Annotated in this window: 55 protein-coding genes and 1 pseudogene; 9 read left to right on the top strand and 47 right to left on the bottom strand. The window is 69.7% G+C overall.

The window, feature by feature from the left end; all coding sequences use genetic code 11:
* Positions 1 to 363: 363 nt before the first annotated feature.
* A pseudogene (locus tag IF30_RS0129580) lies at positions 364 to 1641 on the bottom strand (SpoIIE family protein phosphatase); the annotation flags it as partial.
* A 169-nt stretch (positions 1642 to 1810) separates the two neighbouring features.
* Complete coding sequence (locus tag IF30_RS0129585) at positions 1811 to 3196, bottom strand: NAD(P)/FAD-dependent oxidoreductase (protein WP_030244143.1); 1386 nt, start codon at positions 3194 to 3196, stop codon at positions 1811 to 1813.
* A 658-nt stretch (positions 3197 to 3854) separates the two neighbouring features.
* Here IF30_RS0129585 and IF30_RS0129590 point away from each other — a divergent pair.
* Both IF30_RS0129590 and IF30_RS0129595 read left to right on the top strand, forming a co-directional pair.
* On the top strand, positions 3855 to 4625 hold the full coding sequence (locus IF30_RS0129590) for a TetR/AcrR family transcriptional regulator (protein WP_051711525.1): 771 nt from the start codon (positions 3855 to 3857) through the stop codon (positions 4623 to 4625).
* 336 nt (positions 4626 to 4961) lie between these two features.
* The gene (locus tag IF30_RS0129595) at positions 4962 to 7319 is read left to right on the top strand and encodes a sigma-70 family RNA polymerase sigma factor (protein ID WP_051711491.1); all 2358 of its coding nucleotides are present in this window, start codon (positions 4962 to 4964) and stop codon (positions 7317 to 7319) included.
* A gap of 52 nt (positions 7320 to 7371) precedes the next feature.
* Here IF30_RS0129595 and IF30_RS0129600 read toward each other — a convergent pair whose 3' ends face one another.
* Genes IF30_RS0129600 through IF30_RS0129610 form a run of 3 tightly spaced genes read right to left on the bottom strand, consistent with a single transcriptional unit; the run spans position 7372 to position 8630 of the window.
* Positions 7372 to 8100 (bottom strand): DsbA family oxidoreductase, encoded by a 729-nt coding sequence (locus IF30_RS0129600; RefSeq protein ID WP_324605665.1) that lies wholly within the window; start codon positions 8098 to 8100, stop codon positions 7372 to 7374.
* 27 nt (positions 8101 to 8127) lie between these two features.
* Positions 8128 to 8274, bottom strand: coding sequence for a hypothetical protein (locus IF30_RS48140; RefSeq protein ID WP_158835564.1), 147 nt, complete (start codon positions 8272 to 8274; stop codon positions 8128 to 8130).
* Positions 8274 to 8630 carry a hypothetical protein gene (locus tag IF30_RS0129610; RefSeq protein WP_030244150.1) on the bottom strand — a complete coding sequence of 119 codons (357 nt, stop codon included), beginning with the start codon at positions 8628 to 8630 and terminating at the stop codon, positions 8274 to 8276. Before IF30_RS0129610 ends, IF30_RS48140 begins: the two co-directional genes overlap by 1 nt.
* 162 nt (positions 8631 to 8792) lie before the next feature.
* On the opposite strand from IF30_RS0129610, the gene IF30_RS45720 reads away from it, so the two are divergent.
* Positions 8793 to 9065, top strand: a complete 273-nt coding sequence (locus IF30_RS45720; protein WP_078891820.1) for a GntR family transcriptional regulator — start codon at positions 8793 to 8795, stop codon at positions 9063 to 9065.
* 345 nt (positions 9066 to 9410) lie between these two features.
* Here the strand turns inward: IF30_RS45720 and IF30_RS0129615 are convergent, their stop codons facing one another.
* From IF30_RS0129615 to IF30_RS0129635, 5 genes are all read right to left on the bottom strand, one after another.
* On the bottom strand, positions 9411 to 10559 hold the full coding sequence (locus IF30_RS0129615) for a methyltransferase domain-containing protein (protein ID WP_107054552.1): 1149 nt from the start codon (positions 10557 to 10559) through the stop codon (positions 9411 to 9413).
* Positions 10560 to 10573: 14 nt separating this feature from the next.
* Complete coding sequence (locus tag IF30_RS0129620; RefSeq protein ID WP_063752837.1) at positions 10574 to 11659, bottom strand: radical SAM protein; 1086 nt, start codon at positions 11657 to 11659, stop codon at positions 10574 to 10576.
* 444 nt (positions 11660 to 12103) lie between these two features.
* Positions 12104 to 12310, bottom strand: coding sequence for a hypothetical protein (locus IF30_RS0129625; protein WP_030244155.1), 207 nt, complete (start codon positions 12308 to 12310; stop codon positions 12104 to 12106).
* 125 nt (positions 12311 to 12435) lie between these two features.
* A complete protein-coding gene (locus IF30_RS42145) occupies positions 12436 to 12939 on the bottom strand; it encodes an NUDIX domain-containing protein (protein WP_051711493.1) in 504 nt (167 codons plus the stop codon).
* A gap of 367 nt (positions 12940 to 13306) precedes the next feature.
* A complete protein-coding gene (locus IF30_RS0129635; RefSeq protein ID WP_158835567.1) occupies positions 13307 to 13765 on the bottom strand; it encodes a hypothetical protein in 459 nt (152 codons plus the stop codon).
* Positions 13766 to 14433: 668 nt separating this feature from the next.
* Between IF30_RS0129635 and IF30_RS0129650 the strand changes: the two genes are divergently transcribed.
* Positions 14434 to 15525, top strand: a complete 1092-nt coding sequence (locus IF30_RS0129650) for a Scr1 family TA system antitoxin-like transcriptional regulator (protein WP_078891821.1) — start codon at positions 14434 to 14436, stop codon at positions 15523 to 15525.
* A gap of 133 nt (positions 15526 to 15658) precedes the next feature.
* On the opposite strand, the gene IF30_RS42155 is transcribed toward IF30_RS0129650, so the two are convergent.
* The 20 genes from IF30_RS42155 to IF30_RS0129755 all read right to left on the bottom strand — a co-directional run bounded on the left by IF30_RS42155 (position 15659) and on the right by IF30_RS0129755 (position 32576).
* Positions 15659 to 15952 (bottom strand): hypothetical protein, encoded by a 294-nt coding sequence (locus IF30_RS42155; protein ID WP_158835573.1) that lies wholly within the window; start codon positions 15950 to 15952, stop codon positions 15659 to 15661.
* 384 nt (positions 15953 to 16336) lie between these two features.
* Positions 16337 to 16594: a hypothetical protein gene (locus tag IF30_RS0129660; protein WP_051711497.1), complete on the bottom strand. Its 258-nt coding sequence runs from the start codon at positions 16592 to 16594 to the stop codon at positions 16337 to 16339.
* An 11-nt stretch (positions 16595 to 16605) separates the two neighbouring features.
* Complete coding sequence (locus IF30_RS48145; protein ID WP_158835576.1) at positions 16606 to 16764, bottom strand: hypothetical protein; 159 nt, start codon at positions 16762 to 16764, stop codon at positions 16606 to 16608.
* Positions 16761 to 17585: a sigma-70 family RNA polymerase sigma factor gene (locus tag IF30_RS44030; protein ID WP_030244166.1), complete on the bottom strand. Its 825-nt coding sequence runs from the start codon at positions 17583 to 17585 to the stop codon at positions 16761 to 16763. Before IF30_RS44030 ends, IF30_RS48145 begins: the two co-directional genes overlap by 4 nt.
* Before the next feature lie 205 nt (positions 17586 to 17790).
* The gene (locus tag IF30_RS0129675; RefSeq protein WP_030244167.1) at positions 17791 to 19641 is read right to left on the bottom strand and encodes a DNA polymerase; all 1851 of its coding nucleotides are present in this window, start codon (positions 19639 to 19641) and stop codon (positions 17791 to 17793) included.
* A gap of 66 nt (positions 19642 to 19707) precedes the next feature.
* On the bottom strand, positions 19708 to 22107 hold the full coding sequence (locus IF30_RS0129680; RefSeq protein WP_199807952.1) for a phage/plasmid primase, P4 family: 2400 nt from the start codon (positions 22105 to 22107) through the stop codon (positions 19708 to 19710).
* A gap of 22 nt (positions 22108 to 22129) precedes the next feature.
* Entirely contained in the window at positions 22130 to 22654 is a 525-nt protein-coding gene (locus tag IF30_RS0129685) for a hypothetical protein (RefSeq protein ID WP_030244170.1), read from the bottom strand.
* A gap of 263 nt (positions 22655 to 22917) precedes the next feature.
* Positions 22918 to 23052: a hypothetical protein gene (locus IF30_RS50380; protein WP_267884574.1), complete on the bottom strand. Its 135-nt coding sequence runs from the start codon at positions 23050 to 23052 to the stop codon at positions 22918 to 22920.
* A 274-nt stretch (positions 23053 to 23326) separates the two neighbouring features.
* Positions 23327 to 23827, bottom strand: a complete 501-nt coding sequence (locus IF30_RS45725) for a DNA cytosine methyltransferase (protein WP_051711499.1) — start codon at positions 23825 to 23827, stop codon at positions 23327 to 23329.
* A gap of 59 nt (positions 23828 to 23886) precedes the next feature.
* The gene (locus IF30_RS0129705) at positions 23887 to 24588 is read right to left on the bottom strand and encodes a hypothetical protein (protein WP_030244177.1); all 702 of its coding nucleotides are present in this window, start codon (positions 24586 to 24588) and stop codon (positions 23887 to 23889) included.
* Between the two features lie 143 nt (positions 24589 to 24731).
* Entirely contained in the window at positions 24732 to 25571 is an 840-nt protein-coding gene (locus IF30_RS0129710) for a hypothetical protein (RefSeq protein WP_030244179.1), read from the bottom strand.
* A gap of 228 nt (positions 25572 to 25799) precedes the next feature.
* Complete coding sequence (locus IF30_RS0129715; RefSeq protein ID WP_030244180.1) at positions 25800 to 26009, bottom strand: hypothetical protein; 210 nt, start codon at positions 26007 to 26009, stop codon at positions 25800 to 25802.
* A 58-nt stretch (positions 26010 to 26067) separates the two neighbouring features.
* A complete protein-coding gene (locus IF30_RS0129720; protein ID WP_030244182.1) occupies positions 26068 to 27075 on the bottom strand; it encodes a hypothetical protein in 1008 nt (335 codons plus the stop codon).
* Positions 27076 to 27251: 176 nt separating this feature from the next.
* Complete coding sequence (locus IF30_RS0129725; protein WP_051711501.1) at positions 27252 to 27821, bottom strand: hypothetical protein; 570 nt, start codon at positions 27819 to 27821, stop codon at positions 27252 to 27254.
* Positions 27818 to 28036 (bottom strand): hypothetical protein, encoded by a 219-nt coding sequence (locus tag IF30_RS0129730; protein ID WP_030244185.1) that lies wholly within the window; start codon positions 28034 to 28036, stop codon positions 27818 to 27820. The genes IF30_RS0129725 and IF30_RS0129730 overlap by 4 nt, the downstream gene beginning before the upstream one ends.
* A 97-nt stretch (positions 28037 to 28133) precedes the next feature.
* Entirely contained in the window at positions 28134 to 28943 is an 810-nt protein-coding gene (locus IF30_RS49745) for a peptidoglycan-binding protein (RefSeq protein ID WP_030244186.1), read from the bottom strand.
* A 70-nt stretch (positions 28944 to 29013) separates the two neighbouring features.
* Positions 29014 to 30393, bottom strand: a complete 1380-nt coding sequence (locus IF30_RS0129740; RefSeq protein WP_051711503.1) for a collagen-like protein — start codon at positions 30391 to 30393, stop codon at positions 29014 to 29016.
* Between the two features lie 64 nt (positions 30394 to 30457).
* On the bottom strand, positions 30458 to 30724 hold the full coding sequence (locus IF30_RS0129745) for a hypothetical protein (protein WP_158835579.1): 267 nt from the start codon (positions 30722 to 30724) through the stop codon (positions 30458 to 30460).
* 9 nt (positions 30725 to 30733) lie between these two features.
* Positions 30734 to 31537, bottom strand: coding sequence for a hypothetical protein (locus IF30_RS44040; RefSeq protein WP_158835582.1), 804 nt, complete (start codon positions 31535 to 31537; stop codon positions 30734 to 30736).
* The gene (locus IF30_RS0129755) at positions 31521 to 32576 is read right to left on the bottom strand and encodes a hypothetical protein (protein ID WP_030244193.1); all 1056 of its coding nucleotides are present in this window, start codon (positions 32574 to 32576) and stop codon (positions 31521 to 31523) included. The genes IF30_RS44040 and IF30_RS0129755 overlap by 17 nt, the downstream gene beginning before the upstream one ends.
* Before the next feature lie 243 nt (positions 32577 to 32819).
* Here IF30_RS0129755 and IF30_RS0129760 point away from each other — a divergent pair, with 243 nt between their 5' ends.
* Positions 32820 to 33335: a hypothetical protein gene (locus IF30_RS0129760; RefSeq protein WP_037901607.1), complete on the top strand. Its 516-nt coding sequence runs from the start codon at positions 32820 to 32822 to the stop codon at positions 33333 to 33335.
* Between the two features lie 24 nt (positions 33336 to 33359).
* Here IF30_RS0129760 and IF30_RS0129765 read toward each other — a convergent pair whose 3' ends face one another.
* From IF30_RS0129765 to IF30_RS0129830, 14 genes are all read right to left on the bottom strand, one after another.
* Positions 33360 to 34145: a hypothetical protein gene (locus tag IF30_RS0129765; protein WP_030244196.1), complete on the bottom strand. Its 786-nt coding sequence runs from the start codon at positions 34143 to 34145 to the stop codon at positions 33360 to 33362.
* Positions 34146 to 34188: 43 nt separating this feature from the next.
* Positions 34189 to 36378 (bottom strand): phage tail tape measure protein, encoded by a 2190-nt coding sequence (locus IF30_RS0129770; RefSeq protein ID WP_030244197.1) that lies wholly within the window; start codon positions 36376 to 36378, stop codon positions 34189 to 34191.
* 88 nt (positions 36379 to 36466) lie between these two features.
* Positions 36467 to 36652, bottom strand: coding sequence for a hypothetical protein (locus IF30_RS0129775; RefSeq protein WP_030244198.1), 186 nt, complete (start codon positions 36650 to 36652; stop codon positions 36467 to 36469).
* Positions 36652 to 36924: a hypothetical protein gene (locus IF30_RS0129780; protein ID WP_030244199.1), complete on the bottom strand. Its 273-nt coding sequence runs from the start codon at positions 36922 to 36924 to the stop codon at positions 36652 to 36654. The genes IF30_RS0129775 and IF30_RS0129780 overlap by 1 nt, the downstream gene beginning before the upstream one ends.
* Positions 36925 to 36933: 9 nt before the next feature.
* Positions 36934 to 37362 carry an HK97-gp10 family putative phage morphogenesis protein gene (locus IF30_RS42170; protein WP_030244201.1) on the bottom strand — a complete coding sequence of 143 codons (429 nt, stop codon included), beginning with the start codon at positions 37360 to 37362 and terminating at the stop codon, positions 36934 to 36936.
* Positions 37355 to 38362: a phage tail tube protein gene (locus IF30_RS0129790; protein WP_051711507.1), complete on the bottom strand. Its 1008-nt coding sequence runs from the start codon at positions 38360 to 38362 to the stop codon at positions 37355 to 37357. Before IF30_RS0129790 ends, IF30_RS42170 begins: the two co-directional genes overlap by 8 nt.
* 13 nt (positions 38363 to 38375) lie before the next feature.
* Positions 38376 to 38807: a hypothetical protein gene (locus tag IF30_RS0129795; RefSeq protein ID WP_030244204.1), complete on the bottom strand. Its 432-nt coding sequence runs from the start codon at positions 38805 to 38807 to the stop codon at positions 38376 to 38378.
* A 9-nt stretch (positions 38808 to 38816) separates the two neighbouring features.
* Positions 38817 to 39182: a hypothetical protein gene (locus IF30_RS0129800; protein WP_030244205.1), complete on the bottom strand. Its 366-nt coding sequence runs from the start codon at positions 39180 to 39182 to the stop codon at positions 38817 to 38819.
* A 63-nt stretch (positions 39183 to 39245) separates the two neighbouring features.
* A complete protein-coding gene (locus tag IF30_RS0129805; protein WP_030244207.1) occupies positions 39246 to 40442 on the bottom strand; it encodes a phage major capsid protein in 1197 nt (398 codons plus the stop codon).
* On the bottom strand, positions 40442 to 41056 hold the full coding sequence (locus tag IF30_RS0129810) for an HK97 family phage prohead protease (RefSeq protein ID WP_078891823.1): 615 nt from the start codon (positions 41054 to 41056) through the stop codon (positions 40442 to 40444). Before IF30_RS0129810 ends, IF30_RS0129805 begins: the two co-directional genes overlap by 1 nt.
* On the bottom strand, positions 41019 to 42368 hold the full coding sequence (locus tag IF30_RS0129815) for a phage portal protein (RefSeq protein ID WP_030244210.1): 1350 nt from the start codon (positions 42366 to 42368) through the stop codon (positions 41019 to 41021). Before IF30_RS0129815 ends, IF30_RS0129810 begins: the two co-directional genes overlap by 38 nt.
* Before the next feature lie 43 nt (positions 42369 to 42411).
* The gene (locus tag IF30_RS0129820; protein WP_199807953.1) at positions 42412 to 43965 is read right to left on the bottom strand and encodes a terminase large subunit domain-containing protein; all 1554 of its coding nucleotides are present in this window, start codon (positions 43963 to 43965) and stop codon (positions 42412 to 42414) included.
* Between the two features lie 25 nt (positions 43966 to 43990).
* The gene (locus IF30_RS0129825) at positions 43991 to 44431 is read right to left on the bottom strand and encodes a phage terminase small subunit P27 family (protein ID WP_030244213.1); all 441 of its coding nucleotides are present in this window, start codon (positions 44429 to 44431) and stop codon (positions 43991 to 43993) included.
* 215 nt (positions 44432 to 44646) lie between these two features.
* Complete coding sequence (locus tag IF30_RS0129830) at positions 44647 to 45000, bottom strand: HNH endonuclease (protein ID WP_030244215.1); 354 nt, start codon at positions 44998 to 45000, stop codon at positions 44647 to 44649.
* 94 nt (positions 45001 to 45094) lie between these two features.
* Here IF30_RS0129830 and IF30_RS0129835 point away from each other — a divergent pair, with 94 nt between their 5' ends.
* The gene (locus IF30_RS0129835; protein ID WP_158835585.1) at positions 45095 to 45577 is read left to right on the top strand and encodes a hypothetical protein; all 483 of its coding nucleotides are present in this window, start codon (positions 45095 to 45097) and stop codon (positions 45575 to 45577) included.
* A 475-nt stretch (positions 45578 to 46052) separates the two neighbouring features.
* Here IF30_RS0129835 and IF30_RS0129840 read toward each other — a convergent pair whose 3' ends face one another.
* The 3 genes from IF30_RS0129840 to IF30_RS0129850 form a co-directional block, all read right to left on the bottom strand.
* On the bottom strand, positions 46053 to 47771 hold the full coding sequence (locus tag IF30_RS0129840) for a recombinase family protein (protein WP_030244217.1): 1719 nt from the start codon (positions 47769 to 47771) through the stop codon (positions 46053 to 46055).
* A gap of 250 nt (positions 47772 to 48021) precedes the next feature.
* Positions 48022 to 48549 carry a universal stress protein gene (locus IF30_RS0129845; protein WP_051711509.1) on the bottom strand — a complete coding sequence of 176 codons (528 nt, stop codon included), beginning with the start codon at positions 48547 to 48549 and terminating at the stop codon, positions 48022 to 48024.
* Positions 48550 to 48717: 168 nt separating this feature from the next.
* Complete coding sequence (locus IF30_RS0129850; RefSeq protein WP_030244227.1) at positions 48718 to 50868, bottom strand: asparagine synthase-related protein; 2151 nt, start codon at positions 50866 to 50868, stop codon at positions 48718 to 48720.
* A 768-nt stretch (positions 50869 to 51636) separates the two neighbouring features.
* Here IF30_RS0129850 and IF30_RS0129855 point away from each other — a divergent pair.
* From IF30_RS0129855 to lhgO, 3 genes are all read left to right on the top strand, one after another.
* On the top strand, positions 51637 to 53076 hold the full coding sequence (locus IF30_RS0129855) for a hypothetical protein (RefSeq protein WP_030244228.1): 1440 nt from the start codon (positions 51637 to 51639) through the stop codon (positions 53074 to 53076).
* A 633-nt stretch (positions 53077 to 53709) separates the two neighbouring features.
* Positions 53710 to 55287 carry a TROVE domain-containing protein gene (locus tag IF30_RS0129860; RefSeq protein ID WP_030244229.1) on the top strand — a complete coding sequence of 526 codons (1578 nt, stop codon included), beginning with the start codon at positions 53710 to 53712 and terminating at the stop codon, positions 55285 to 55287.
* 251 nt (positions 55288 to 55538) lie between these two features.
* Positions 55539 to 56774, top strand: coding sequence for an L-2-hydroxyglutarate oxidase (gene lhgO / locus IF30_RS0129865; protein WP_030244231.1), 1236 nt, complete (start codon positions 55539 to 55541; stop codon positions 56772 to 56774).
* Positions 56775 to 56858: the final 84 nt, after the last annotated feature.

Genomic DNA, 56858 nt, shown 5'->3' on the forward strand with positions numbered 1-56858 from the left:
TCGTGTTCCCAGCTTATCAGATGTTTTCCGCTCCGTTTCCGGGGCTTCGATCATCCAACTCGCCGGTGTCTTCCGGGGCTTGACGCCCTGTCCGACGTTCCAAACTCTAGCCGATCCCCGCCTCGAAAGGCGAATCCAGCCGCAATCCGATAAAACGCACACGCCACATAAGCGCCGAGCCGCGAATCGGAAATGCCGACGCGACCCAGCCCGAACCTGGGAAGTGGTGTTTCAGGGGATTGGCTGCCCCGGGACCGTCCACGCAGATGCGTGTCCGGTGCTCCCTGCCAGGCAGCTCGAAGAACACTAGACCTCGGGGAGGGGCGAGTCAAGCTCCGGTTGCGGGCCTCCGGTGCTCTCGTCGGCCGGCAGGTGGAACGCCAGGACGGCGACGTCGTCGTCGTGCTCCGAGGTCACTCCCATGGCTCGCAGCAGTCGGGCGCAGATCACGTCGGGGGTTCCGATGGCACCGGTCAGGGTGCGGGCCAGCAGGTCGAGGCCCTGGTCGATGTCCTCGTCGCGGCGTTCGACCAGGCCGTCCGTGTAGAGGACGCCGGTCGTGCCGGGGAGCAGCCGCAGGGTGTGGGAGACGTGCAGGCCGCCGCCGGTGCCGAGTGGTGGGCCGTTCTGTTCCTCGCTGCGCAGGATGGTGCCGTCGGGGCAGCGCAGCAGCATCGGGAGGTGGCCTGCCGAGGCGTAGGAGAGGGAGCGGCGCTGCGGGTCCCAGACGGCGTAGGTGCAGGTGGCGATCTGGTTGGCGTCGATCTCCATGGCGATGCCGTCGAGCAGGCGCATCACCTCGTGCGGGGGGAGGTCGAGTCGGGCGTAGGCGCGGACGGCCGTGCGCAGCTGGCCCATGACGGCGGCGGCGCGCAAGCCCCGGCCCATGACGTCGCCGATGACCAGTGCCGTGCGCCCGCCGTCGATGGCGATGACGTCGTACCAGTCGCCGCCGACGGCGGCTTCGGCGCCGCCGGGCTGGTAGGTGGCGGCGACCCTCAGGTCGGCCGGCTGGTCGAGCTTCTGCGGGAGCAGGCTGCGCTGGAGGGTGACGGCGGCCTCGCGTTGGCGGCGTTCGGCCTCGCGCAGGCGGGCGGCGGCGAGGACCTGGTCGGTCACCTCGGCGGCGAAGATCAGGACGCCGGTGGGCGGGCCTTCGGCGGGGGCGTCGGTGGTGTCGCCGGGGCCGAGCGGGACGCAGGAGACGTTGTAGTAGCGGTTGCCGGTGAGGCCCAGGATGCAGCGGGCCTTGACGCTGCGGGGTCGGCCGCCGCGGATGACCTGGTCCATCAGGGGCAGGACGCCCATGGTGCCGAGTTCCGGGAGGGCGTCGGCGGCGGGCAGGCCGGTGGGGCGCTCGCCGAAGAGTTCGCGGTAGGCGCGGTTGGCGTAGCCGAGCTGGTGGAGCGGGCCGTAGGTGACGGCGACCGGGGCGGGGATGCGGTTGAGGACCTCGCGCAGGTTCTGGGGTTTGTGCGGGTCGAAGAGTTCGGCGGTGGTGGTGGGGCTGGTGGGGTCACGGGGGCCGGGCACGACGATGCCGTCGGTGGAGGGCGTTCCCTCGTCGGTGCCGGGTCCGCGGGGCGGGGCGGCACGCCGGGGGGCCCCGGTGAGCCGGGCGCTCCAGCGCATGAGGTTCAAACGACGGCTGCTTCCTCGTTTTCCAGGCATATCATCACTTTTTGTGTACACGTCGGCACACGGGGTAATGACCAGGTCGGGCTGATCCTGTCAGGCAGAGGCCCGATTTCGGAAGTCGCACGCCCGGCGTGGCCGTCCGGTCGGCTTCCGGCGCGGCGCGGTGGGGCGGTCATCGGGGAGCATCCGGCCCGGCGTCGGACGGCCGCCCCGGCTTCGGCCCGAACCCGCCTTCGAACGCCGAACGCGGGTGCTCGATCGCCCCCAGCGAGACCACCTCGCGGGAGAACACGCCACCCAGCACCCAGTCCATCAGCACCCGCACCCGCCGCTCCGCGCTCGGCAGCCGCCGCAGGTGCCGCGCCCGGTGCAGCCACCAGGCCCGCCGGCCGGTGAGCCTGCGGCCGCGCCGGGTGTGGGCGACGGCCCGGCGCAGGCCGAGCGAGGTCGAGCAGGCGGCCGGCCCGGGCAGGTACGGGGCCAGGCCGGGCGCGTGCGGTCCGCCGTCCAGCGCGACCGCGAGGTTGCGCGCGAGCAGCTCGGCCTGGGCGAAGGCGTGCTGGGCGTTGGGTGCGCAGGGGGCACCGTCCGCGTTCGGGTCCGGTACGCCGGCGCAGTCGCCGGCCGCCCAGACGCCGGGCAGGGCACGCCCGTCCGGTCCGACGGCCTGCAGGGTGGCGAGACAGCGGACCCGGCCGACGGTGTCCAGCGGCAGGTCGGTGTCGCGCAGCAGCGGGGACGGCCGGACGCCCGCCGTCCAGACCAGGGTGCGGGCGCCGAAGCGGCTGCCGTCGGAGAGCGCGACGACCCGGTCGACGGCCGACTCCAAGGTGGTGCGGAGCCGGATGTCGACGCCGCGTTCACGCAGCTCGCCGAGCGTGTGCTCGGCGAGTTCGGACGACTCCTCGGCGAGGATCCGCTCCGTCGCCTCGACCAGGACCCAGCGCAGGTCCTCGGCGCGGACGTTGTGGTAGCCGCGCACGGCGGCGCGGGCCATGTCCTCCAGTTCCGCGAGCGCGCCGACGCCCGCGTAGCCGGCGCCGACGAAGACGAAGGTGAGCGCGGCCTGGCGCAGCGCGGGGTCGCGCGTGGCGGAGGCGAGGTCGAGCTGTTCCAGCACGTGGTTGCGCAGGCCCACCGCCTCGCCGACGGTGGAGAAGCCGAGGCCGTGCTCGGCGAGGCCGGGCACGGGCGCGGTGCGGGAGACCGCGCCGGGGGCCACCACCAGGATGTCGTAGGGCAGTTCGATCGGGGCGGGGGGTTCGCCCGGGCCCGCGGCATCGGCCAGGGCGCGGCGGGCGGCGTGTTCGATCCCGGTGATCCGGGCGGTGAGCACCCGGCAGTCCGGCAGGACCCGGCGCAGCGGGACGACCACGTGTCTCGGGTCGATCGAGCCGGCCGCGACCTCCGCCAGCAGCGGGTGGTAGGTGAAGTAGGCGTGGGGCTCGACGACGGTGATCTCCACCTCGCCGCGACGCAGCCGCTCCCGCAGGCCCCGTTGGAGGTGGAGCGCGGTGGCCGTCCCGGCGCAGCCGCCGCCGACGATCAGGATCCTGATGGTGCACCTCCTGCCGGTGTGACGTTTCGTCCCGGCCCCGCGGCCGGGGCCGTCCCCCCATCACGCCCCCCTATGAAGGACCGGCGGGGGTGGTCTTGTCCACAGTCCGTACGGTGCGGGTTGCCACGCGAGTGACGGTCGTGGCCAGTTGTGCTCGCCGGGCGACTTTCTGACGCACTTTCGGACGCGAAGAGCCGTGAACTATGGTCGGATTGTGTGCCGGAGCGGCTGTCGCCATGACAACCGGCGGCGACGCACCGTGGAGCGGCCACTACGGCCAGTTCCAGCGTTGGCGTGTGAACCCGACTGGGGCACGGTCATCCGGGGAAGGTTGGTCCCGGACAGGGCCCCGGACGGAGCCGACGCGCCGAGCCGGAGGTGGACCCGGCCCGGCGGCACGAACCGTGGTCACCGGAACGGGACGGGCGGCACGAACGATGCTTCACCAGGTCACTTCTGACGGGCTGAGCTGCACCGGGGGGTGCGGGGGCGGGCGACGACAGGGTCCGGATTCGGGCGCCTGCGGGGGAGAGTTGGGATGATGGAACAGGAGCAGGTGTTGGGGCGGGCGGGTGCGGCGCAGGCCGGCCCGGGCATGGTGCCCGAGCAACGCGGCCCGGTGAGCCTGCCCACGCAGGCCGGGACGGTGCAGGCCGGAATGTTCCAGGCCGCCGCCGCGTACCGGGCCGAGCCGGTGCAGGCCGCCGCGCCGGCGCCCGGGGCTCGGCTGCGGGTGGACGCCCGGCGGAACCTGGAGAGCGTGCTGCGGGCGGCCCGCGAGGTCTTCGGCGAATTCGGCTACGGCGCGCCGATGGAGGAGGTCGCGCGCCGGGCCGGTGTCGGGGTCGGCACGGTGTACCGGCGCTTCCCGAGCAAGGAGGTGCTGGTCCAGCGGATCGCCGCCGAGGAGGTGGCGTGGCTGACCGCGCAGGCGCGCGAGTCGCTGTACGGCGGTGACGGCGCCTGGGAGGCGCTGGCGGGCTACCTGGCCCGGGCCGTGAGCAGCGGCGCCGGACGGCTGTTGCCCCCGGAGGCGTTCCGGTACGCGGAGGAGTTGGGGCGGGTGCCCGAGCAGCGGGCCTCGGAGCCGCCCGCCGCGGCCCGCTTCGACCTGCGCGGCGAGGAGAACCGCGTCGGCTCGGCGGGCGAACCGTCGGCCGCCGATGCCGATCCGCGGCTGTTGCTGCAGTTGCTGGCCGCGCTGGTGGCGCGGGCCGGCGCGGCGGGCGAACTGCGGTCGGGCGTCACGGTGTCGGACGTGGTGCTGGTGTTGACCGCGTCGGTGCCGGTGCACGCGGGCCGGCCGTCGGTGTCGACGCCGGCGACGGGCGGTTTCTCGCCGGTCTCTCCGCAGCCGGACGGTCAGTCGGTCGCCGGGCCGTCGGACCGGCTGCTGCAGATCCTGCTGGACGGCCTGCGGGTGCGCTGACGCCCGGCGGAGGGCGCGGTCGCCGCGCTTGACGGGCAGGGAGTCGGGCTGAACACCGGCGCGCGACTCAGGAGCGCGCGCCGGGCGCGGGCGCCGCCCGGGCCGCCGCCGTGCGCTGGACGAACACATCCGCGACGGCCCCTCGGAAGAGTGGGGAACGGCCGGTCCGGCTACCGCCCGTCCCTGCGCTATGCCATCCTTTGCCCGTGGTTGGAGCCAATGTCCCGATGCGCGCCCTTCGCGCGCCGTCGGCGCCGTACGCCGGAGAACCGTGCGCCTACGCACTCCCGCGCGCCCTGCCACGGTACGGGGCTGTCGTGGAATCTGGGGTCCGTTGTGAGCGCCGAGGAACAGAACGACTACGGGTACGGACTGGACTTCGGGGGGCTCTCCGGTAGTACCGCCGAAGGGTCCGCCGCGGGCCCGAGCGGAGTCGGCGGGGCTGGTGGGGCTGGTGGGGTCGGCGAGGCCGGCGCGGTCGGCGGGCCGGCCCAAGTGCCGGGCGCCGCAACCGGTCCGGCCGCCGGACACGTGCCCGACCAGGCCGGGGTGCCCGGTCGCGAGTCGTTCTCCGCCTCCTCCGCGCTGCCCCCCGGCCGGGTGCCCGGCCAGGCCCCGGCGGGCCGGGGCGGCGTCACCCCCGAGGCGTTCGTCAACGAGGCGTTCGTCAACGAGTCGTTCGCCGGCGAGCCGTTCGTCAGCGAGCCGTTCGCCGGTGACCGGCCGACGCGTCCGACCGTGCCCGCCCCCGCCGACCCGGTGGACGGCGAGCGCCCCGCCTCCGACGCCGAGTTGACCGCCCGGGCGCGGGCCGGCGACGACACCGCGTACGAGGAGATCTACCGCCGGCACGCCGACTCGGTGCGCCGCTACGCGCGGACCTGCTGCCGGGACAACTTCACCGCCGAAGACCTCGCGGGTGAGGTCTTCGCCCGCACCCTGCAAGCGCTGAGGGCGGGCAAGGGCCCCGAGTTCGCCGTCCGCGCGTACCTGCTGACCGCCGTGCGCAACGTCGCCGCCGCCTGGCACCGCAGCGAGCGGCGCGAACAACTCGTGGACGACTTCAGCGTGTTCGCGCAGACCTCCGCCGCCGTCGTCGACTTCGACCTGGCCGACCCGGGCGCCGACGCGTGGGCGATGGCGATGGCCGACCAGCGGATGGTCATGCAGGCCTACGCCGAACTGCCCGAGGACGACCGGGTGGTGCTCTGGCACACCGAGGTCGAGCGGGAGTCCCCCAAGACCGTCGCGGTGATGCTCGGCAAGACCGCCAACGCCACCGCCGTCCAAGCCCACCGGGCCCGCGACCGGCTCGCCGCCGCGTTCCTGCAGGCGCACGTCTCCGGCAGCCAGGACAGCGCGTGCGAGGCGTACGCCACCCGGCTCGGGGCGTACGCGCGCGGCTCGCTGCGCAAGCGGGCCTCGGCGGACGTCGGACGGCACCTCAAGGAGTGCGACCGCTGCACGGCGGCCTGTCTGGAACTGACCGAGATCAACACCGGTCTGCGCGCGCTGCTGCCCGGTGGCGTGCTCGTCTGGATCGGAGTCGGCGGGTTCGGCGCCGCCGCGGCCGCCGTGGGCGGTGTCGCCGCCGTCGGCGGCGCTGCGGCGGGGACGGCGGCGGCAACCGCCGGGTCCTCGGGCGCGGCCGGGGCGGCCGGGGCCGGCGCGGCCTCCGGGGCGGCGTCCGGTGGGGGCGGCGCCGCTGCCGCCGCCGGCGAAGGGCTGGGCACCGCGGCCAAGGCCGGAATCGCCGCCGCCGTCGCGGTCGCCGCGGCCGCCGTCGCCGCGTACGCGCTCACCGGCTCGCCCGAGCCGAAGGCCCCGGTGGCCGCTCCCCCCGTCACCAGCGCACCCGCCGTCCCGGCCCCGGCGACCCGGATGCCCGCTCCCGCGGCCGTCCCGGCCCCGGCGCCGAGCAGCGCCGGGCCCGCCCCGGATCGGCCGGCGCCCAACCCCCCGGCCAAGCCGTCCCCCAAGCCCGCCCAGGCGCCGCCCGCCACCCGGGCGCCGCAGCCCCCGGCGCCCGCACCGAGCCGCCAGTCGGCCCCGAAACCGACGAGCGCGCCGCCGGTCGTGCACGTGCCGACGCCTCCACCGCTGCCGACGCTCCCACCGCTCCCCCCGCTGCCGACCCTGCCTACGCTGCCTACGCTGCCGACGCCCCAGGTGCCCGTCGTCCCGACGCCCACCCTGCCGCCGCTGCCCACCCCGACCGTCACCCGGCCCGCACCGCCCGCACCCACCGACTTCTGGGCCGACTCACTGCCCGTGCTCAAGCCCGGCCACAACCGGGTGCCGCCGCCCGGGCCGAGCATCCGGCGGCAGGGCAGCGACGACTTCCGGCAGCGCGACTACGCCTGGATCGGCGGCGACCGCCACGCGCACGCCCTCACGGTGCACGCCCCGGCCACCACCCTCGTCGACCTCAACCGCAGCTGTACGTCCTTCGACGCGGTCGCCGGGGTGGACGACGCCACGCCCTCGCCGGGCGGGGTGGTCTTCTCCGTCCAGGGCGGCGACGGCCGCACGCTGTGGCGCTCCCGGACGCTCACCGCCGGCGACGCCGCGGTGCCGGTGCACGTGCCGCTGGCCGGGCACGAGTCGATCCGGCTGGTGGTCACGCCGGTGCAGGGGATCCGCCCGGGGCCGACCGTCGCGGACTGGGCCGAGGCCCGCTTCAGGTGCTCCTGAAACGGGCCCCGGGCCGCCGGTGGCCGCCGGCGCGGCGGGCAGCCGGAGGGGGTCAGATCGCGCAGGCGCCGTCCGCGCAGGCCTCCCCGGCCGGGGCGATCTGCACCGGCGCGGGCCGGCGCTCGCCGATCTCGGCGGCGACCTGGTCGAGCACCTTGCGGAAGGTCTCCGCCTCCTGGCCGCCCTGGACCGCCCACTTGCCCTCGAACACGAAGGTCGGCACGGCGGTGATGCCCAGCTCGCGGCCTACGGCCAGCTGGGCACGGACCTCGGCGGCGCCCTCGTCGCCCGCCAGGTAGGCCGTCACCCGCTCCCGGTCCAGGCCGGCCGACACGGCGACGTCGGTCAGCGCGGCGCGGTCGCCGACGTCGACGCCGTCGGTGAAGTGCGCAGCGAGCAGCGCCTCCTTCAGCTGCCCCTGGACGGCCGGGCCGTACTCGGCCTCGGCGAGGTGCAGCAGGCGGTGGCCCAGGAAGGTGTTGGCGTGCAGGGCGGCGTCGAAGTCGTACGTGATGCCCTCGGCGCGGCCCAGCTCGGCGACCTGCGCGTCCATCGCCACGGACTGCGGGCCGTAGCGCTCGGCCAGCCAGGCGCGGTGCGGGCTCGCCGTCGCGGGGGCGTCCGGGACCAGCTGGTACGGGCGGTAGACGACCTCGACCTGTTCCCTGCCCGGGAAGTCCGCCAGGGCCTGCTCGAAGCGGCGCTTGCCGATGTAGCACCAGGGGCACCCCTGGTAGAAGGAAGCAACATCTTGTGGGTCAAACGGAGCCCCGCCCAGGATCGGCCCGGACGGGGCTGTGACGTGCGGCTAGCGGGACTGCGGGGCGCAGGGGGTCCGGCACGCCCATCGGACGTACGGCGGGGCGCTCACGCGGTCCACGATGCCGACCACCTTGCCGTCAGCCGTCTTCGTGCCGCAGACGCAGCACCGGTAGGCCTTCGCGTCGTCTGCCATCACGCACCCGCCCCGGTGAGCACGCGGTCAGCCGTGGTCACGTCGCCCAACCAGTGAGCCGGGTCGGGCAGTCCGAGATGGGTCGCGAACAGGATGACCTCATCTTCCGTGCAGTACGGCCTGACGAGTTCGTTGTCTTCCCCGTTCAGCGGCTCTCGCCAGTCCACGGGGGTGTAGGCGTGCTTTGGGATCTTCCAGAACCCGGCGTCGCCCGGCTTCGGTGCGGGGGTCGGTGCGGCGGGTACGGGGACGGGCTTGGGCTTGGGGTTCATGTGCACGGGCAGGTACAGCGCGGCGGCGCCGGCAGCGATGATCGCCGCCCATGAGGCGTACACCCAGACGATAAAGTGGTTCATGTCGGAGCCCTCCAGAGGCTTCGGTCATGCCCCGGGACCGTTGGCGCGGTCGCCGGGGTTCTCTGTTGTTGTGGGGTTGACGGTACCGACAGCCTGTCTAAGTTGTCTACACGTCCACATGTCTAAGTAGCCTAAGGATCGGCCAGTGTCTACCCTTCTGGCATGCCTGAAAGCCCCGTGCGACGTCCCCGACAGCTACCGCCATACCGGGCGGTGGCCGTCGAGCTGGGGCAGGAAATCGAAGAGGGCTTGTACGACTCGAAGCCGTTCCCTGGAGAGATCGAACTGAGTGCCCGCTTCGGCATGGCCCGGATGACCATTCGTCGCGCGCTGGACGTACTGCGCGAACGGGGTCTGATTACTACGCGTTGGGGCAAGGGATCGACCGTGGTCCCGCCGGAGGAACGACCGGCCCCTACTCCCGACACGGAGTAGGTCAGCTCAGCCACTCCATGAACCGCCCGGCTCCGTGCTGCGCCTCTCAGACTGCGTTCGCTGGCGCCACCGTTCCCCGTCCGGGTGGGCTTCGTCCCGGACTTCGATGCCGGACAGCGGACAGGGTTTGGCAACCATGCTGAACGTGCTGTCGTCGTGGTCCGCCAGTCTCCCAGCTTCCACGCGGGTCATCCGGCCACACCATGCGTTCGGGCACTTGAGTGCGGCTATGTCGCCGGTTCGCTCATTTCGGAGCACACCGATTGCCCAGTTAGTACGGTCGGTCATTTCCTCCCCAGACATGGCGGAGCCCCGCCCAGGCGGACCCGGACGGGGCTCATCGGCTCAGGGCCGGTCGATCGTGGCGGACCACCGCCCGCGGGACAGGTGGATCACCCCGTCAGGGTCGACCTTGGCGTTGCAGCCGAACAGCGGAAGCCCGCCTTCGACCTCCCGCCAGTTCCGAATCCGCTCCAGGTCGGTCCACAGTCGACGCGGCCCGGACTGGTGGACGATCGGCGGCTCGTAGTGCTCTGCCTCTGCCCGTGCCCATGATCCATCCGGATGCACGAGATAGGCCGTGCGCTTGCCCGGTCGCTCCTCGAAGTCGATTTCGATGCCGGGCGTCGTGATCGTGAACATGGACCAGATTTCCCAGTTGTTGCGGATGTCCGCGACCGGGTACCGGAAGGTCTTGACCTCCTCGCCCTCGCCTTCACGAGCGGCCGTGAAGAGGCTGTTCGAGGCAGGCGGGTACGTGGGACCGTTGCGGGTGACCATGAACCCGGCCCAGTCCCGTTCGATCACGCCCGTGGCTCCGCCGTCCGGGTCCTTCCAGGCGGTCAGGATCAGTGCGGTGTCCGCGATGGTTGTAACGAGCCGTCCCCCGCGCCGGAGTGCTCGGAGCCAGGAGACCGGTACCGGGCGGGCGGATACTGTGGCGATGATCCGGTCGTAGTCACCGGGAAGTGGGTCGGTGGCGTCTTGGGTGTGGAAGGTGGGTTCCAGCCCCATGCCGGCTAGCCGGTCCTTCGCGGCTTCGACCAGGTAGGGGTCGATGTCCACGCTCGTCACGTGCTGGGAGCCCAAGCGCCGGGCCGTGATCGCGGTCAGCCCGCCGGCGCCGGTGCCGATGTCGAGCACATCGTGCCCGGCGTTGATCCGGCCGTGTCTGAGCATCTTGATCACGAGCGGTGTGAGCGTGGCGGACGACGTGGGCGAGCCGGTCGGTTGGTCGTCCGGCTTCGCGTGGTCCGCGTGGAGCCCGGCCACGCTGGTAACCACCGACTCCTTCCCGTAGGCCGCGGTGAGCCACCGGTCCGGGTCGTCCTCCCCGATCCGCAGCGTCCAGGTTCCGTCTTTCGCCTGCTCCCACCACCGGGGCACCAACTCATGCCGGGGGACGCTGGCGACGGGATTTCGCCACCGGGAGTCCGGGTCGGTCGACTGGGCGGCAAGGTCAGCCGCCCATCCCTCCCACTGAATGCGTGTCATACCTCAGCAGCCTCTCAGTACTTCGGGGCGCACGCCTCGGAGTTGGCGGGCGAGCAGTCGTTGGAGTCGTTCGGCGGGCACCCGCCCAGCATCACCGGGACCGGCCCCGCGGTGGTGACCTTCGGGACGCACAGCTCCAGCTCCGAGGGCTTCGGGGCGAAGTAGGCCGGTGCGCACGCCTCGGTGCTGGCGGGGTTGCAGTCGTTCGAGTCGTTCGGCGGGCAGCCGCCCAAGGTGATCGAGTTGTCCTGGGGCGCGCATCCCGTCGGGGCGCACGAGCTTCCGTCGTTGGGGCCGCACACCTGCGATCGCCGCGGGATGCTGGCCGCGGTCTTCGCCCACGTCGGGCCAGCCAGAACGGCCCGGAGCCCGCCCGGGTCCTTGACGTTGCCCGTCGGCAAGAAACGGCCGAGTACACACGGGGCCACGTCGCCGTTCGGCAGGACGGCCAGCTTCCCGAGTGCGCAGTTCCCGCAGAGCGCGTCCATGGTCGGCTCCTGCCCGCCGGCTGCCCGTCCGACCGCGCGCGCCCCGTCCAGGGTGACCCGCTGGACTCCCAGCGCCTTCAGCTCCGCAACGGCCAGTTCTTCGAGCTGCCCGTCGTGGCACCGGACGACTCCGGCCCGGATCGGGATGCCGAGTGCTACCGCCTTCGCGATGTTCGCCCGGGTCTTCTCGTGGCTTCCCGGCTTGTTGGTCACCTTGTCGTGCTCTCCGGCGTTGACGGAGTAGTACGACGTGCCCAGGGACACCCCGGGCTGCGAGAGCACCGTCCAGCCCTTGGCGCTCACGTGGTACAGGTTGCTGAACACCTCGACCTTGAGCCCGACGGCCAGGGCGTGGTTCAGCAGCTTGTCCCAGCCGGGGAACGTCGTGGGCTCACCGCCGATGAGCTGCACCCGCCGAACGCCGAGCGCGGCACACTCGTTGATCACCCGCATCCAGTCGTCCAGGGTCATGCTGCCGTGGGGCACGGACGGGCTGGACTCGCTGAGGCAGTGTCCGCACGACAGCTGACACTTGTCGGTCAGCTCCAGCTCCACATCGGTGGGCACGTCCAGTTCCACGCTGGTCAGTGCGGTGCTCAGGATCGTCGTCACATTGTGCTCCTTCCGGGTTGGTGGTTCGGGTAGGAGCCCGCCCCAGACGGATTCCCTGTGTGCTGCGTCTGGGGCGGGGGTCTATTTGGCCCGTTAGATTCGGGCTCGGGGGAGTCTTCCGGGGCGGTTCTTGCTGTAGCGGTTCTCCATCGGCACCGGGCCCGCGCACCTGTACGTGCGTTCCACCGGGGTACCGGTGGTGACCAGCCGGATCAGGATCGTTGTGCTCTTGATCGTTCCGCTTACCGGGTCGGCAGCCTGGTTCCGGCTGACGACCGCCCACCGACGAAACTGACCGTCGAGGAACGATGCACCGGGCGGCGGGAGTTGCAGCCGTAGAACGCACTTGTCGGGCTGCGGGCACTGGCATGTGGTGCTGTTCCCGACCGTGCGCACCACGTTCTCTAACGGCCCCGTGCCGGGGCGTTTCCTCGCTGCCACGGATCAGCCGGCGGGGCGGTAGGTCACGGTGACGTCCGCCCAGGTGTGCGGGCCTCCGTACGTCCACCTGCCACGCTGCATCGCGACGGCCTTCCCATGGCGGAGAAGGATCTCGCCGAAGTCGGCCATCTCGGGCGGGATCTCCAGCGACCACCACCGCCGTGCCCCTTCGGAGATCAACCACGCGGCCAACCGCTCGAACTCGTGCATGGCAGCGTTCCCGGTGACGTTCGACGCCCCGGGTGTGACTCCGGGGATACCGGGCTGACCCCGGAACCGGTACTCAGCGCGCCAGGACTTCCCTTCGGGGTTGAAGCCACCGCCGGACGTCTCCATCACGCGACGTGGCGCGCGCCCGCCGGCTGCCCGATGTACAGAAGGGGCTGCCTCAATCCGGCCTCCGCGTGGTCGACGGCGATTCGGATGCGCGCCGCCATGTAGGGCGCCGTGTGGTCGTCCAGCTCGTCCAGGGAGACCCACACGAGCGCCTTGATCTCCTCGCTGGCCCCAACGGGAATGCTCAGCCGAGCCTTCTCCGCGTCGGTGACAAACCCGCCGTCACAGATGAAGTTGAAGCCCTCGACAGCGCCCGTGTTGGGGTTCGCCGGGATCTGGTCCACACCCAGGTGGAAGGCGATCACCCTGGACAGGCCGGTCTCCTCGGCGAGTTCGCGCGCCGCACCGTCGGCCACCTGTTCGCCCTGGTGAACCGCGCCGCCGGGGAGCTGTGCACCCTCCCGGTAGGTCGTCTCCTCCAGAAGAACGCGCCCTTCTCCGTCCCTGATCAAGACCAGGGCTCCGATCCGGCGGGCGGGCTGCTGCTGAATGTCCTTGTGCATCGATGGAGTTCCCGTCGATAGTGGTCGTGATGGACCCGCCCCGACTCGAAACACTTTGGACGGTCGATCGAGTCGGGGCGGGGGTCTGAGTAGCCGGTCCCCCGGTTGTTTGTCAGAACGCCCAGGGGGACCGGCGCCCGCCCCAGGGTGGCCGGGCTCGGACCAGGAGACCCATAGCCCCAGGACGGGGGTCTTGAAGTGGTCCGCCCGCCCGTACGGGGGTTGTGATGCACGGGCGGACGAGACCACGGATCCCGTACCGGTGTAGCCCACCGTTTTCAGCCCCGAGGCGGGGTACGGGAGTTGGAGCCCATCCCGCCCGGGGTCCTGTCACGTGACGTCCGGGCGGGACGGGAGTCTGTAGGTGTTACTCGGGCCTCTTCGGCTGTTCGATCCGGCGGAGCCCCCCGGATTCGTCCGTGACGATCACGACAAGCGGCGCGTCGTCAGGGATGAACAGCTCGTCACGAACAAGATCAGTAATGACCCTCTCGTACTGCTGCTCCATGTCGTCCGTCGAGACGAACGGACAGGACAGCGCCCCTTTGATCTCCAGCTCGTAGCCCTCCGCCGGGACGACTTCCACGTTGACTTCGCGCGGCGCCGCGGCCACCATCTGCGCTCGTTCCTTGGGAGGGTCTGCCCGGTGCTTGGGGGCCGCCGGCAGTCCCAGGCGACGCCGGTCAAGCTCCGCGCGAAGTTCCAGATGTCGGGGGGTCATCTGGGTGCGTTCGTCGCGGATGATCTCTCGTCGTCTCGGGCTGAACATCGTTACCGGCCACATGAACTGGATGTGCAGACCCCAGAGCATCTGAGCCGTAATCACCGGCCGGGTGATCCGGTGGAGCCACAGTCGGCCCCAGGACTGGACCGTCACACCGCGGCCGGGGCGGGCACGCGGGTGAGCCGCTTTCGGCCGCAGACCTGAACGGCGGGCTCCTCCGGGTGCGTCTTCAGGTAGTCCGGCGGCAGAAGGAACCCGAACCTCCGGCACTCACACTTCCAGGTGCGGACGCCATCCGGCTCCGGCGGGTCGGGTCGGATCTGCTCACCGCACGGGCACCGGTCGGGCTGCGTGGGCAGCTTCGGCGGCTCCGGCGACTCACTCATTAAGCGCACCTTCCTCTGTCGGAAATTGACCTCTTCGCGGTAGTGCGGGGTAGACGAACGGCCCTACTCGGACGTCGGGGGGATCGATCCCTTCGGCGCGCCAGCGGGGTTGGCGTACTCCAGGTCCGGCGACGGGGGTCGGACGTTCTCCGGGTCCGTCGTCCACTCGATCCCGCCGCCGGGCGGTCTCAGGTAGACCTCTCCGCCAACCGTGCCTCGGTACTCGCCCACCTGTCGGGAGTGCGTGTCGAGAACGAGATCCCCAACCTGGGGCGTGAACACGTCCATGCCGGTGCCTCTCGGTCGGCGTTGTGCTGTGACCAGATAACGACAGCGGGTGGCCGGTTGGGTATACCTGACGGAGAGACAAAAGATCTGTCCACAATGAGCGGTGGTGGTGACGTGGCAGGTAGGCCGGCGCCGAAGTGGCGGCTCACACCGGAGTCATTCGCATGGCTTCTTCAAGACCATCGGCAGCGTGCGGGGCTTCGTACGGCAGCCGCGCTGTCCACGGCGTTGGGGCTGCACCCAAGCTACGGGTCCAAGTTCGAGCGCTTGCAGCGGCAGCCCACCAGGGACTACGCCGAACGCTGCGACAAGCTGTTCGGGACGGGCACGCAACTTGCAGACGCTTGGGACGCTGTCGACTGGGCCTCGATGCCAAGCCGCCCCGATCGATTCAGGTTCTTCACTGACCTCGAAGCACGGGCCACCCAGGTACGGGAGTACGACACGGCCCGAATCTCAGGGCTGTTGCAGACTCCAGCGTACGCGCGGGCGCTGTACAGGTTCGTTCAGCCCGACGTCGACTCCACCGTGATCGAGCACGACGTTCAGTCCCGAATGGAACGGCAGACACGGTTCCTGGCTCCCGGCGGTCCGTTCCTGGTTGTCGTGCTAAACGAAGCCGTGATCCGGCAACACGTCGGGGGCCGCGAAGTGATGTTCCACCAGCTACAGCACTTGATCGACATCCCGAAGCGACATCCGAACATCGTGGTTCAAGTGGCCCCCTTCGAGTTGGGCGAACGCACCGGCGTGTCCGGCGGCTTCACCCTGCTCGAACTGCCAGACGGGGAACGTTGGGCTTACTCGGAGTCCATGAGCCGGGGTCACGCGGTGAGTGATCCGGCAACGATAGAGATGCAGATCCGGGCCTATGATCGCCTTCGAGCAGACGCCCTGTCGGCCACGGAAACCGCCTGCCTGATCGCCAGCGTTAAGAGGGAGTTCGTCAACATGACAACCGGTCCTACCGTGATCCACTGGAACGCCCCGCGCGAGTGGAAGACCGCTTCTTACTCTCAGGGCGACGGCGGTCAGTGCGTGGAAGTCGCGCCCAGCGCCGCCCAGGTCGAAGGTGTCGTGCCCGTCCGGGACAGCAAGGACCGGAGCGGCCCGGAGCTCACCATCTCCCCGGCCGGATGGTCGGCCTTCGTCGCCGGGATCAAGGCTGGCGAGTTTCCGACGCTCTGAGCCCGAGCACGCGAAAGACCCCGGAGCACCATGGCTCCGGGGTCTTCAGCAATAGGTCCCTCCGTCACTGCGGCCCCCGTGCAAGGGGTCTCGTACATCGCATGGCGGGCATTCCCTTCGTCGGCGGCCGCGGCTAGGCAGCCTGCTCCTGGCTCCCCTCCCAGATCACCCAGGGGGCATCCGTTGGCACCCACCGGCCGGTCTCGTCGGAGACCCGCCACTCGTGGATGCCGATCACGCTGCCGGTTCGCACAGACCGGGCCACGAGTCGGAAGCGTCCCCTGTCGGTCGGCAGAAAGCGCGCGGTGGTAGCGCTGTAGACGTACAGCGCCCGTACTAGCTCGTCGGGTGTGTAGATGTAGTCAGGTTCGGTCGGGAAGTCCGGCCCCGCCGGCCGCCAAGCCAGATGGTGCCGGTCGACCTTCACGAAGGTCTCCGTTCGAATCTCGACTGTTGGCCTGTTCCCCCTGGTCATAATGCGCTAAGCCACCCCCGCCGCTCGTTTCCTCGGGATGTCGTTCGAACAACTGAACGAACGTACACCCTGTAACTGACACTTGGCTATGGGTTAGTAGGCACGGAAAAAGCCCAGGTCACAGGCCTTGACAGCGACCCCCCTGACGCCGCGTCGGACACTACTTCATTACCTATGTAGACGCACGGCTTTACCAAAGGTTGTGTAAGCGTTTCTGTGAATTGCCTGAGAGAAGCCCGAGAACATCTGTTTTGTGCACGACACTGGTATAGGCCAGGAACGCAAAATGCCCCCTGCCGAAGCAGGGGGCGAGTCACGGATCACGTAATCCGTGAGCTACCAGCGAGAGACGCGCTCCGCCGTGTTGATCGTGCGCAGGATGGACCGCTCTACCCCTTCCGCCTTCTCCACTTCCTTGGCCGCGTCGATCAGCCAGCCAGCCAGGCTGCGGGCTTCGTCCGGGGTCAGCTTGGCCCGGTCCCCGGGGACGGCGATCGAGACGTGGCGCGCCTCCCGGTCGTTGAACCAGCCGACGACCTTGCCACCCGTCTGGGAGACCAGCGTCGCCTTCGTCTCGCGAGTGATGTAGAACATGGACGTTCCTCCTACGGGTTGTGAAGTTCGGCGATCAGGTCGACGGCGGCTTCGGCGGCCATATCGACGGTGGCGACAGTCCGCCCGTCGGGGGCTCGAAGGTGCATCTCCACTCGTCGCCCGTACCGGACGAGTTCGACGCTGCCGCCGTCCGGCGTCCGGAGCGTCACGCGGCCTTCTCCCACAGCACGCGGAACCTGTCCTTGCCCTTGCTCCGGATGACGGAGATCCGGGCCCGCGGGATGCCCATGTCCCGGGCAAGCTCGTCGTCGTGCTCGGTGCCGTAGTACCCGACGGGGTCAATCCCCGTGAGCGCCTTGAGCACGTGGCCTTGCTGCTCGCCCATCCGGTCAAGGGTGGCGTGGACGCGTTCCCGGGTCTGCTCCCGGCGGTCCCGCTCGAAGTCGGACGGCTCCAACAGGTCCATCGGGACGGCCAGCCGATCGGCCAGCCACTCCCCGATGGTCCGCACGCCACCCGCCTCTTCGCCGGGGAAGACATTGCCGGTCGTGGTCAAGGGGGCTTCCAGGTACCGAACGCCCTGATATGACAGCCGCGCTGCGTACGCCGCATCTTCGCTCATCCTGCGAGCACCCATGGCTTCGGTCGTGGTGGCCAGGAACTCCGCCTCGTACGGGTCGCCTCCGGCGAGCGACAGCGCCCGTTCGAAATCCGCTGCCGCTTGCCGGCTCACGCCCTGGCGGGTCTCCGTCTTCCGCTCGTCCGACATGGCGCCGCACAAGGTGCGGTCGATGAAGGTGAAGAACTCCGCCACGGTCTCCCCGCGGAATCGGCTGATCGCCTCCCAGACGGTGATCCGACCGACCTGGGCAAGGTCGTCCACAAGCTCCGGATCGACCCGGCCACCGGTCGACGCGTACCGGCGGGCAAGCTGGACGACCCGCTCTTCGGTGGCCTTCACCATCGCGGTGACGGCGTCCAGGTCATTGTTCTGCGCGTCGCGGATCTGCTGCTCGGTCAGGTCGATCACGGCATCCCCCTGGGCTCGTTCTTGGTTTCGCTCCCCCTAGAGCGCAAGGACTTCCCGCACGTCACTGCCGGTCGGTCCTTCACGAACGAACCTAGGAACAAGATCGGGCCGCGTCACGTGATGTTGCCGGGCCGGTATCGGCCGGAGCCCTGGTTCATCCCTGGGTAGGACAGGCCGCTCCGGCCGTTACCTTGCCGTGATCCGATCAGTAGTCGGCGCCGTACAACGAGCCCCAGGACCGTCCGCCGATCTCCGCATCGGCCGTGATGGGCACGCCGTACAGGCTCATGGTCATGCACTTCTTGTACACCCGCGCATACTCCTTCGCCTCCTTCGCGGGCACCGACGCGAGCAGTTCGTCATGAATCGGCAAGAGCGTCGTATCGAGAAGACCGGCTTCGTGGACGTTCAGGATCGCCTGCCCCAGAAGGTCCCGACCCGCCGACTGGCACAAATAGTTCGTGACTGCATAGACCCGGTCTCGGTCCAACGGCAACCGGCGACCGGTCGCGCTGACCGCCACCATCCCGTTCGCACGGGCCTCCCGCTGCCATCGTGCGGTGCTGCGCCGAATCTCCGGATACAGCCGGTCGTAAGCCGCGACGGCCCGCCGGATCTCCTCTTCACTGGCACCCGTCTGCCTGGCCAGGGTCCGGACTCCGCCGCCGTAGACCTTCCCGAACCCGGCACCTTTGTAGAGTTTTCGATCTTCCTTCGTCGCGTTCGGCCCCTTGACGAGCTGGGCCGTGAACATGTGGATATCGAAGCCCGATCCGCCGCTCACGAAGCCGTCGACCATACGCCGGACCTTGGCCAGGGCGGCCAGAACCCGCATCTCCACGGCCTGAAAGTCGGTGCTCACCACGACGTGACCTTCGTCGGCGAGAAGGCAGCGCCTCACCATGTAGTCGCTGGAGGGGAGTTGGTGGACGAGCGGCACCCCCATGCGTCCCGTCCTGGCACCCAGCGTGTTGATACTCGCGTGGTAGCGCCCGTCATCCCCGACGGCCTTGAGGAAGCCACCCGCGTAAGCGCTCTTCCACTTGCTCGCCCTCTTCGCGTGAAGCACCGCCTCCGCCAGGGCGTTCGGTGTCCGAGAGCCGATCCGCTCCCACCGCATGTCCCGGTCGGCCAGCGAGAGAAGAACGGCCTTGTCCACCCTGACGGCACCGGATGCGGTCCGCTCCGTCAGCGTCTCGCCCATGCCGGCCAACGCTTCGGCAATCTGCCGCGTGGCGTGTACCGACTCCACTCCGTACCGCGCGGCCTTCTCCGCGAATTCCTCGGCCTCCCGGCCAAGGGCGACGTCCAGCTCCCTCGTGTACTCGGCGTCCAGGATGATCCCGCGGCGCTGCATGATCGTGCAGATCCGGGCCAACTCGTGCTCGTACTCGGTGAGCGCGTCACGGACGCCTAGCCGCTCCAGCTCGAACGTCAGGATCGGGTCCAGCCGTGCAGCAAAGATCGCGTCGAGACCGCCGTAGAGGTTGAACGTCGGGTCGTCCAGGTCGATCTTGGCGAAGCCGTTCGCCTTCGTCAGCCCGTGCGCGCGGAAGACCTGAACAAGGTCGGCCTGGGTGTCCGGCGCCAACGGGTCGACGTACAGCGCGCACAAGGGCTTGAGCGCGGTCCCCTGCCCGCCTTCCTGAGGCTGCCGTGGGTCGATCAGGGCAGCCTTGATCCGGGTGTCGGTCGTGCGCGGCGCCAACGACTCGATCTTGATTCCTGCGCATCGGTCCAACACGGCCCAGTCATACGGCGCGTTGTGGATCACGAACCGGCGGACGTTCTCCAGCGCCCGACGGGCGACGTCGGCGAAGAGCGCGCCGCGCTCCCAGTGGATCACCCAGGCCGTGGAGCGGTCCCCGAACTGCACTGTCCTGAGACGGAAGTCGGCACCATAGATCCCCAGGCCGGTGGTCTCCGTATCCAGCCCGACCGGTCCGCGGGCGTCCGCCTCCCGGACCCAGTCAAGGAACGCGCCCAGGTCGTCCGCGTCCTGCGGCACGTGGACGGTGACGGTCTCCCCCGCGACCGCGTGACGGTAAGTCTTCATCTCTCCCCCCGGAGATGCCGAAGGGCTCACGGATTACGTAATCCGTGAGCCCCGTTCGGTGTGCTGTCAGCCCGTGAAGATCCCCGGAGCGTCAGCCGGTTCGGCAGCCGGCAGCCGGAGCCCGACGAGCCCGACCCCCTTCGCCGTCTTCTTCCGTGGAATCCCCCTCTCTTCCATCGCGTCGTAGAAGGCGCGCCGCGTCCACTTCTCCTTCGACGGCAGGTTCTCCTGTTCCGCCCAGTCCAGGTACGCGTTGAACGCGTCCGTCCCGTTCATCACGTCCGCGTCCGTGCCGCGCTCCAGCACACCCGGGAAGAAGCCCGCCAGGGCGTCCGACGTCTGCCGGAAGTCGTCGCTGGCGCCGGTGACTTCGGCCGGGTCCATGAGCCCTTCGCGGTACCACTGGGCGGCGCCGCGGACAGCCCATGCCGCGATGCCTTCGGCTTCGGCCTGGAGCTTGGCGTCTAGGCCGTGGTCCCGCTCTTCCGGGGCGAACCAGCGCCGGAACGGCACGAGCCGCACGCGTCGCCAGAGCCCTTCGTCCTGTCCGCGCAGCCTGGGCCGGTGGTTGGTCGCCAGGACGAGAAGGAAAGACGGCCGGTAGGAAAAGAACTCCTTCCGCAGGAATCGCGCGGTCACTTCGTCCTTGCCCGTGACCCGCTTCAACACGGCTTCGCTCATGGGCTTGCCGCTCTCACCTTCGGACGCGAAGACGAGCCGGGCCGCCCGGAGCGCGGCCACGTCGTTGGGGATGCCACCGTTGTTCTTCTCTTCGAAGGTTGAGAACGGGGTGGTTTTCGAGATGGCCCCGAAGACCCGAGTCAGGGTGTCGGTCAAGACCGACTTCCCGTTCGCGCCTTTACCCCAGGCGACCACGAAGACCTGTTCGTCTGCGCTGCCGGTGATGCCGTACCCGATGAGCCGCTGTATGTACGCGGGCATCTCTGGCATGCCCGGGAAGACCTCCTGAAGGAAACTCTCCCAGCGCGGCGCCTTCGCCTCCGGCCGGTAGTCGACATCGAGGCAGTACGTCAGCATGTCCGCCGGGTCATGTGGGCGGAGTGTCCCCGACCGAAGGTCGACGGTCCCGTTGGCGAAGCTCAGAAGCTCCGGCCGGGCGTCGAAGTCGGACGCGTTCACGTGGACTGTCGGGACGCTCCGCAGCTCCGTCAGCAACGCGTCTATTCTGGCCGTCATGGTGAAGCCGCGTGCGCTCTTGACGTCGCCGGCCAGGACGAGCGCGGCGCCCATCCGGTGGATTTCCTGCCTCACCTTGTGGGCGTTCTGCTCCCAGACCTTGCCGTTCCACACGTAGTAGCCCAAGCCCGGCGCGTAGCGGATTCGGCCCTGGGTCCATGCTGTCAGCGCGTGCGCGTTCATGGCGTCGCTCTCGCCGTAACGCCCGACGAGCCCCGCCAGAATACGGGCAGCTTCGGCGCCCTGGTCTCCGGTGACCGCGTCGGCCCCGGTGCGCGCGGTGAGTTCGGCGTTCACGGCCTGGGCATCCGCGTCGCCCCCGACTGGCACGGGACGAGCTGCCTTGACCGCGGCATGGAAGGCGCCGGGGAAGGCGTCCGGGTCGATCTCCCGCCACCGGGTGACGTCGGACTTAGCGCCGTGGTCCGGGATCGGGAGAGCGTGAACCGTGATGCCGTACGGACGGAGTCCTTCCGCCAGGGCCCGGTTGAACGCCCGCCCCGCGTCGTCTCTGTCTCCGGCAGCGATCACGTGGGAACCCCGAAGACCGGCGGCCAGCTCCTCGATCAGGTCCGGGTTGCTCGCCAACGACGCACCGCGCACCATCACGGCGTCGTAGCCGACCCCCACCGAAGTGAGCCCGTCGCCGGGGCCTTCGGTCACGATTGCGGTTCCGTAGCCTCCCTGCCCACGAAGAACCCCGTACATTCCCCAGCGGGCGCCCCGCGGATTGAGCAGTCCCACCCAGCGGCCGGGGCAGTCGCCGGTGAGGTCCCGCCCTTGTAGGCCGTGGACGACTCCACCGAACGAGCGGAACGGCACGGTCAGTCGGGGGTACGCGAGAAACGCGCGACTCCGCCACTTCAGACCGGGAATCGTCTCCCCGTCGTCCACGCCCACGTCCAGGTCCCGGCAGGTGTCCAGATCGAGCCCGAAGCGGTCCCTGGCGTACCGCGCGGCCCGGGTCGACCACTCGTCGTCCTGCTTGCCCAGGACGGTGACCGTGTGGTCCACGTAGTCCGCCAGGGCGGCGGTCGGACCGGGTCCGACGAGCGACGGGCGTTCAGCCGGCACGGTGATCGCGTCGCCCCGGACGTCGAAGAGGTCCGACCAGCCAAGCCCCACGGCCTGGCGGACGTCGTCGGTCGCGCAGCCTGCCCGGCAGCTCAGCCGAACCTTGCGGTCGTCGCCGACCCAGATCCGCAGTGACGGCCGGGAATCGCCGTGGGCCGGGCACCGGGCGAGGTAGCCGTCCGGCTGCTCGCTCACGTCAGCGAACTTGGCGAGTAGGTCAGTCAGTTGCACGAGATCCCCCCATCTCGTTCCGTACGTCGGCCAGTAGCACGGCGAACCGCTCAAGGTCGGTGGTCGCGTACCACTTGCCGGTATCGAGTCCGCGCACGGTGAACGTGAAGCGGTACCGGTCGTAGAACTCCCTGGCGCTCAGGCCCAGGACGAGCCGCACGCGGCTCCACGTCCGAACGCCGAAGTGCACCTTGCCCGCACGGACGTTCGCGCGACGGAGCTTGTGGACCACGACTCCGAAGGGGAAGCCCGCGTGGTTGGCTTCGGCTTCGGCCTGTCGAATCCAGGTGGGGACCGTCGCCTTGGCAACGTCCTTCGCTTCCAGCACGAACGGCACCGCGTGGACGTCGCCCACGTCCCGGCTGCCTTCCTGAGCCACGCGCCGGACGTTCAGGCCGTTGAACGGGTTGAGCAGCTTTCCCTTCTCGTCCACGAGCCCCAGCACCTTGTTCAGGAAGTCGCGGATGCTGGACTCCCAGCTCGTCCCCTGCCGCTTGTTCGGGTTAGCCACGGGTCCACCGGGCGTCCGCCCCACGACCGACGGCAGCGCCGATCGCCTCCGTGTACCGCGCCCAGTCGTCACGCTCCTCAGCCCCGGGAAGGAGGAGAATCACGTCCCCTTCGCCCAGCGCGCGCACGTCGCCCAGTGCCGGGGCGTGCTCCCGGTCGATCCCTCGAATCATGTCGTCCCCCCGTCCGCCACGGATTACGTAATCCGTGACAGCAAAAGGGCCGGACCACCCCGGAGTTGGGAGTGATCCGGCCCGCTCTCTGTTAGTTCTGGCGGGTCTCCCCGGCTGGACCGTCGTCGGCGTACTCCAGCAGGTGCTTGTACGCCACATAGGCCTGTTGCGGGCTCACGCCGTTGCCGACCGCCTTGAGCTGCTGCCCCCTGCTCAAGTCGGGCACGTCGGTGACCCAGCCGGCGGCCAGGCCCATCAGCCATTCGGCGAACTTCGCCGTCAGCCGGATGCCCCCGCGGGGCCCGCGCTCGGTCGGGGCCGGGGCAGCTCGTCCGAAGATCCGTTCCCAGCGCCGGACGGCGGGCAGGTAGTCCCCCCACCATGAGGCAGGAGAATGACGAGCGTCCGAAGGTTCAGACCACCCTTCCGCGCCGGGCTCGTCCCCGGTCCCCCCAAGCCGTCGCTGGCGGTCGGCGTGGGGAAGAAGAAAACAAGTTTCGTCAGCGAGTGTGGCTCCGTGGGGCTGGCTTCTGGAGTTGGCAGACTGCCCCCCCCCCCCCCCCCCCCCCCCCCCCCCCCCCCCCCCCCCCCCCCCCGCCCCCCCCCCCCCCCCCTTCGGCCAGTCCCCCGAGTACTTCCGCAAGCCCGCGGCGCCGGATCGCAGCGACATTTTCCAGGAAGACGAGTTCGGGTCGAAGACGGCGAACCGCTTCCAGGACCGTGAACCAGAGTGCCGATCGCTCATCTTCCAACCCCCTCCGGAGTCCCGCGTTGGAGATCCCTTGGCACGGGAAACCGGCGGTCAACACGGTGACTTGGCCGTCCAGCTCTCCCCAGTCGATCCCGGTGATGTCCCCCAGGTTGGGAGCGTCCGGGAACCGCTCCGCGAGGATCTTCGACGCGAACGGGTCAATCTCCGCGACCCAGCCGACGCGTTCGCCGGTCAGATGCTCCACGGCCAGGCCGAGCCCGCCGTAGCCGGAACAAAGCTCCAGAATCACGCTGCCCCCTCCCCGAGACAGGCAGGGGCCCCAGGGCGAACCCCGAAGCCCCCGGCTCGTCAGAACTTCGGGTCGGCCACCGCGTCGTTGTAGGCCTTGAGCACCTTCACCGTGGGCCGGTAGTACGAGACGTCCCGGCCCTTCTTCGTGGTGTACTCCACCAGCGTCAGCGTCAGCTCAGCCAGCGCCGGAGCACCGACCTTCGTCAGCGCGTTGTCCAGGACGTGAAGCTCCTCGGCGAGCTTCCAACTTCCGGTTGAGAAACGGAACTTGCCAAGCTCCGGATCATCCGCCAGGGCGAACGTGATGCTGATCGAGGGCGACGGACCCATGAAGCGCTTCGCGAGCGCCTTACGCTCCTCCATGAGCTGCGGGCAGCCGCACACCTGCCCCTTCTGCTCATCCGGAGACAGGAACTCCACGCCGTCACAGTGGTGCACGAGCGTGCTGCGGTTCCACAACTTCATATCCGACGTCACCGACTCCGGACCGTCGATCACGACCAGGACGGTCGCCTTGTCGGTCTGGACTTCGACGTTGCGGACCGCCTCCGAGTGCTCGTCGACCACCGCCACACCGCCCAGCAGCTCCGCGACCGCCTCACCCACCGACGGGTCGTCCGTGGTGATCCGCCACGCCGACAGCGCGACCGGCGTGCCGTTCTCGTCCTGCTTGCCGGAGTGGAACCGGCCAACCGTCTCGTCCACGAAGCTGCCCTTCGGCAGCGCGTCCGGATCGGTCTCGAAAATGCGAAGCGCCATGCTCCAACCCCCCCATACTCGTTCGGACGTTGGAAGAGGGAGGGCCACACTCGCGGACGACGGATTACGTAATCCGCGACCACCCACCGGCCCCCCTGCTGCCCCGCCCTCTTCCACCCCCTCTAGAGCGCGACGACTTCCCGTCAGCCCGACCGGCGCTGAGTGCCCGTCACGATTCGCTTGGCGCTGGACGCGATGGCCTTGCCGATCACGGTCTTCGAGACGTCGCGGTCCCAGTCGAAGACCCGCCGAAGCGCCAGGAAGAAGGAGAAGACCTCTTCGTCCACCTTGACCGGCTTCAGCGCCCAGCCGTCCGGCGTGATGTGCAGCACCGCGGCGCCGTCGATCTCCGGCATGGGCACGGAGCTGCCGTCCGGGGCGATCAGACGGTCGGCCATGGCGTACGCGGTGAGCTGGAGCGCGACGTCCGCGTACGTGGCTGCGCTGGTCTTCCAGTCGACCATGAGCACCACGGCCTGGCCGGAGCGGTCCGGGGTCGGGTTGCCGGCTTCGTCCAGCCACACCCTGATCAGGGCGTCGAACGAGCCCGCGTACTCGTGGCGGTCCGACCACGCGACGTCTTCGGCCCGGATCAGCTCCGGGGCTACGGCGGCCAGGAAGTCCAGGAAGAGCACCTTGTAGGGCTCAAGGTCCGGGTGGACGGCGCCGACGTGCTCACCGCGGATCAGCCGCTCGAACAGGTCGTGCGCCAGGGAGCCGACGTCCGCCCTGATCCGGGTGTAGCGGGACGCCGCCCCCTTCAGGTAGTCGACGGCTCCGGCCCTGTCCCGGGCTGCCATCTGCTCCACGAACGGGAGTGAATCGACGGCAAGTTCGGCCGTCAGCCGGGCCGCCCAGAACTGAAGAAAGCCCTTCGGCAGCATGTTGATCACGGACGTAACTCCCGGGTACCGGACGTCCGGCCGATCGGTCAGCAGATAGAAGCGGCTGCCTCCGCGCTTGATAGTGCGCACTGCGCCCATGGAACCCCCCTCAGGGTCGTGTGGATCGGTCACTCAGGGGGAGAGCGCAAGGACTTCCGGACGGCTGGTGGTTTGGCGTTTGGGCGGTCGGTTCCGGCTTGCTATAGGGATCTCTTAGGGATGTTGAGATTGGGCACCAAAACACCACTTCACCATCCCCGAACCTGCCGCTGGGCATGGAGAAGCCCCGCCCGACCCGGGGAGGTCGAACGGGGCTGCGGGGGACCGCTAGTCAGCGACTTCGGTGACCCGGTACTCGAAGCCCTTGAACACCAGGGATTCGCCGTCCCGCAGTACGGCTAGGGCGTCTTCCTCGCTGCCCTCCCAGCCGTGCGCCTTGATCAGTACGAAGAGCTGCCGTGCTGCCATGTCGGCGGTGTCGAAGGTGCGGCTGCCCCGTGCCGGCTGGCCGACCCTTCCGGCGTCTGCTCTGAACACGCGTCTTCTCCTAAGGAGCGGGCCCCGCCCAGGCGAACCCGGACGGGGCAAGGGTTGATCAGAGCGTGGACTCGAAGCCGTCCATGAGCGACTTGAACTCTGCAAGCATCTGCTTCAGCGCCGCCTTCCCGTCGTCGTCCAGCTTCGCGGAACGCTTCTCTGCGGCGGCAAGCTGGGCCTTCGCCTTCGCGAAGTTGAGTTCGATGAACTCCAACGGAGTCCGCTTCTCGTCGTCGCCGTCGCCGTCTCCACCGTCGGAGCCACCCTCCAACTCACCCTTCCGGGAAGCGGCCAGTGCATCCTTCTTCAACTCCGTCGGCATGCTGTAGAACTTCTGGGCAGCCTGGCCAACCGGGAGATCGGGGTAGGCGGCGACCGCCTTAGCGAAGATCTGACGGTCTTCGTCGGTGGGGTTGGCGTCGATCTCCGCCATCTCCAGCACAAGGGCATTCTGGCGCTGGTTCTTGATCGCAACGGCGAGACGCTGAACGGCAGCAGCCTTCTTCTCCATGTCGGCGGCTTCGTCGGCGGTCGCGTCGTCAGAGGCGCGGAACTTCTCCCCAGCAATGCGAAGAATCTCGGCAGACCGCTCCTTGTTGGGCTTCAGGCGCCCCGGCCAGTCCGGGTCACCGTCCTTGTTCGTGATCTGGATACGAGCACGAAAGTCCTGGCGAGCGATCCGCAACGCAAGTTCGTGAGTCTGGAGTTCCAGGGTCACGCCGTCTGCGAGAACCTGGGCGATCTCCTCGACCTTCTCCACCATGCCCGGCACGTCTTGGTAGCGGGTGGTAGCAAGGGACACCTTGCCGACCAGGGCCACGGCCTTGCCGGGGTTCGCGGCCCTCTCCTTAGCGGCCTTCCTCGCGGCAGCCCACTCCTCACGCAGCTCCGCCTGAAGCGCCCGAACCCCCTTGCCGCTAAGCGCATTGATCTGCCCGTCGACCTTCCCCCCCAACGCGGTAACGCCCTGCTCATCCCCCTTGGCAACCAGCCCGTTCACGCGCTTGATCGCCTTACGGATCTTCTCGACCTGGGCGTCTCGGCCGGTGGCGGTGGTGGTGGTCATGCTGTCCTCTCCCCTTGAGTTTGAGCGGTTCGCGCTGTGCGAGCGCCCCGAGAAGCACACTACTGACGCACCGTCGGGTTGTGCAAGAAAAGTTCAGAAGTTGCGTCGCATGAGTCGCGGATTACGTAATCCGTGACAACGCAAAGAGCCCCCGCCGAAGCGGGGGCTCAGTGGGGTCAGCCGGTCGGCTTGACCAGTAGATCGGCCTGGGCATGGAGATCGGCGACGGTCCCGGCGTTGGCCACGGTGACGTCCACGGGGAAGTTGTCCAACTCCGTCTCGCTGACGTGCTCCCGTGTGCTGGCTCCGGGCCGTACGACCCGGACGAGCTTGAAGCCGCGGGCTCGAAGCGCCTGGGCTTCGTTAACGTACCGGGTGTCCGTGACGACGACCGGCAGCGACCACGGCGCAGCGACGTCCAGGCGCTCCAGCACGAGGTTCAGCCAGAAGTCCGGGTCGATGTCGCGGACGGCCTGGCCGAAGTTCTGGAGCGTGCGGCGCACCTCCGGCACGGTGGTCTTGGCCTTCTCCCAGCCGTGCCGCTCCACGACCTCCGACAGCCGTACGGGCAGGTAGCCGAAGTGCCCGGACTCCGCGGACACGATGGGATCGGCGGCTAGGGCGACGGCCCGAAGCGGATCGGCGAAGGCGACGCGGGTGTACGCGTGCTGGGCGACGAGCCGTTCCGCCAGAGTGTCCTTGCCGCTTCGGGCGCGCCCCAGCAGAGCAATGCCCGGCTGGATCACTCGCCTGCCTCGGACGGGACGGTGGTCTCAGCCGGCGGGGCGCTCTCCGGGGCCGGGCCGGTCACACGGTGCACCGCCTCACCGACACCCAGGGCCGCGGCGACCACGCCCAGGACGAGCGCGGACGGTAGCTCCGGGACGAAGTGGGCGACGAGCGCGAGTACGGCGACCGCCAGGGCGTACAGACGGGCAGCGTGGGTACGGACAAAGGTCATGCTGGTACCTCTCTCAGGTGGGTTGGTCGGCTCCGGCCGGAAGGGCTGGAGTCCATAGGCGAACGGCCAGTCGGGATCGGCGGGCGGGACGAGTCGGTCAGTTGTTGGGAACACGGAGTCGGTCCCACGAAGCCTGGCCAGGGATGCCGTCGGCGGCGCTGCCGGAGTAACCGCAAGCGCGCTGCCACGCGGCGTAGGAGCGCTGGTCCGCCGGGCCCCAGTCCGGGCCGGGACCGACGGAGTACCGGCCGCAGCCCTCTTCGACCAGTCGCTGACCCATGCGCGTGATCAGGTCGTCGCTCCGGCCCGACTGGAAGAACCACGCGCCGGGGAACGGGGCGACACCGCCATCGTCGCCGGAGCCGCCGGACGAGCCGCCGCCGTTGACCGCCGCAACGATGCCGGGGAACACCCGGTCGCGGAACTGAGCGGCGCGCACGTCTCCGGGGCAGGCGGTCCCGCCCTGGGACCACTGGGGGTACATCCGGTGGATGCCGAAGCCTGGGTCGGTCCAGCTCTGGCAGATGCGAAGCGGTACGCCGTGCTGGTTGTGCATCCACACGCCGATACCGATCAGAGCTTCGATCTGCGCGTCAGTCCACGGATCGCTGTGATCGAGGTTCGACGCGGTCTCCACCGAGACAGCGCCGGTACCGTCGTTGCGGCGGTTGGCATACATATTGGCATCGGCCCTGGTCTCAGTGCCGATGTACTGGTACACCTCACCGCCGAACCCGGCGTAGAAGTGCGATTCCAGGTTGGTGGAGTCGCGCCAGTACTGGTAAGTCCGCTCACCGGACCACGGGGCAGCGATCGAGTGGAAGATCACCTGAGTCGGGCGGATGGCCGGCTGGGCGTCGCTCTCCGGCTGGAGTTCGAGCTTTCGGGCATTCGGGTACCACGCCATGAAGTCCCCCTTGTTCTGGGCGTGAAGAAGCCCCGCAGGAAGTCCCGGCGGGGCTGAGTAGGTGGCGGTCTTAGAGGTTGGCGAGAGCCACGATCGGGATGTCGTGGTCGCCCTTGAATGCCGCTCCGCTGAGGTTCTGCGGGCAGTGGTCGATGCCGTCCAGGTACTTCTCCCGCTCGAACGCGGCGGACGGCATGAAGAAGTTGGCCGGGTTCGACGGACTCTCGTTGCCGACATGCATGTACGCGAAGTCCGATGCGCCGCCCTGTCGCAGCAGGAACGCCCCGTAGTACCGGCCCGGCTGAAGAAGCATGGTCTGGCCCAGCCACATCGGGACGGCCCCGATGTGGTTCGTCTTCGCGGGTGCCGACGTCCCGGGGAACTGACCGGCTGGGTCAAGCTGCCAGATGTCCCCGCTGTACATGATGATCTCGCCGGACTCGCGGTACAACGACGCCTCGAAGCGGGCATTGGGCGCAACCGCGGAGCCGCCCCAGCCGCGCGCGAAGACGCACAGATGGGACACGGCCGTGGGCTCCGTGACGTTGATGCCGGACACGTAAAGCCTGTTCAGCTTCGCGTACTTGATCGCCGTCGGGTTGGTCACCCCGGCGGGGTCGAGATTCCACGCCGCGAACCCCAACGCCTGGGGCGTCCAGGTGTTCCGTGCGACGGTCACGGGGAGCTGGGCGACAGGCAGCCGACTGGCGCCGTCCAACGTCGCCACACCGTTGGCTGCACCCCGGGTCTTCACGTCCACGTAGAGCGCCGACAGGTCCGGCAGGTTGGCGGCTGGCACCCTCCCGGACGAGTTCAGCGGGGCTACGCCACCAGCAGTACCCACAGCGGAGCTGGGGACGGCGCCCACGCTGGCCGCGTCCAGCTGGATATCCGGCCCCAGCTTGCCGTTCACGGAGTTCACCGACCCTGCTCCGGGGTCGCCCTTCGGGCCCTGGGGACCGACGTCTCCCTTGTCGCCCTTCGGGCCCTGGCTTCCGGCCGGTCCGGTGTCGCCCTTGTCGCCCTTCGGCCCCGGCACGGTCGACGCGGCCCCGGGGTCGCCCTTGTCGCCCTTCGGACCTTGAGCTCCGGTCTCGCCCTTGGGGCCAGGCACCGGCACGTAGGTGGGCGTCGTCGGGTCCGCGGGGGCAATGTCGGCAAGGTCGACGTCGGGCACGGCTTTCGGGGCGAGCATGGCGTAGGTGCGACTGCCGACGACCCCCGTCAGGTTCTCCCGGACGGAGTAGGACCACCCCGAAGGGTTCATGCCCGGTGAGTCGGTGGCGGGCAGCGTCGTTGCGAACCGTCCGGTTTCGTCCAGCACGGCGACGACCGGGCCGGCCACGAAGACGTCACTGTCGGCAAAGGTGAGCAGTGCCGGTGCCGTGAAGGTGACGGTTCCGGCGAGCGGGCGCCCGTCTGGCCCCAGGTATCGGCCGTGGACTCGCACGGTCGGGATGTTGGCCGGAAGCCCCGGCGGTGGCGTAGTCAAGGTCCCCCCGTCCCGTCACGGATTACGTAATCCGTGACTCGGTGTCGCTGCTCTTCCAGATGCTCCGGATCTCCGCACGGAGCTGCGCGTTCTCTCGTCGTAGCGCTTGGACTTCGGCGACAAGCCGCGCAACGTCTTCGTCCAGCCGTTCAGCACGGGCCCGGTACGCCTCCGCCTCCTCACGCCACGCGGCGTGGAGACCGGACTTCCAGCGCTGGAGACTGAAGACCGCGAAGACGACGACGGGCGCCAGGATCTCCGCCCCGCCCAGCGCTTCCGTGATGCTCACGGACACCCCCTAGAGGTTCATGACGGGCTCGTTCAGGTCCGGCGCGCGCACGGTCTTCCACTCCAGGTCGTAGGTCAACGTCCCGGTAGCCGTTGCGTCGGGAACGCGGGCGGCGGGAAGGCCAACGCAGTACTGCATGCCGGAGAGCTGGGCCTTCCCGTGCTCTCCCGGGACCGGATAGGTCAGGAGTTGGGCGCTGTACTCGGAGCCGTCCCGGGCCATCGGCGCATAGCGCCAAGTGCCGTCTTCCTCGAAGACGCCCCGATACTCCAGTGCATCCGTGCTAGCCGATTCGAGCCCGGCCAGGACCCACATCCGCGCCGTCGGGATCGGCTCCGGGCCGACCGCGTACCGGAGCTGGAGTTCCACGGTGTAGACGTCGGCGTCCCGGGCGTACTCCCAGCCGTGCGGGATGCCGTGAATCCAGCGGATCATGCCCGCCGCCAGGAACGGGTTCTCGTTGCCCACGAGTTGCCACGTGCTGGACGCGGACACCATGGTCTTCCCGCCGTCGCGGCCGTGCCGGAACGCAGCCAGCCGGATCTCTGGTTCTCGTCGTCCCTTGAGAACGTTGTAGGTGATGAACTTCGTCTCCAGCCGATCGAAGACCATGCCGGTCACGTCAGCGATCGATACCGCGTGCCACACGTTGTCAGCGATGGTGCCGCGGGCCGTCGGATCCCACTCCGCTACCGGGTAACGGTCGAAGGTATTGACCGGGGCCGGCGCCCGCTCCACGGCGGTCAAACGCCGTTGCATGTCGGCAAGTTCGGTCAGGAGCGACGGCGGGAGGGCGTTAACTGGGGATGGCATTGGAGAACAACTCCTTGTTGGCTAGGGCGAGTCCGATGGTCTCTCGGCCGTTGGTGTCGACTCCGGTCGTGCGCTCGGTCAACACGAACTCGTCAGCCAGGGCGACATATCCGGAGTCGGCGACGACCACGCACACGTCCCCCGGCAGGTAGTCCTGGGGCCGCACCCCGGGGTAGAGCGTCAGTGTCGGGATCGCCGTCGGAGCCCGGCCGGCGTTCACCGTCGACTGGGCCTTGGAGACCAGGTTCTCCGTCTCCTTGACATCGCCGTATGTCGTCACGATCTGCTTCGTCGGGATGCGCTCCACGAGCCCGCTGTTCTGCGCGACACCCACCAGCTTCTCCCCGGCCCCGTTGTCGGCACCGACCGCGTACGCGGCGGTAGCCAGGGCCGTGGAGTCGTACGTCACCTGCCGCACTTCGCAGTTGACGCCGTGCGTCAGGTAGTGCGTCGTTGCGCTGCCGGACCGGTCGGAGATCAGGAACCGGTTCCCGACAGTCTTCCGCGGCTCCTTCCAGTACGACTGGTAGCGGAAGTTGTAGCCGCCCACGTTGTCGGCCATCTGCTCCACGGCTTCCGCGACGTTCTTCAGCTCGTACTTCGTCCACTGCCGGGACCGCTTCCGCCCGGTGGGCTTCATCTCGTCCAGGTCGGTGTTCACCGCGTTGACCCGGTAGAGCCACGTCCGCAGCAAATCGGCTATGTCCCAGTCCTGGGCGTCGAAGCCGTCGACCATGTGACGGCCGCGGTAGTGACTGTGGTAGCCGGACGCCCCCAGGCTCAGCGTTCCGGCGGCAAGGTCCGCGGCAGCCGACCACAGAATCCCGCCCCACACCGGTTCGTCGTCGCGGACGGCCACGAGCCCGGAGCCGCCCGGGTAGAGCTTCGCCGCGTCGGCCTGGGGCGCGTTCAGCGGGATCGTGAACGTCGCCGTGCCCGCCTGGTTCAACGTCTCGGTGTACGTGATCGCGGCGGCCGGCAACGCGGCGACGACTTCGCCGGTCTTCAGCTTCGTCTGGAGCAATTCGTAGCGCGCCATGGGCTCACCTCCTCGGCTCCCCCTAGAGCGCAACGACTTCCCGCCAAGACAGCGCTCTGACTATCTCCGGTTGCTGAGCGGCCGCGAGGCGTCGCACACTGAAAATACGCATCCACCTGCCCGGCGGACCCCCTTCCGTCCTGAAGGTCCACCTGCACCCATTCCTCAGCAGGCGAGAGACGCTACCCGTTGTGATTTTTCGGACGTGGCAGCAGATCGCCAAATATCGGAGAATTGGACACCATGAAGCTGCTGACAGAAATCGAGAACGTAGTCGCCACCGGCAAGATGGTGACCTCGGCGAGCGACCAGACCATCATCGACCTCGTTAAGGCCGCAATCCTGAAAGACCTCTCTGCCTCGTTCTATCTGACGCGCGCGCAGGCTTACGCCGTTACCGAGTGGTATTGGACGCCGGAGCGAATCCAGCTTAGCGGGATCCGGCCGGTGCCCCATGGGGAATTCGAACGGATTCGAAGAGAACTAGGCGTAGAGCTCACAGACTTCAACTACGCGCCAATCAAATGCAGTTGTGGGCACATCTATGACGCGTTTGACTTCTTCCAACAGGGGATTCGGGAACACGGCCTCGAAGTCGTCAACTCGATATTTTCAATGACGGAGTCAACCCTCCTCCAGGTAAATCCGTCGTTCACCCCAATCTGCCCCGTCGACAACCAGAAATTGGAGGTTAGCCTAAGAGGTGGCGGAACGTACCGCTGCACGGATTACGGCGGGTGCTGCATAGGGGCTGTTTAAGGAATTCGCACAGTCCCTGCCCCGCTACTCCCAGGCTTCGCGCCACGTGGCGACGGCCGTTGCTTCCACGTCGCTGTTCTCGCTGACGAGCTTCAGCCGATGGTTCCCGGCTTCGTACTCCGGCCAGACGGAGCCCGGGGTCACGAGCCCGGTGATATCTTCGCCCGCCGACGACCGGACGATCTGGGCCACACCGTCCACGGTCACAGACCCGGTGTACGCGATGCCGAAGGTCTGCCCCGTCAGCTCGTCTGTCAGCACGGGGTTCGTCGCGTCGGTGATCTCAACGATCGGCCGGGCCGGCACGGAGCCCCGCTGAGTGAACACTGGCGATCCGGTGCGGGTGCTCACCCTCACCTTCCGCGACGACTCCGCGTAGATCTTCGGGTCCGTCGCATACAGCTCGAACGGCACCGTCGACACCCCGTAGGCGAAGGACAGGTCGATGGACCCGCCCCGCTTGCGCGGGCGCGCCTTGATGAACGCGCTCTCTCCGGCGGCAATCCCCGGGAAGCGGAACCTGAACGGCAGCTCCGGGCGCCCGACCCGAAAGGCTGCCGTCAGCGCCGCCCAAGCGGTGGAGAACTCCTCCGGCGTCCGCCCGTACACCTCGATCGTCAGCGTGACCGGCCGACCGTCAAGGATGTCGTCCCCCGGCCACCGCCCTTCGCGCTGGATGAGCACGAGATCGGAGGACCGGACGTCCGGCAGCGACAGAAGCCCGTCGACCTGGGCCAGGGACAGGGCGGAGTCGGGCGAGCCGATCACCAGCCCCGAGTACTCGCACGTCCACTCTTCCAACTCCCCCATGTTCCCCCCTTGTTGAGCTGTCACGGATTACGTAATCCGCGGCCTATCGCGGAGCCACCCGCAGCGCCCACGCGACTTCCCGACCGATCGCGAACGGGTCCGCGTTGGTCTGGACGTTGACCACGACTCCACCCCCAACCGGTGCCGCATGGTTGGGGATCACGTTCGATCCGCGCGGCAGGTTGACCCACTCCGGCCCACGCTCACCGACACGGGTGAGACCGCTTGCCGGTCCGCCCATGGCCCGGATCTTCGGGATCGGGTTGGGAGGCAGGTTGATCGAGAACGATCCCCACCCGATCTTGTCGGGGATGGCCCAGTTGAGAAGGTCGATCAGCCCGTTGATCGCTCCCTTGGCCGCCCCCCGGACGGCGTCCGCCAAGCTGGACGCGAAGCCCGCCAACTTTGACAGGCCGGACGAGATGCCGTCGATCACGACACCGCCGATTCGAGCCCCCGCGTCACGGACCGCCCCGGCCGCAGCGACGATCCTGCCCGGCAACGAAGTGAAGAAGTTGACCACGCCGTCCAGCCCGGCACGAGCCTTGTCCTGGACCCACTGGAACGCTGCCGCGGTCGCTGCCTTGATCGTCTCCCAGTGCTTGATAAGCAGTCCCGGCCCGGTGAAGTTCAAGAAGAGCCACACCACGAAGTCGACCGCTTGCTTGATCTTCGCAACTACCCAGTCCCAGGCTTCGGCCGTCCACTGCTTGACCTTGTCCCAGTTCTGCCAGATCAGCAGAGCCACCGCGACGACCGCGGCGATAACGAGCGCAGCCGGCCCGATGGCTATCAGCCATGCCGCGGCAATCCTGCCCGCTTGGACCAGGGACTCGGCACCCATCATGATCCACTGCCCGACGACGACCGCGCCGGAGACGGCCGCTTGTCCACCTGCCTTCACCCACCCGCCGACCACCGCCCAGTGAGCTACCACCTGACTGGCCGCTCCACCGGTCGCACTGGCCGTGCTCGTCGCCCAGGCCCACACGTTGGCCGCACCGGCCTGGGTGGAGGTGACCCCCCAGGCGACGAGCGACGGCAGCAGGATGACGCCAATTACCCCGGCGACGGCCGTGATCGGAGTCCGGTAGCGTGTTACGAAGTCGATGCCCGCGGAGACGGCCTCCCCCAGGGTGTGGAACTTCGCACTGGCCTTGTCGATCACCGGCAGCGCGTACCGGTCGACCACGTCCACGAAGACCTGTTGCGCCTGCCTGCCGAAGGCCGCAAGCCTCGTGCTGGCATTGTCGTTGAGCGTATTCCCGGCTTTTTCCGCAGCTCTGGCGACATCGCCCAGAGTTTTTACCGCCGTCTTCGGGTCCATGGCCGCGAGTGCGCTACCCAAATCCTCGGCTTGGGTACCGAAGAGGCCGACCGCGACCGTGTTTTTCTCGACCGGGTCTTTCAGTGCCCGCATCTTGTCGAAAACAAGTTGGGTCGCTTCGGCAGCCTTCGGGCCACCGGCCGCAATGGTCGCGGTCATCTGCTTGGCATTCAGGCCAAGCGCCTTATAGGCGTCCGCCGAACCGGTGGAGCCGTCAATCGCCCGGAGGCTGAATTCCTTGATCGCATCGGACGCCACGTCGGCATCGCGCGCACCGGCCTTGAGCGCCTGGTTCATCAGACCCAACGCCGTGGGACCATCCATTCCGACCTTTTTGAATTGGACGGAATATTCATTGAAGGTGTCCAACAGGTCTTCATTCGCATTAACGCCGAGCTGCGTTCCGCGAACGAGAATATCCATGGCCTGATCAAAGTCTTTGGCCATTCCCGTTTTGACCATTTGCCCGGCTGTTTTTGCCGTCGGACCCAGGTCTTCGCCCATAATTTTCGAGACGTTCAGCAGCTTGCCGCCGATACCCTCGATTTCCTGGGCGGTCGCTCCGGCCGGGACAAGCCCGCCCTGCCAAAGCGATTTCAAACCCTCGTTGATCTGCTCCACGGACTCGCCCAGACCGTCACCGAAGATCCGCCCGGCTGCCTGGCCCAGCGTCCGCGCCTGTTCCGGCGTCGCCCCGACCTGGGCGGCCAACAGGTCGTTGTTCTTGTCCCGGTCCAGAGCTTCCACGAGTCCGGCCGTGAGCCCCGCGCCGACGAGCCCGCCGCCGATGAGCGCAAGCTTCCCGGCCTTCTTCCCGAAGGACTCAATCTCCTTCGCCCCGTCGCCCAACTTCTCGGCAAGGTCGGTGATATCGCCCAACAGTGTGATCTTGATTGGCTTAGCCATACGCGGACCCCCCGATCCCCCGTACCTCCGCGTCGTGCTGCCAGCCGGCGGGGGCACCCCCCAGCGCCCACCGCCGACTGCTCCGCCGTCACGTCATGACCGGCGTCCTCCGCTCCCCACCCGGGCCCCGACGCGACCGCCCCTCCGCCCGCGCCTGCTCGTCCAGGTCTTCCGTCATCTGCTCCACGAGCGTGTTGAAGTCCCTCAGCGCCATGCCGCGCACGTCCGTCCAGGTGAGCCCCTGGTAGTGCTGGACGAGACGGGCGCAGGTCACTACGCGCTGAGCGCGGTAGGGTCCTTCGGCTTCGACTTCAGCGAGATCCGGAGCGCCCCGGCATCCTCGATCGAGAAGTCGGGATCGGTGCGTCGCTTCAGCACCACGGCCATGGCGCGCATCATCCGGCCCTTACGGGCTCCGGGCTGGGCCAGCGCGTCCAGCGGGCCGTCGATGATCTCTTCGATGGTCTCGATCTCCTCGATCGAGAGCGAGTCGATGTCGATCGACAGCAGCTCGCCCATGTCGTTGGCAGCGGCCTTCTTCACCATGCGGTCCCCCTAGCTTTCGATCTTGTCGCGGATCACGGCCGTGATCTCGCGTTCGTAGGTGTCGGCGACTTCGTCCGACGTGCGCGCCATGGCGCGGAACAAGAACCTGTTCGGGCGGATGTGGCGCCGCGGGAAGCCGAAGTGGACCGCCCCCGCGTACGGCACCCGGGACGCCGACCCGGCCTTGATGACCGCGGAGTTGGTGGACGCCACGACGGCGATCGACGCGGCAAGTCGCCCCGGCTTGTACTTCTTCGACGACTTCGGGGTTCGGTGGCCGGCGGGCGCCGTCTTCCTGGCTTCCGGCTTCACGATCTCCGCGGCGGTCTTGTTGACCTCCCGCACGGCCTTGTTCAGGTCCCGGTCCTTGAGCTGCCGGAGCGCGCGCTTCAGCTCGTCCAGCCCTTCAACCCTGGTGGTGAACGCGGACTCAGCCACTGGAGCCGCCGGACGGCGGGGCGGGCGGAGTCGTGGACGGCTCCACGTAGGTCACGCGCATCGCGGGCGTGCCGTCGCCCGGGTCGAGGATGCGGAACGGGGTCTTCATGGCGGTCACGTCGTCCACGCTCGCTTCCGGTGACTCCCCGGTGAGCTGGACGGCGGGCAGCTCCCAACGCATGGACGTGCCCGGGGTGAGCCCGACAAGATCGACGGCCAGGGCGAGCACTTCACCCGCTAGGAACGACTCGTACAGCGGGAGCGCGGCGTCCGTGAACTCCCCTTCGCTGGAACCCTCGAAGGACGGAACCGCGGCCCGAACCGGGCGCTTCTTCAGCGGAGTTCCGCGCAGGAACCGCCTGTCGGTCTTGAGCCCCAGGTCCGCCTTGATCTCGAACTTGGACGAGTCCAGCGGAGCAGAGACGCCGCCGCGCTTCAGCGTGACCGCCGTCCGTGTCCAGTCGTAGGCGCGCGCCTCCGCCGGGTAAACCGGGGCGAGGATCTGCCCCGTGGTCCGTGTGTGGCTCACGTCCTGGAAGTCGAAGGACACCTTGAGCGAGACGGCGCCCTTGAGATCCGCCGAGAACGTGAACTCCGTTGCCTGGCAGCCGACATGGCGGTACGCGACCCGTGTCCCTTCGACGGTCGGACGTACCATCTGCGCCGTCCATGACGGAGCCCCGGAGTAGGTGGACGTCTCGAAGACGTGCGTCACGAACCCGGCCTTCTCGGTCGACGTGTGCTTGTCGAAGACCGCCCGCAGCAGATCGGCGGCGCCCACGTCCAGTAGGTCTACCTCGATCTCCCCTTCGCCGCCCATGTTCACGATGTTCCGGCGGTCAGCGCGGGCAGTCTGGAGACCGGCCCGGAAGCCGATCGACTCCACGAACTCCCGCGAGACCTTCCACGAATCGGCCTTGCCTTCGTAGCCGGTGATGGTGGTAGCGGCGGTGCCGTACTCCGCCTCGGCACCGATGCCGATAGACGCGTCAAGCGCCATGTGAATCCCCCCGTCAGGTCTGTCGTCCACGCACCCGGACGCGGACTGTCAGCGCGCTGTACGCGCCGTCTGGTGTCTCGGCCGTGTCCACCTGGACGGACTCCGGCCGTACGTCGATCAGCCCCGGGACCGTTGCCGGGTCGATCAGCCGGCACGCCGCGGCGACGATTTCGCGCAGCCCGTAGACGAACCTCTCCGCCTCGATCGGGCCCCCCGGCGAGACGTAGAACCCGTGGACGTCCACGAGCCCGTTCACGGCCGTCGGCTTGGCCTGTCCGGCCCGCATCGCGACCGGCTCAAGGTCTTCTTCGGTGGTCTCGCCAAGCCACACGTGCGCGCGCCGGTTGGCCTCTCCCGTGTCCGCGAAGGACACCTGTACGCGGGACGGCAGTGCCACCTTGAGCGCTTCGAACAGGGCAACCTTCGCGTCGAAAATGACTGCCACGTGTCACCCCTACAGGAAGAAGAACGGCAGTCGGACCCGGTATCGGTTGAGCTGGGCGTTCACCTCAGGTAGCGATGTCGGGCGCCACGTGCCACCTGCCTGGGCAAGCTGAACGGACCCGAATTCGCTCTGTAGCTGGAGCGCGCGGTCCGGGATGCGCGAGACGAGATCCAAGAGGTACTGCCTGGCCAGCGTGCGCACACACCACCGGATCGTCTCCGGCGGCGCGTCCGTCCCCTCCCACGTGCGGCCCGTGTAGGACTCCACCGTCTCCACCGCGTACGCCAAGGCGTCGCTGACCGTCTCGTCCGGGAAGAGCGCCGTGTCGTCCATGCCGTCCAGGGCCCGGACTTCGGCGATCGTCGCGTACGTCATGCAACCCCCTTCGGGAAGGGGCCCACGGATTACGTAATCCGTGAGCCCCCAGCTAGACGTCGATCACGGGCCGGTCATGGTCAGCACCTTGGCCGACCGCTCGTCCACGAGAAGGCCGTCCGCGCGCTGGATGAACCGGTAGACGATCTGGTCGCTCTGGAACTTCACGTCGACCGAGCGTTCCACGCGAAGCGGGCCCGCCAGCCGGATCGTGTACTTGGACAGGTCACCGAAGAAGACCTTGTCGTCCGGCATGGCCGGATCGGTCAGCACCGGGGCGCCGTTGAAGGTCGGCGGCTGGCCGGCGGTCAGCGCGTTCTGCCAGAGGTACTGCCCCTGGCTGTCCTTGAGCTTGCGCATCTTCGCGGCGGTCGCGTCGGACACAACGTACACAGCGCTGCCCCGGTAGGGCTGCGGCAGCTCGAAGAACAGGTCGATCAGGCCGTCGCTGACAGTGGTGTCCTTCGCGGTCTTCGCGAACGCGGCAGTGGCAGCCGGGGCCGCGTTGAGCACGCCCTTCGGCTGGTTGGTGCCGGTACCGGTCAGGAAGTGCACGCCCATGCCGTGGCCCAGCGCGGGACCGGCGTCGTTAACGAGAAACGCCACGAGATCGAGTGCCTGATCGGCGACGAACTCAGAGCTGAGCGTCGACGCGTAGGCGTACTTGTAGGCGCCCATCGACCGCTGGACGGTGGTCGGGTTGCTCTCCGGGATGGTGCCGTTCTCCGCCACGATGCCCGCCGACGCGCGACCGGTGACCACCGTGAAGTCCATCGGCTCACCGGACGACGTGGACAGGATGGTGGCGCCGCCGCTCATCACGGTGGAGCGGGTGACCGCCTCCGCCAGAAGGCGGTTGTACAGCGTCCGGGGGATCACGTTCTTGCCGGTGGTGGTGTCGACCACCGCGCGCAGCTCCGCGCCGCTCTTGTGGAGTGCCTTGTCCGGGCGAAAGTCGATCCCGTCGCCCAGGCCGAGCGCCCGCAGCTCGTTCGCGGTCTCGTCGGCCTTGCCGCCGCTCTTGCTGCCGATCCCCTTGAGTTCGGCCATGAGCTTCTGTGCGGTCTCGCTGGCCCGGACGGCTTCGACGCCACGGCGAACCCGGTCGTCGTAGTCGGCGACGGCGGCCAGAAGCCGGGTCTCCTTCTCGCGCGCCTCAGTCGGCATCTCCCGACCGGCGAACTCGTCGGTCAGCGCCCGCAGTTCCGCGGTCGCCTTCTCGCGCGCCTCGAAGTTCGCGCTCAGGGTAGTAGCGTCCATCAGTTTTCCCCCCGTATGAACAGTGCCCGCACAAGCGGCGGCAGGTTGAGCGTGTGATCGGCGGCCGAACCCTCTTCGCGGTCGCCGTTGGTCCCCAGCAGCTCCACCAGGGAGCGAAGGGACGCCTGAGTGGTCGGGTAGGCCGGGTTCAGGACCGGGCCCAGCTCCAGAACATCCATCGACAGGACGTCCCGAACAGGAAGGCCGGTCTCTGCGTCGTCCTGGTCAGCCCAGCGCTGCCCGCCGTCCAGCACGCGGAACGTGAAGGACGACCCCCGTACGTCCCCACGGCGCAGCAGTTCGGCGACGTCCCGGCCGGTAGTGGTATCGGGTAGATCGATCTCGTACCAGCCGCCCGCACCGTCTTCCCCGGCCCGCAGAGTCCCCGAACTCATCCGGCCCAGTGGGTGGTTCGGGTCGTGGTTGAACGTGGCCAGCACGTCCCGCGCGCCGTCCAGCGACGCGGCACCGGCCCCGGGGATGATCCGCTCCCGAAAGCCCCCCAGATCGTGGCTCAGCTCGTTGAAGCGGTAGGCGTACCCCCGCATGGTGATGGTGTCGCCTTCGGACCGGATCTCAGCCGGCAGGCTGAGGCTTCGGCGCTCCGGTGTCATCTGTCCCCCCTTCGTTGTTGTCGGGCTCCGCGGTCGGGTCGGCGGCCGGGGGCTCTGTGGTCGGGGGCTCGTCCTGGGGCTCCTCGTCCACCGGAGCGAGGTTCAGCGGCACACGGTGAACGGCGCCCTGGCCGTCGGGCAGGGGCTCCAGGTCCTCCCAGGCGCGGACTTCATCGATCGAGTAGATCCCCTGCTGAAGGCCGGTGGAGTACATGGTCATGCGCTCCGCCGGGGCGCCCCGCTGGATGCCGTCCAAGCTGAACTTCACGAAGAGCTGCCGGTTCGCCGACTCCGCGAACAGAAGCCGCGTGAAGCCCGCTTCGATCCGCTCCAGCCACGGGCGAAGGCTGAACTGGGCGAATGCCTGGTTCTGCTCGGCCAGGCCGCTGCCCCACGACGTGGAGTTCGTAGCGTCGGCGATCAGGTGCGGCGGGACGCCGAAAACACGGGCGATCTCAGGCACTTGGAACTGTCGGGTCTCCAAGAACTGGGCTTCGTCCGGGGACATGCTGATCTTCGAGAACTTCGCACCTTCGGTGAGCAAGGCCACCCGGTGGGCGTTGTCGACGCCGGAGTTGGCCAGCCGCCACGCCTCCCGGGCACGGGCCAAGCCCTCTTCGGACATAGCCCCCGGGACTTCGACCACGGCGCCCGGCGTGGCGCCGTTGCTGAAGAACTTGCCGCCGTAGGTCTGCGCCGCCAGGGCGAGACCGATGGACTCCCGGGCGAAGGCGATCGGCGAGACCCCGGTGAACGCCCCCGGCAGCATCATGCCGGGGATGTGCAGGATCTCCCTCGTCGTGAACCAGCCCAGCGCCACCGGGTTGCCGTCCCGGTCAACGTCCGTGGCGTGGAAGACCTTTCGCCGGCGCCCGTCAACCACCACCGTGTGCGTCTCGATCCGCGACGGGTCAAGGACTTCCAGGCCGACGATCGACGGACCGTCCCACAGCACGGCCAAGTAGGCGTTGCCTTCGAGCAGCAGCGACAGCACCACTTGGGACAGAAGGTCGATCCGCCCCAGCCCCCCGGGCTCCGCCGTCGGGTAGTCCAGCCACAGCGGCGACCGGACGAGCTTCCGCGCGCCTCCCCGACGGGAGTACGTGGCGACCGGAAGCGTCGCGATGGTCTCCGACAGGAGCCGGACGCACCCGAAGACCGCGCTGACCTTCAGTGCCGCGGTCGCGTCGATCCGCTGCCCGGATGCCGTGACCTTCCCGTGAAGGACCAACGCCTCCGCGGCGTCCTCCCACTGGGCGCGCTGGACGACCGTCGGGGCACGGCCCCGTATCAGGTCACGCCAGAACCCCATGACCACCACCCCCCGTGTGGTCACGGATTACGTAATCCGTGAGCTAGAGATCATCGAAGTACTCAGCGGAACCGCCGACGTTGAAAACCTGCCCGTCCTGCTCCCAGGTGGCGAGGATCGGCGAGTCCGCGAAGTCCGGGTTCTCGTCCCGGTACATGACCGCCCCGTGGACAGCCAGGATCATGGCAACGGCAAGGTCGATCTTGCGTTTCGACCCGGCATGCTCCTTCGTGATGCGCGCCCCGTGCCGGTCTTCGCGCAGAACCGCATTGCCGATGTGGCGGGCAAGAGCCGGACTCCCGTCGTGGGACAGACGCCCGTCCCGGCACGCGTCGTAGACGGCCTGGGTCGCCGGGATCATCCTCTTGAGACTGTTGGTCGGGAACGCCTCGATCGGGTACCCCTCCGCTTCGAGGGTGTCTAGCGTCTCCTCCCAGCGGTACGGGTCGGCGACCAGAAGTCGCACGTCGTACGTGGCCAGCGCGGACCGCAGAGCATCCCGCACGTCCGCCATGGGCACCCGCCAATGCGCATCCCCAACCGGCGCCTCCCAGTGCCCCAGGACGAAGACGCAGAGGTCTCTCAAGCGGACGGCGGCCAGGGCCGTACTGTCGCCCTTCCAGCTCCCATCGAAGCCGCAGACCACCGCGTCCCCGGGGAGGATCGTTTCTGCAACTGCCAGGGACTCCCAGAGCCCATGAGGCAGCCACGTCGACCCGCCCCGGACGAACTGCGACAGGCGGTAGATCCGGAACGACGCTTCGGAGCTGCGCGCGGCAGCCGCCTTGAAGTCCTCTTCGTTCAGGATGTCGAACGAAGGGTTGCAATGTCGCCAGACGGCCGGGTCAAGGTGGTCGACCTCTTCGCCCAGGCGCGGACCCCACGACCGGTAGAAGAGCGTCGGGTCGTCGGCCTCCCCGGAGTTGACCCGCTCCCCGCGTCCGCAGAGCGCCGCGAATGGTCCGTCCGGGTCCGGGCCGGCGGTACTGACGACCCAGGTGATCGGCTGATTGCGGGCGGCGCCGCCGAGCGTCAGCGCGTCGAACAAGTCCGCGCTCTTGCTGAACGCGTACTCGTCCAACGAGACCGCCGACGGGTTCAGACCTTGCTGCCGACCGGCGTCCGCGCTGACCACCCGGTAAGTGCTGTCCTTGAAGCGGATGACGTCGCGCTGAACCGAGCAGATCGCCGACAGCTTCGGCGACGCGTTCACCATCTGCCGCGCCGAGTCGAAGACCATGCGCGCCTGGTTGCGGTCATTGGCCGCAGCGATGATCTGGCGCTGGGTATCGGCCCGGTCGGCGATCAGGTGGTACAGCATGATCGCGGCGGCAAGCGTGCTCTTGCCGTTCTTCCGCGCGATGCACACCACGGCCAGGCGGTGCTTGCGCACCCAGCGACCGGACCCGTCCTGTCGCAGCTCGTACGCGTCGACCAGAAGTTCCCGCTGCCAGGGCAGCAGACGAAAGCGCTGTTCGGCGAACGAGCCTGTCAGGTGGCAGTGGTGCTCAATCCAATTGGCGACGCGGTACCCCTCCGACGGGTACGGCGCGTCGTCCGGGATGTGCCGAGCAATGACGGGATCGAGGGCGGACAAGCCGACCACCCCCCGCCATGTTCAGTTAGAAATCCTCGGGGCTCGTGGCCACCCTCCGCGCCTCAGCAGCGACAATCCCCAGGCGCATCCGGGCTTCCGGCGTGAAGCCGATCGCGGTCTCGATCGACCGCAACTCCTTCTCTGTGGACTCCACATACCGCAACATCGGGTGCGCCACCGGCTGGCCGTTGTACCCCTCCGACATGAAACCGTCGGCAGCAACCACCGCCAGCAGCTCCGCCCGCCGGTCCTGGAGTTCGCAGTAGCGCAGGATGATGTACCGGTCCGTTTCCGGCGAGTAGGCACCGGCCCCGGCCGTCCAGACCGTCCGCCACGCCTCCCGGCCGGTCTTCCCCAAGTGAGCCGGCACGCGCGGAGCACGGCCTTCGTGGACCACTGAAGCGGGCGAGTCCAGCGCCGCGGACGGGTGGCCGGTCCGGTGGTCCGGGCTCTTCGCTCGGGACACCTTGACCACCTCCTAACCGGCGCTTCGACCCCCTTAGCGGGTGCCTTTCTCCGGGCGCCTCAGCACGGCTTCGCCGACGCAGCACAGCAGTTGATCACTGGGGGCGCTTGGGTCCGGCGTCACACCCAGGGCGCGTTTTTCGAGCTGGGGCCGGGATCGCTGAGCGGCCAGGCCGTGAACTTCCGGAGCGCCCCGCCCAGCCGTCGGACGAGCGCTCAGAACGGCGGACGCTGGTGGTCGAAGTCGCGCCGGGTCTTGGCCCGATGGCACGCCTTGCAGAGCACCTGAACGTTGTCGTCCACGTCCTGGCCGCCCTTGGCGAGCGGCTGCCGGTGGTCAATGTCTACGCCGCTGGGCAGGAAGCGCCCACCGCACGCGACGCAGTCACCGTGCCCAGCCCGCCGCACAGCCTTCCGCAGACGAGCCGCGGCACCGGTACCGGCCGCGAGGGCCGCCTTCCGCTTGCTGTGCGACTGCACCGTACGACCAGCCTCGTAGGCCCGGTGGTGCTCGTCGCACCGGCCGTTGCGGGTGGCCCACCCCCTACAGTCAAGGCACCGTGTGCGCATGACTCCCCTCCCCCTTGAGCCAAGTTCACCCGTGCGTACGACCCCGCCGCAGCACGCCCCGACCTATCCTGTTGAGAACAGGGGCGGGAGAGAGATGACAGAGAACCGAATCACGGACTCAGAAATCGGATCCACGGTTCAGGCCGAGACCATCAACGGTGGAATCCATATAGGCAAACAACCTGGCAGCGACCCGATGCGCGGAATTTATCGCGAGATTTACGCCACCGCCGTCCCGCTGATCACCCTTGTCGGCCAAGCCACCGATAAAGGAAAGCGCAAGAAACTGAGCCACGAGATCCTAAAGGCGATTGAATCCAATGCCCGAGATTGCCGCGACAAGCTCTATGGCTTCGCGCCTGACATGGATTTGTTCGCCCCGACAGAAACGCGAGAGGCGTTCTTGGCCTTCCGTCGCGCATTGCTGAGGATGGAACATCACTCTCATGCGCTTTCCATGATTCCTGAGATCATCATGGATGCCTCACATTTGCTGGAGGTGTGCACAGAAACCGGAAACGCTCTCGTCAGCTTCCGAGATGCCGTCCGCCGCGAGAACTTCCCGCGACAGCACTAGCCGGCGCGGGCGGGCACCGCGTGAGCCTGCGACCCCTTTCGGCTGTGGCTACTCGTGGACAACGCGGCCCCTTCGCCGCACGACTCCGGCGGCAACCCCGGTAGCGCGGGGCTCGTGGTGCATGGGCGAAGGGAGACGGGGTGCTCAGACCACCGACCATGGAGGGGTGTGCGGCACTCCCCGTCTCCCACTTCCTCTAGAGCGCAACGACTTCCCGGGGCTCCCCCGTGTCCCCCCGTTCCCCGGGGCGCCGCTGTCTCCACCCCCTCTAGAGCGCAAGCCCTTCCAGTGACGGTTTGGTGTTTGGGACGTCGATCCTGACTTCCCTAAGAGTTTTCTATGGTGTGTTGAGAACGGGCATCAAAACACCAAAACACCATCGGCCCCGCTGTAGCGCTGTCGCGAGCATGCCATGACAGCCGACACAAGAGAGCCCCGTCCGACCCGGGGAGGTCGAACGGGGCTGTACGGGCCGTCAGGCAGCTGCCCTGAGCGCTGTCTCGGCGGCCTTGCGACGGGTGCGGGTCAGCTCTACGTGTTCAAGCGCTGTGGTGGTCGCCTTGGCGGCGTCGGGACGCTCTTCGCCCTTCCACGTCACCCTGAGGCGTTCGGCAACCGGCGCTCCGCGCTGCCCCCTGCCTTCGACGTGGACGAAGTCGATCGAGACCACCGCCGCCCGCAGTAGCGCGCGCTGTCCTTCGGCGTCCTGCGATGCCCAGAGCTGGGCCAGCGATTCCGGCGCCATGAGCGGACTTAGGTCGGCCTCCCGCGACAGTTCGGCTAGATCTCTCTGGAACACGCTTATCTGTGCGGTCAGTTTGGCACTCAGTTCGGTGTACCGATCCTCTGCAAGCGTGCCCGCCACGAAATAGGCGTCTTCGAGCTTTTCCTTTCGGGCTTTTGCATCCGTAAGGGCTGCGCTGGTCTTGGCGCGCTGTTCGTCCTTGTCCGGGTCGTTGTACTTGAGCCATTCATGCGCGATGTGCGTGATGACGTCCGAATCCGGCGAAAGGCCAAGAATGCGATTCTGCCACATTTGAGCAACGGCAGCTTCGGTTTCTTGACGGTTGATCGAAGAGCCCTTGCAAGAGGCTTCACCCTCGTTCTTCCGCTTTTCACAGTAGAAGGAAACTCCGGCATTCGACATGCGCCCCTTGCAGTAAGGGCAGCGCAGCACGGTGTTTGCGACGCACTTTGCCTTGCGCTTTCCGCGTGTGCGGTCTCCGATTGACGTTCCCGGCCGGGCCCGACTTGCCAGATTCTTTTCGATGATCTGATGTTCGGCGTAACTGATGACGCCTTCTCCGCAGGAAACGGGGAAGCCGTCGGCATCCAAAAGCGCGGTACCGCCCCTGTGCCATTTGTCGAGGGGCGCCCCGAATTCATCCCGCATCCGTTCCCGGACCACGACAATTCCGGCCCAGGTAAGCGAGTGTGCCAGGGAGATGATCCCTGTTGCGCTCCACGCCTTTCCGGTGCGTGTGACATAGCCGCGCAGATTCATCGCGTAAGCGATGTGCTGGGGCGTGTGGTTCTTGATCAGGCCGATCGCTATCCGGCGGGCAGGGAGGAATTCCCTGGGGTGCCGAACCAGCCTGCCGGTCTCCGGGTCATACATGAGCCCGAAGGGGACAATCCCGCCCATCCATTTGCCTTCGGCGCGGTGAGCGTCAAGCCCCGTCTTCGAGCGGAGCGCGATATCCCGAGATTCGTCACGCGCGCGTTCCGAGAGAATCGCCCAGACGATTCGAGAGCCCTGGGAAGAGTCCAGACCTTCGGTAACGCTTACTGCCCGCGCCTGCCGCTGGTCGAACTTATCGAGAAGAAGGCCAACCTGCCCCATGCCCCGACGGGAGAGGCGGTCTGACTTCCAAACATGGAGAGTCTTGGCGCGGCCTTTGAGAATGTCGCCGGTAGCGCTCTCGAATTCCTCTCGCAAGATGTGAGCCTTAGAGGCACTGCGCTGCTCGAAGTAGACGTGCGCGATTTTCTTGCCCTCGCGGACGGCAGCCCGGACGATATCACGGAGATGCTGCCGAAGCGTCGTGAGGTCGTCGGACTTCTGGGACCGCCGAATGTAGGCGATCGCAAGTTCGGACGGGTCACCGGTCGGGACGTCCCAAAGGCCCAACTCCTTGAGCTCATCGTCCGCGAAGCCCATTTTGCGAAGGGTCTGGTAGTCGGCACGCTGCATGGTCAGTCCTTGGCTGTCAGTCTCCTGACCAATCCAGAGCGCAAGGACTTCCCGCCTGGGTTGGTCAGAGAGTTATTGCAGCCTTCGACCAGGGGCAGGCGATGTCGGACCAGATCTCGACCTTCATGCGGGGGGCTCCAGGGGGCGTCTTGTCGGATGGGGACGAGATAGGTGAACGATGAACCATCTCGGTACATTCCCGACACGGCCCCCGAGCTGCGGTTTCAGCCCGCAGGCGGCAGCTGCGGCTTCAGCCCGCGGGCGGCGCGGGGACCACCAGCACCGGGCAGGCCGCGTGGTGCACCAGCGCCGAACTCACCGAGCCCAGCAGCAGCCGGGGGAAGCCGCCGTTGCCCCGGGTGCCGACCACCAGCGTGTGCTGCCGGGTCGAGGCCTCCAGCAGCACCTCGATCACGTTGCCCAGCACCACGTGCAGCGACATCCTCCCGGCGTACGGAGCGGGGCGCTGCCGCTGCACGGCCGTCACCGAGCGGCGCAGCCCGTCCGCGGTGCTCTCGACCAGCGTCTCCACGCTCTCCTGCACCAGCTCCGCCATCCCCGGCGGGTAGCCGGCCGGCGCCGGGTTCACCACGGCGAGCACGTACAGCGGCAGCCCGAACAGCTCGGCCTCCGTCATCGCCCGGTCCAGTGCCCACAGCGACCCGTCCGACCCGTCGCACGCCGCCAGCACCCCCGCGGGGCGCCCCGTCGGCGGCCGCCCGAGCACCGACAGCACCACGGGCACGTCCCCGTCCCGCCCCGCGCTCCCACCGGCCACCGCACGCCCTCCTCACCCGGACCCATCCCACGACCCGGACACCCGACCCGGACACCCGACCGGATCCACGACCCGGCCATCATGGCGCGGCCCCCGAGCCCGCCCCCGCAACCGCGCCGAGAGCGGCGGCCGACCGGGCCGGGGCACCGGGGGCGGGCGGACCCGGGGTCAGGAGGTGAGGGCTGGGGGCTGCGGGCGGGGAAGGCCGGTCCAGCAGGCGCCGTGGCGGCGGGCACGGACGCGGCGGAGCCACAGTTCGGTGGAGACGAGGTCGGCCAGGCCCGCGAGGGCGGCCGGGGAGAGGGGTGTGGCGGGGTCGGCGGAGCGGGCGAGGTCGGCGCGGACGGCCGGGAGGTCGATGAGGCCGGCTTCGGCGAGGAGGGGGGCGTCGAAGAGCTCGGCGAGGCCGTCGGCGGCGAGGCGCAGGCCCGCGCGGGCCGGGGCGGCGCGGTCGGGGCGGGGGCTGCGGCCCCAGTCCGGGGGCAGGTCGGTGCGGCCGGCGCCGGTGAGGACGGCGTGCAGGAGGGCGTGCCGGGCGCCGGGCTGGAGGCGGACGTCGTCGGGGAGCAGCCGGGCGGCGCGGACCACCTGGTTGTCGAGGAAGGGGGCGTGCAGCCGTTGGCCGGGCTGTTCGGCGGCGTGTACGAGCGTGCGGAAGGAGCGCGCCTGCCGGTAGAGGGCGTGCCGGGCGCGATGCGCGCCGGGATTTCCCTCGGGTGCAGGCCTGCGCGCCGCCAGGCGCAGCCGCACGGCGACCGAGGAGAGTGCCTCGTCGGAGAGCCAGCGGGCGGCCGGGCCGGGCACGCACCAGGCGAGGTCGGCGGCCGAGCGGTCCCCCGCCGTCCGGGCGCCGTCCGGGACGTGGCGGGCGGTCAGCTTGGCGGCGGCCTCGTCCAGTGCCTCGGCGTAGCGGATCCGGGAGAGCCGGTGGGCGGCCCGGACCACGGTGAGCGGGGTGCGCAGCGCCCCGGCCAGGACGCCCGCGACGGCCCGGTCCGCCCCGGCCAGTGCGGCGACCGGGGGCAGGAGTTCGCGCGGGCGGCCGGCCCGGATGAGATCGGCCAGGCGGGCCGGGTGGCCGTCGAGCACCTGGCGGGCGCCGTAGCCGGTGAGGTGGTCGGTGCCGCCGGCGTCGAAGCGGGCCTCGGCGCGGGCCGCGGCGACGAGTTCGGGCCCGGGCTCGTCGGTGAGCCGGCCGGACTGCGGATCGGCGCCCGGTCCGGCGTACGGAAGGGTGCCGGGGCCGGGGTCGAGCACGGTGTGCCGCAGCCGCGGGGTGTCGGGGGCGAGCGCGAGGGTGGCCGACGGCTCGCTCTCGCCGAGCGTGACGGCGGCCAACTGCTCGGGGGCCGAGGGCTCCTGGGCGGCGGCACGGGCCCAGGAGCCCCTGACCGCGCCGTTCCTGGCCCCGACGGTCGCCCGGGCCGGGGTTGCCGCTGCCGCCGGGACCGCCGCGGCGGGCGCCGGTGGCAGCGGGACGGCGGCGGCGAGCAGGGCGACGGTGGCGGAGGCCGTGCCGTACGAGACGTCGACGCCGAGCCGGGCCCGTCCGACGGAGCCGGCGACCGGAGCGGTGGTGCGGACCCGGGAGCGGACGGACTCCAGCAGGGCGCGGGTGAGTTCGCGGACGGCCGGAGCCTCGTCGCGGGGCTGCTCGGGGCCGGCCGGGTCGTCGTAGCCCGACAGGTACGGGCGGCCGCTGCGGATCCCGAGCACGTGGCCGGGCGGCACCTGCTGGACGCCGAGGTACGGGGTGCCGGTGCCGAGCGCCTCGGGGGACTCGGGGCAGGCGAGGAAGGCGGCGAGGTGGCCGGTGTCCAGGGCGGCGCCGACCAGGTCGGCCAGCGGGAGGGCGGCGGTGGCGTACGCGGTGCCGCCGCCCCAGGGGGTGTGGAAGACGGGCTGGGCGCCGGCGAGGTCGGTGAGCAGCAGGGTGGAGCGGGTGCCGGTGCGCAGCACGACGGTGTAGCTGCCGGGCCAGGCGGTCAGATGGCGGACGGCGCCGCCGCGGGCGGCGGCGAGGCCGGCGGCGAGTTCGGCGTCGGTGGCGCCGCAGTGGCCGAGGACGGCGAGGCGGGTGGTGGCGGGGGTGTCCTCGACCGGGTCGGGGGTGGTGGCGCCGGTGCCGACCACGGCGGGGGCGCCGGGGCGCAGGGTCACCAGGCGGATCTCCTCGGGACGCCAGTCGCCCACGGCCCAGAGCGGGTTGGGACCGGTCCACAGGGGGCGCGCGGCGATCGGCGCCACCGCGCCGAGCGTTTCGTGCGGCGGCGTACCCGCGCGGGGCGCCCCCGTGCACCAGCCCGTCAGCCACCGCATCGCGCCTCCACCGTACGAGGACCTTGCTCCCGCGCGGCGCGTCCGCCGCCGGGCGGGCGGGTGGGGGGCCGTGGCGGCCCCGCGCGTCCCGGCGTGCCTCCGCGGATCGGCGTGCCGTCAGGGACATCGTGCCACCGGTGGGCGTCGCGGTGGCCCGCGTTGCGGGATCCGCTTGCGGGAGCGCCCGGTTGACGGTAGGCGGCGGGTCGTCCGGCAGCTGGTGACGGCTGGGTGCCCGGCGGCGTGCGGCGGCGGGACGACCCGGCGGCGGATCGTCCGGCGGCGGTCGGAACCGGGCGGGCCGGGCCTCCCCCTCCGTGGCCCGGACCGCCCGCGACGCGCCCTTGGCATGGGCATCGCGAGATGGCCGAAAGGCGTCGCCCAGCCCGGGAGGGCATCCGCATGCCCTCCCGGACTTCACCGCCGCCCGCGGGGATTGAGGCGGCGGCGTTCCCCGGCCCGCCGGGTCCTCGACGGCGGGCCGACCCACGACCACCAGCGAATCGCCGACCAGCCGGTCGGGCCAGGGGGCACGGCCGGGCGCACGTGAACACGGGACCGGAGCACGGCGCTCCGGCGCGCGGCACGGTCGGCCGGATCCGAGCGGTCCGGACCAACACCCGTACGGCGCCGCCGAGTGCGCGATCCCGCCATCCGGAATGCGACCTCTTAACCGTCGGAACGCGTCCGACTACTCTAGGTACAGCAGCTACGGCCCGGTGCCGCCCGGGCCCCGCGCACAAGGCCGCAGGAGGTGCCGCCGCCACCATGACCGTCAGCCCACGAGGACCGAACGAACGGCTCGGCACGCTCCTGACCCTCGCCCAGATCAGCAATGCCGGACTGGCCCGCCGGGTCAACGACCTCGGCGCCCAGCGCGGGCTGACCCTGCGGTACGACAAGACCTCGGTGGCCCGCTGGGTCAGCAAGGGCATGGTCCCGCAGGGGCCCGTCCCGCACCTGATCGCCACCGCGATCGGCGGCAAGCTCGGCCGGCCCGTCCCGCTGGAGGAGATCGGCCTCGGCGACACCGACCCGGCGCCCGAACTCGGCCTGGCCTTCCCGCGCGACGTCGCCGAGGCCGTCCGCTCCGCCACCGACCTGTGGCGGGTCGACCTCGACCTGCGCCGGGGCCCCGGCGGCGGCCGGTGGAGCGACAGTCTGGCCGGCACCTTCTCGGTCGCCGCCTACGCGACGCCCGTCTCCCGCTGGCTGATCACCCCGGCGGACGGCTCGGTGGCCCGCGAGGTGCCGCGCTCCCCCGGCGGCTCCCCCAGCGACACCACCTCCTACCGGGTCGGCCACTCGGACGCCGCCAAGCTGCGCGAGGCCGCCCAGGAGGCCCGCCGCTGGGACTCCAAGTACGGCGGCGGGGACTGGCGTTCGTCGATGGTGCCGGAGTGCCTGCGGGTGGAGGCGGCGCCCCTGCTGCTGGCCTCGTACAGCGACACGGTGGGCCGCGCGCTGTTCGGCGCGACCGCCGAACTGACCCGGCTGGCCGGGTGGATGGCCTTCGACACCGGCCAGCACGAGGCCGCCCAGCGCTACTACATCCAGGCCCTGCGACTCGCCCGGGCCGCCGCCGACGTCCCGCTCGGCGGCTACGTCCTGGCCTCGATGAGCCTGCAGGCCGGTTACCGGGGCTTCGCCGAGGAAGCCGTCGACCTCGCGCAGGCCGCCCTGGAGCGCAACCGGGGCCTGGCCACCGCCCGCACCATGAGCTTCTTCCACCTGGTGGAGGCGCGGGCTCAGGCCAAGGCCCGCAATGCGGCGGCGTGTGCGACGGCGCTCGGCGCGGCGGAGAGCGCGCTCGAACGGGCGCGCGCCGGGGATCCCGATCCGGCGTGGATCGACTTCTACGCCTACGACCGGCTCGCCGCCGACGCCGCCGAGTGCTTCCGCGACCTCGGAGTGCCCTCCAAGGTCCGGCAGTTCACCCGCGAGGCGCTGGCCACGCCCACCGAGGGCTACGTCCGCTCGCACGGCCTGCGACTGGTCGTCTCGGCGATGGCCGAGGCGGAGGCGGGCAACCTGGACGCTGCGGTCGCCGCCGGCGAGCGCGCCGTCGAGGTGGCCGGCCGGATCTCCTCGCAGCGCAGCCGGGAGTACGTGGTGGAGATGCTGCGCCGCCTGGAACCGTTCCAGGGGGAGCGCCGGGTGCGGGAGTTGGCGGAGCGGGCGCGGGCGGTGATCGTCGCGCCGGCGTGAACGCCGGCGTGGGATCGGCGTAGGCATCGGCGCGGGCGGCGGCGTGAACGCCGACGGGCGGGAAGGACCGAGGACCGGACGGCCCTGACGGTTAATGGGGTGCGGCGGCGGGAGAGGCCTGGCTAGGGTCTCTCCTGTCCAGGTGCGCAGGCCGAGGTTACTTCCATTCCTCATGGGCGTGTCGCGGGTTCGAATCCCGCCGCCGGTACTCCCGTGCCGGTGTAGCTCAGTCCGGTAGAGCAGCTGTGTCACCTCAGCCGCCTTCGATCTCTGGACACCCACACGTGAATAGTTTTCCGCACCTCCCGGTGCGACGGCAGCGGTTACTTCTGGCAGGCGCCGGTTCTCCGGCGTAGCGGTTCGAGCCCGCGAAACACCGCCGCCACATCGATCTCGGGAGGCTCTGCGCTTCGGAGTGCCCGGTGCGCAGGCGGGGGTTACTTCGGATCTTGCGGTTCCGGGTTCGAGTCCCGGGCGTGCCGTGCGCGAGCGCGGCCGCTGGCTCAAGTGGCAGAGCACAAGGCATGCACCTCCGCCGACGTCGGCCGTCCCACGGCCGGCACGAACTCGGGCACCCCTGGCCGCAGCACGCCTCCCTCCCACTGACACCAGCACGCCGAGGGGGGCTGTCGCATGTCCAGGTTCAACGTCCGCAAGGCCAAGGCGAGTCCGAGTTCGCCGGTGGCCACGACCGGGCAGCTCACCCGCAACCACAACGGCGGCGTCGGCCACGTCCGGGACCGCAGGTCCGAGCTGTTCCTGTGCGCGGTGGCCAACATGGTCGGCAAGAACACGTTCTACGAGCGCGGCGGCGACCGCGACGACCGCTACACCGCCCTGGTGCGCGAACTCGCCGTCGCCGAGCCCGAGTGGACCCTCGGCCTGCTGCGCTGGCTGCGCTACGGCGCCCACATGCGCACCGCCGCACTGGTCGGCGCCGCCGAGTTCACCCGCGCCCGGCTGGACGCGGGCGCCCACGGGTACTCCCGGCAGGCCGTCGCGGCGGTGCTGCGGCGCGCCGACGAGCCCGGAGAGCTGCTCGCGTACTGGACCACGCGTTACGGCCGGGCGCTGCCCAAGCCGCTCAAGCGCGGTGTCGCGGACGCCGTCCGCCGCCTCTACGACGCCCGCTCGCTGCTCAAGTACGACACGGCGGGCAAGGGCTACCGCTTCGGCGACGTCATCGAGCTGACCCACCCCTCGCCGGACCCGGACAAGCCCGGGCAGGGCGCGCTGTTCGCGTACGCGCTGGACCGCCGGCACCGGCCCGACGAGGCCGTACCGCCCGTCGGCGACCGGCTGCTGACCGCCAACCGCGAACTGCTCGCGCTGCCCGTCGAGGAGCGCCGCGCCGCGGTCACCGCCGAGGACGGTGCCGAGCGACTGGCCGCCGCCGGGCTGACCTGGGAGGCACTGGCGGGCTGGCTGCGGGGGCCGCTGGACGCGCCGGTGTGGGAGGCGGTCATCCCGTCGATGGGGCCGATGGCACTGGTGCGGAACCTGCGCAACTTCGACCGGGCCGGAGTGTCGGACCGGGTCGCGGCCGAGGTGGCCCGGCGGATCTGCGACAAGGACGAGGTGCGGCGCTCGCGCCAGTTCCCGTTCCGCTACCTGTCCGCGCACCGGCACGCCCCCTCGCTGCGCTGGGGGCACGCGCTGGAGACCGCGCTCGGCCACTCGCTGGCCAACGTGCCCGCACTGCCCGGCCGCACGCTCGTCCTGGTGGACCGCTCCGGCTCGATGTTCGACCGCTCCGGCGGCCCGACCGAGCTCAACCGGGCCGACTCGGCGGCGATCTTCGGCACCGCGCTGAAGGTGCGCGCCGCCGAGGCCGACCTGGTCGAGTTCGGCACCACCAGCCGGGTGATCGAGGTCGGCCGGGGCGAGGCGGTCCTGCGGGTGCTGGATCGTTTCTCCGCCCTCGGCGGCACCAACACCGCCGACGCGGTCCGCGCCCACTACCGCGGCCACGACCGGGTCGTGATCGTCACCGACGAGCAGACCGGCCCGGGTCACCGGGGCGGCGACCCGCTGGCCGCCGTCCCCGCCCACGTCCCCGTCTACACCTGGAACCTGGCCGGCTACGCCCCGGCCCACGGCCCCAGCGGCGGCGCCGACCGACACACCTTCGGCGGCCTGAGCGACGCGGCCTTCCGCCTCATCCCCCTCCTGGAGGCCGGGGCGAACGCCCACTGGCCCTGGCAGGAATAGGGAGGCAGGGCAGGGCGGGCCGGCCAAGCCGCCGCCCGGCCCGCCGGCCGGAGCAACGACCCGCCGGCCAGGGCAGCTCCGGACCGGGTCCGGTGCGCGGAGCGGTCGAGCGGCCGGGACGGGATCCACGGGGGTGGTCCCGTCCCGGCCGCTCGGCGTTCCGGCGCGGGCCCGGCGCGCTCTCGACCCGCCTCTGCCGCCGTGGCAGCATCGGCGGCGGCGGGGGCGGCCGGCGAGGCGAGGAGCGGACGGTGGCGGACGAGGTCGACGTGCTGGTGGTGGGCGGCGGGATCGTCGGACTGGCCACGGCGTACGCCCTGACCCGGGAGCGGCCCGGCCTGCGGCTCGCGGTGCTGGAGAAGGAGGCCGGCTTCGCGGCGCACCAGACCGGACGCAACAGCGGGGTGATCCACAGCGGCATCTACTACCGCCCCGGCTCGTACAAGGCCCGGTACGCCGTCGCGGGCGCCGCCGAGCTGGTGGCGTTCTGCCGCGAGCACGGCATCCCGTACGAGGTGACCGGCAAGCTGATCGTGGCCACCGGCCCCGCCGAGCTGCCGCGCCTCGCGGCGCTGGCCGAGCGCGGGCGGGCGAACGGCATCCCGGTCACCGAGCTGGACCGGGCCGGGATCGCCCGGTACGAGCCGGAGGTGGCCGGTCCGGCCGGGCTGCACGTGGGGACCACCGGCATCTGCGACTTCCCGGCCGTCGCCGCCGCGTACGCCCGGCTGGCCCGGGAGGCCGGCGCCGACCTGCGGCCCGGCAGCGAAGTGCGGACGGTGGCGAGGCGGCAGGACGGCGTGACGGTGGGCACCGCCACCGGCGAGCTGCGCTGCCGGGTGCTGGTGAACTGCGCCGGGCTGCACAGCGACCGGATCGCCCGGCTGGCCGGGGACGACACCGGCGTGCGCATCGTGCCGTTCCGCGGCGAGTACTACGAACTGGCCGAGCGGCGCCGGGGCCTGGTGCGCGGCCTGGTCTACCCGGTGCCCGACCCGGCGTTCCCCTTCCTCGGCGTGCACCTCACCCGGGGCATCCATGGGGACGTCCACGTCGGCCCGAACGCGGTGCCCGCGCTCGCCCGGGAGGGGTACGACTGGCGCACCGTCCGCCCGCGCGACCTCGCCGACACCCTGGCCTTCCCCGGCACCTGGCGGATCGTCCGGCGGCACTGGCGCCAAGAGCTGGGTGAGCTGCACCGCTCGCTGTCCAAGCGGGCGTTCACCGCCGCCGTCCGGCGGCTGCTGCCCGCTGTCCGGGCCGAGGACCTGGTGCCCGCCACCGCCGGGGTCCGGGCCCAGGCGGTGGCCCGGGACGGCTCGCTGCTGGACGACTTCGCCTTCGCCGGCTTCGACCCGGCCGACCCCCGCTCCCCGCGCCGCGCCGTGCACGTGCTGAACGCCCCCTCCCCCGCCGCGACGGCCTCGCTGCCGATCGGCCGGGAGGTCGCCCGCCGGGCCCTGGCCGCGCTGGAGGCGGGCGGCTGAACCGGCGGACCCGTCGGCGGACCCGTCGGAGCACCCGTCAACGGCCCCCGCCGGACGCACCGGCCGGGCCGGAGGAGGGCGCCC

The organism is Streptomyces sp. NRRL S-350, assembly GCF_000719705.1.
In the GTDB taxonomy this organism is placed as follows: domain Bacteria; phylum Actinomycetota; class Actinomycetes; order Streptomycetales; family Streptomycetaceae; genus Kitasatospora.

Coding starts and splice junctions, on each gene's coding strand:
- IF30_RS0129590 (WP_051711525.1), top strand. CDS start 3,855: ATGTTCCAGGCCGCCGCCGCGTACCGGGCCGAGCCGGTGCAGGCCGCC.
- IF30_RS48140 (WP_158835564.1), bottom strand. CDS start 8,274: ATGGCAGACGACGCGAAGGCCTACCGGTGCTGCGTCTGCGGCACGAAG.
- IF30_RS0129610 (WP_030244150.1), bottom strand. CDS start 8,630: ATGAACCACTTTATCGTCTGGGTGTACGCCTCATGGGCGGCGATCATC.
- IF30_RS45720 (WP_078891820.1), top strand. CDS start 8,793: ATGCCTGAAAGCCCCGTGCGACGTCCCCGACAGCTACCGCCATACCGG.
- IF30_RS0129615 (WP_107054552.1), bottom strand. CDS start 10,559: ATGACACGCATTCAGTGGGAGGGATGGGCGGCTGACCTTGCCGCCCAG.
- IF30_RS0129625 (WP_030244155.1), bottom strand. CDS start 12,310: ATGCACGAGTTCGAGCGGTTGGCCGCGTGGTTGATCTCCGAAGGGGCA.
- IF30_RS42145 (WP_051711493.1), bottom strand. CDS start 12,939: ATGCACAAGGACATTCAGCAGCAGCCCGCCCGCCGGATCGGAGCCCTG.
- IF30_RS0129650 (WP_078891821.1), top strand. CDS start 14,434: ATGAGCGGTGGTGGTGACGTGGCAGGTAGGCCGGCGCCGAAGTGGCGG.
- IF30_RS0129660 (WP_051711497.1), bottom strand. CDS start 16,594: ATGTTCTACATCACTCGCGAGACGAAGGCGACGCTGGTCTCCCAGACG.
- IF30_RS0129675 (WP_030244167.1), bottom strand. CDS start 19,641: ATGAAGACTTACCGTCACGCGGTCGCGGGGGAGACCGTCACCGTCCAC.
- IF30_RS0129705 (WP_030244177.1), bottom strand. CDS start 24,588: ATGGCGCTTCGCATTTTCGAGACCGATCCGGACGCGCTGCCGAAGGGC.
- IF30_RS0129710 (WP_030244179.1), bottom strand. CDS start 25,571: ATGGGCGCAGTGCGCACTATCAAGCGCGGAGGCAGCCGCTTCTATCTG.
- IF30_RS0129720 (WP_030244182.1), bottom strand. CDS start 27,075: ATGACCACCACCACCGCCACCGGCCGAGACGCCCAGGTCGAGAAGATC.
- IF30_RS0129730 (WP_030244185.1), bottom strand. CDS start 28,036: ATGACCTTTGTCCGTACCCACGCTGCCCGTCTGTACGCCCTGGCGGTC.
- IF30_RS49745 (WP_030244186.1), bottom strand. CDS start 28,943: ATGGCGTGGTACCCGAATGCCCGAAAGCTCGAACTCCAGCCGGAGAGC.
- IF30_RS44040 (WP_158835582.1), bottom strand. CDS start 31,537: ATGCCATCCCCAGTTAACGCCCTCCCGCCGTCGCTCCTGACCGAACTT.
- IF30_RS0129755 (WP_030244193.1), bottom strand. CDS start 32,576: ATGGCGCGCTACGAATTGCTCCAGACGAAGCTGAAGACCGGCGAAGTC.
- IF30_RS0129760 (WP_037901607.1), top strand. CDS start 32,820: ATGAAGCTGCTGACAGAAATCGAGAACGTAGTCGCCACCGGCAAGATG.
- IF30_RS0129765 (WP_030244196.1), bottom strand. CDS start 34,145: ATGGGGGAGTTGGAAGAGTGGACGTGCGAGTACTCGGGGCTGGTGATC.
- IF30_RS0129770 (WP_030244197.1), bottom strand. CDS start 36,378: ATGGCTAAGCCAATCAAGATCACACTGTTGGGCGATATCACCGACCTT.
- IF30_RS0129780 (WP_030244199.1), bottom strand. CDS start 36,924: ATGGTGAAGAAGGCCGCTGCCAACGACATGGGCGAGCTGCTGTCGATC.
- IF30_RS0129790 (WP_051711507.1), bottom strand. CDS start 38,362: ATGGCGCTTGACGCGTCTATCGGCATCGGTGCCGAGGCGGAGTACGGC.
- IF30_RS0129800 (WP_030244205.1), bottom strand. CDS start 39,182: ATGACGTACGCGACGATCGCCGAAGTCCGGGCCCTGGACGGCATGGAC.
- IF30_RS0129805 (WP_030244207.1), bottom strand. CDS start 40,442: ATGGACGCTACTACCCTGAGCGCGAACTTCGAGGCGCGCGAGAAGGCG.
- IF30_RS0129810 (WP_078891823.1), bottom strand. CDS start 41,056: ATGACACCGGAGCGCCGAAGCCTCAGCCTGCCGGCTGAGATCCGGTCC.
- IF30_RS0129815 (WP_030244210.1), bottom strand. CDS start 42,368: ATGGGGTTCTGGCGTGACCTGATACGGGGCCGTGCCCCGACGGTCGTC.
- IF30_RS0129830 (WP_030244215.1), bottom strand. CDS start 45,000: ATGCGCACACGGTGCCTTGACTGTAGGGGGTGGGCCACCCGCAACGGC.
- IF30_RS0129835 (WP_158835585.1), top strand. CDS start 45,095: ATGACAGAGAACCGAATCACGGACTCAGAAATCGGATCCACGGTTCAG.
- IF30_RS0129840 (WP_030244217.1), bottom strand. CDS start 47,771: ATGCAGCGTGCCGACTACCAGACCCTTCGCAAAATGGGCTTCGCGGAC.
- IF30_RS0129850 (WP_030244227.1), bottom strand. CDS start 50,868: ATGCGGTGGCTGACGGGCTGGTGCACGGGGGCGCCCCGCGCGGGTACG.
- IF30_RS0129855 (WP_030244228.1), top strand. CDS start 51,637: ATGACCGTCAGCCCACGAGGACCGAACGAACGGCTCGGCACGCTCCTG.
- IF30_RS0129860 (WP_030244229.1), top strand. CDS start 53,710: ATGTCCAGGTTCAACGTCCGCAAGGCCAAGGCGAGTCCGAGTTCGCCG.